The 57,671-nt window shown below is 59.3% G+C and carries 52 protein-coding genes (2 of these 52 cut by a window edge); 14 read left to right on the top strand and 38 right to left on the bottom strand.

Annotated elements, in window-relative coordinates:
* Both QSK43_RS11910 and QSK43_RS11915 read right to left on the bottom strand, forming a co-directional pair.
* Positions 1-334: the start of an SDR family oxidoreductase gene (locus tag QSK43_RS11910; protein ID WP_332303618.1), read on the bottom strand. Its footprint begins 449 nt before the window's first position; the window shows 334 of its 783 coding nt (coding positions 1-334); it begins with the start codon at positions 332-334; the stop codon falls past the left edge of the window.
* A 72-nt stretch (positions 335-406) separates the two neighbouring features.
* The gene (locus tag QSK43_RS11915) at positions 407-1,270 is read right to left on the bottom strand and encodes a MurR/RpiR family transcriptional regulator (RefSeq protein ID WP_332303619.1); all 864 of its coding nucleotides are present in this window, start codon (positions 1,268-1,270) and stop codon (positions 407-409) included.
* A 243-nt stretch (positions 1,271-1,513) separates the two neighbouring features.
* On the opposite strand from QSK43_RS11915, the gene QSK43_RS11920 reads away from it, so the two are divergent.
* The gene (locus tag QSK43_RS11920; RefSeq protein ID WP_045019708.1) at positions 1,514-1,999 is read left to right on the top strand and encodes a hypothetical protein; all 486 of its coding nucleotides are present in this window, start codon (positions 1,514-1,516) and stop codon (positions 1,997-1,999) included.
* A gap of 152 nt (positions 2,000-2,151) precedes the next feature.
* Here QSK43_RS11920 and QSK43_RS11925 read toward each other — a convergent pair whose 3' ends face one another.
* The 5 genes from QSK43_RS11925 to QSK43_RS11945 form a co-directional block, all read right to left on the bottom strand.
* Positions 2,152-3,267 (bottom strand): ABC transporter ATP-binding protein, encoded by a 1,116-nt coding sequence (locus QSK43_RS11925; RefSeq protein WP_332303620.1) that lies wholly within the window; start codon positions 3,265-3,267, stop codon positions 2,152-2,154.
* A gap of 189 nt (positions 3,268-3,456) precedes the next feature.
* A complete protein-coding gene (locus tag QSK43_RS11930) occupies positions 3,457-4,689 on the bottom strand; it encodes an ABC transporter substrate-binding protein (RefSeq protein ID WP_332303621.1) in 1,233 nt (410 codons plus the stop codon).
* Positions 4,690-4,729: 40 nt separating this feature from the next.
* On the bottom strand, positions 4,730-5,587 hold the full coding sequence (locus tag QSK43_RS11935; protein ID WP_332303622.1) for a carbohydrate ABC transporter permease: 858 nt from the start codon (positions 5,585-5,587) through the stop codon (positions 4,730-4,732).
* On the bottom strand, positions 5,584-6,468 hold the full coding sequence (locus QSK43_RS11940; protein ID WP_332303623.1) for a carbohydrate ABC transporter permease: 885 nt from the start codon (positions 6,466-6,468) through the stop codon (positions 5,584-5,586). Before QSK43_RS11940 ends, QSK43_RS11935 begins: the two co-directional genes overlap by 4 nt.
* 11 nt (positions 6,469-6,479) lie before the next feature.
* A complete protein-coding gene (locus QSK43_RS11945; protein ID WP_332303624.1) occupies positions 6,480-7,661 on the bottom strand; it encodes a Gfo/Idh/MocA family protein in 1,182 nt (393 codons plus the stop codon).
* Positions 7,662-8,098: 437 nt separating this feature from the next.
* Here QSK43_RS11945 and QSK43_RS11950 point away from each other — a divergent pair, with 437 nt between their 5' ends.
* Genes QSK43_RS11950 through QSK43_RS11965 form a run of 4 tightly spaced genes read left to right on the top strand, consistent with a single transcriptional unit; the run spans position 8,099 to position 11,996 of the window.
* On the top strand, positions 8,099-8,854 hold the full coding sequence (locus QSK43_RS11950; protein ID WP_332303625.1) for a GntR family transcriptional regulator: 756 nt from the start codon (positions 8,099-8,101) through the stop codon (positions 8,852-8,854).
* Between the two features lie 26 nt (positions 8,855-8,880).
* Positions 8,881-9,903, top strand: a complete 1,023-nt coding sequence (locus tag QSK43_RS11955; RefSeq protein ID WP_332303626.1) for an SIS domain-containing protein — start codon at positions 8,881-8,883, stop codon at positions 9,901-9,903.
* Positions 9,900-11,066 (top strand): N-acetylglucosamine-6-phosphate deacetylase, encoded by a 1,167-nt coding sequence (gene nagA, locus QSK43_RS11960; protein WP_332303627.1) that lies wholly within the window; start codon positions 9,900-9,902, stop codon positions 11,064-11,066. Before QSK43_RS11955 ends, nagA begins: the two co-directional genes overlap by 4 nt.
* Positions 11,067-11,069: 3 nt before the next feature.
* Positions 11,070-11,996: an ROK family protein gene (locus QSK43_RS11965; RefSeq protein WP_332303628.1), complete on the top strand. Its 927-nt coding sequence runs from the start codon at positions 11,070-11,072 to the stop codon at positions 11,994-11,996.
* Between the two features lie 6 nt (positions 11,997-12,002).
* Here QSK43_RS11965 and QSK43_RS11970 read toward each other — a convergent pair whose 3' ends face one another.
* Both QSK43_RS11970 and QSK43_RS11975 read right to left on the bottom strand, forming a co-directional pair.
* Complete coding sequence (locus QSK43_RS11970; protein ID WP_332303629.1) at positions 12,003-13,259, bottom strand: FAD-dependent oxidoreductase; 1,257 nt, start codon at positions 13,257-13,259, stop codon at positions 12,003-12,005.
* A gap of 31 nt (positions 13,260-13,290) precedes the next feature.
* Positions 13,291-13,992: a phosphatase PAP2 family protein gene (locus QSK43_RS11975; protein ID WP_332303630.1), complete on the bottom strand. Its 702-nt coding sequence runs from the start codon at positions 13,990-13,992 to the stop codon at positions 13,291-13,293.
* 185 nt (positions 13,993-14,177) lie between these two features.
* Here QSK43_RS11975 and dxr point away from each other — a divergent pair, with 185 nt between their 5' ends.
* Positions 14,178-15,371, top strand: a complete 1,194-nt coding sequence (gene dxr, locus QSK43_RS11980; RefSeq protein ID WP_332303815.1) for a 1-deoxy-D-xylulose-5-phosphate reductoisomerase — start codon at positions 14,178-14,180, stop codon at positions 15,369-15,371.
* A gap of 116 nt (positions 15,372-15,487) precedes the next feature.
* Here the strand turns inward: dxr and QSK43_RS11985 are convergent, their stop codons facing one another.
* Positions 15,488-15,961 carry a hypothetical protein gene (locus QSK43_RS11985; RefSeq protein WP_332303631.1) on the bottom strand — a complete coding sequence of 158 codons (474 nt, stop codon included), beginning with the start codon at positions 15,959-15,961 and terminating at the stop codon, positions 15,488-15,490.
* 59 nt (positions 15,962-16,020) lie between these two features.
* The gene (hemA, locus tag QSK43_RS11990; protein ID WP_332303632.1) at positions 16,021-17,238 is read right to left on the bottom strand and encodes a 5-aminolevulinate synthase; all 1,218 of its coding nucleotides are present in this window, start codon (positions 17,236-17,238) and stop codon (positions 16,021-16,023) included.
* 369 nt (positions 17,239-17,607) lie between these two features.
* Between hemA and QSK43_RS11995 the strand changes: the two genes are divergently transcribed.
* From QSK43_RS11995 to QSK43_RS12015, 5 genes are all read left to right on the top strand, one after another.
* A complete protein-coding gene (locus tag QSK43_RS11995) occupies positions 17,608-17,859 on the top strand; it encodes a YMGG-like glycine zipper-containing protein (protein ID WP_003492347.1) in 252 nt (83 codons plus the stop codon).
* 175 nt (positions 17,860-18,034) lie between these two features.
* Positions 18,035-19,960 (top strand): autotransporter assembly complex protein TamA, encoded by a 1,926-nt coding sequence (locus tag QSK43_RS12000; RefSeq protein WP_332303633.1) that lies wholly within the window; start codon positions 18,035-18,037, stop codon positions 19,958-19,960.
* Positions 19,961-20,005: 45 nt separating this feature from the next.
* Positions 20,006-24,166: a translocation/assembly module TamB domain-containing protein gene (locus QSK43_RS12005; protein WP_332303634.1), complete on the top strand. Its 4,161-nt coding sequence runs from the start codon at positions 20,006-20,008 to the stop codon at positions 24,164-24,166.
* Between the two features lie 167 nt (positions 24,167-24,333).
* Positions 24,334-24,810 carry a chemotaxis protein CheW gene (locus QSK43_RS12010; protein ID WP_003504949.1) on the top strand — a complete coding sequence of 159 codons (477 nt, stop codon included), beginning with the start codon at positions 24,334-24,336 and terminating at the stop codon, positions 24,808-24,810.
* A 374-nt stretch (positions 24,811-25,184) separates the two neighbouring features.
* The gene (locus tag QSK43_RS12015; protein WP_332303635.1) at positions 25,185-26,921 is read left to right on the top strand and encodes a methyl-accepting chemotaxis protein; all 1,737 of its coding nucleotides are present in this window, start codon (positions 25,185-25,187) and stop codon (positions 26,919-26,921) included.
* 53 nt (positions 26,922-26,974) lie between these two features.
* On the opposite strand, the gene fdhD is transcribed toward QSK43_RS12015, so the two are convergent.
* The 8 genes from fdhD to QSK43_RS12055 all read right to left on the bottom strand — a co-directional run bounded on the left by fdhD (position 26,975) and on the right by QSK43_RS12055 (position 36,030).
* Complete coding sequence (fdhD, locus tag QSK43_RS12020) at positions 26,975-27,790, bottom strand: formate dehydrogenase accessory sulfurtransferase FdhD (protein ID WP_332303636.1); 816 nt, start codon at positions 27,788-27,790, stop codon at positions 26,975-26,977.
* A gap of 274 nt (positions 27,791-28,064) precedes the next feature.
* Entirely contained in the window at positions 28,065-28,475 is a 411-nt protein-coding gene (locus tag QSK43_RS12025) for a F0F1 ATP synthase subunit epsilon (protein ID WP_332303637.1), read from the bottom strand.
* 126 nt (positions 28,476-28,601) lie between these two features.
* The gene (atpD, locus tag QSK43_RS12030) at positions 28,602-30,056 is read right to left on the bottom strand and encodes a F0F1 ATP synthase subunit beta (protein WP_045019658.1); all 1,455 of its coding nucleotides are present in this window, start codon (positions 30,054-30,056) and stop codon (positions 28,602-28,604) included.
* A 23-nt stretch (positions 30,057-30,079) separates the two neighbouring features.
* Entirely contained in the window at positions 30,080-30,958 is an 879-nt protein-coding gene (locus tag QSK43_RS12035; protein WP_332303638.1) for a F0F1 ATP synthase subunit gamma, read from the bottom strand.
* A 31-nt stretch (positions 30,959-30,989) separates the two neighbouring features.
* Positions 30,990-32,519 carry a F0F1 ATP synthase subunit alpha gene (atpA, locus tag QSK43_RS12040; RefSeq protein ID WP_045019653.1) on the bottom strand — a complete coding sequence of 510 codons (1,530 nt, stop codon included), beginning with the start codon at positions 32,517-32,519 and terminating at the stop codon, positions 30,990-30,992.
* Positions 32,519-33,085: a F0F1 ATP synthase subunit delta gene (locus tag QSK43_RS12045; RefSeq protein WP_200893624.1), complete on the bottom strand. Its 567-nt coding sequence runs from the start codon at positions 33,083-33,085 to the stop codon at positions 32,519-32,521. Before QSK43_RS12045 ends, atpA begins: the two co-directional genes overlap by 1 nt.
* A gap of 261 nt (positions 33,086-33,346) precedes the next feature.
* Positions 33,347-33,733, bottom strand: coding sequence for an AGROH133_08824 family phage infection protein (locus QSK43_RS12050; RefSeq protein WP_045019649.1), 387 nt, complete (start codon positions 33,731-33,733; stop codon positions 33,347-33,349).
* An 80-nt stretch (positions 33,734-33,813) separates the two neighbouring features.
* The gene (locus tag QSK43_RS12055; RefSeq protein WP_332303639.1) at positions 33,814-36,030 is read right to left on the bottom strand and encodes a primosomal protein N'; all 2,217 of its coding nucleotides are present in this window, start codon (positions 36,028-36,030) and stop codon (positions 33,814-33,816) included.
* Positions 36,031-36,174: 144 nt separating this feature from the next.
* On the opposite strand from QSK43_RS12055, the gene QSK43_RS12060 reads away from it, so the two are divergent.
* Together QSK43_RS12060 and QSK43_RS12065 are read left to right on the top strand one after the other, a co-directional pair.
* Positions 36,175-37,122, top strand: coding sequence for a tyrosine recombinase XerC (locus tag QSK43_RS12060; RefSeq protein WP_332303640.1), 948 nt, complete (start codon positions 36,175-36,177; stop codon positions 37,120-37,122).
* 80 nt (positions 37,123-37,202) lie between these two features.
* Positions 37,203-38,297 carry a TraB/GumN family protein gene (locus tag QSK43_RS12065; RefSeq protein ID WP_332303641.1) on the top strand — a complete coding sequence of 365 codons (1,095 nt, stop codon included), beginning with the start codon at positions 37,203-37,205 and terminating at the stop codon, positions 38,295-38,297.
* Positions 38,298-38,307: 10 nt separating this feature from the next.
* On the opposite strand, the gene QSK43_RS12070 is transcribed toward QSK43_RS12065, so the two are convergent.
* From QSK43_RS12070 to sdhC, 15 genes are all read right to left on the bottom strand, one after another.
* Complete coding sequence (locus QSK43_RS12070) at positions 38,308-38,769, bottom strand: DUF2867 domain-containing protein (RefSeq protein WP_332303642.1); 462 nt, start codon at positions 38,767-38,769, stop codon at positions 38,308-38,310.
* A gap of 297 nt (positions 38,770-39,066) precedes the next feature.
* Complete coding sequence (gene lpdA / locus QSK43_RS12075) at positions 39,067-40,473, bottom strand: dihydrolipoyl dehydrogenase (RefSeq protein WP_332303643.1); 1,407 nt, start codon at positions 40,471-40,473, stop codon at positions 39,067-39,069.
* 64 nt (positions 40,474-40,537) lie between these two features.
* Entirely contained in the window at positions 40,538-41,182 is a 645-nt protein-coding gene (locus tag QSK43_RS12080) for a LysE family translocator (protein WP_045019641.1), read from the bottom strand.
* Positions 41,183-41,192: 10 nt separating this feature from the next.
* Entirely contained in the window at positions 41,193-41,603 is a 411-nt protein-coding gene (locus tag QSK43_RS12085) for an MAPEG family protein (RefSeq protein ID WP_332303644.1), read from the bottom strand.
* 21 nt (positions 41,604-41,624) lie between these two features.
* The gene (gene odhB / locus QSK43_RS12090; RefSeq protein ID WP_045019636.1) at positions 41,625-42,854 is read right to left on the bottom strand and encodes a 2-oxoglutarate dehydrogenase complex dihydrolipoyllysine-residue succinyltransferase; all 1,230 of its coding nucleotides are present in this window, start codon (positions 42,852-42,854) and stop codon (positions 41,625-41,627) included.
* A gap of 53 nt (positions 42,855-42,907) precedes the next feature.
* Positions 42,908-45,904, bottom strand: coding sequence for a 2-oxoglutarate dehydrogenase E1 component (locus QSK43_RS12095; protein WP_045019634.1), 2,997 nt, complete (start codon positions 45,902-45,904; stop codon positions 42,908-42,910).
* Between the two features lie 177 nt (positions 45,905-46,081).
* Positions 46,082-46,984 (bottom strand): succinate--CoA ligase subunit alpha, encoded by a 903-nt coding sequence (gene sucD / locus QSK43_RS12100; RefSeq protein WP_045019633.1) that lies wholly within the window; start codon positions 46,982-46,984, stop codon positions 46,082-46,084.
* 18 nt (positions 46,985-47,002) lie between these two features.
* A complete protein-coding gene (gene sucC, locus QSK43_RS12105; protein WP_332303645.1) occupies positions 47,003-48,196 on the bottom strand; it encodes an ADP-forming succinate--CoA ligase subunit beta in 1,194 nt (397 codons plus the stop codon).
* A gap of 131 nt (positions 48,197-48,327) precedes the next feature.
* A complete protein-coding gene (mdh, locus tag QSK43_RS12110) occupies positions 48,328-49,290 on the bottom strand; it encodes a malate dehydrogenase (protein WP_045019628.1) in 963 nt (320 codons plus the stop codon).
* A gap of 176 nt (positions 49,291-49,466) precedes the next feature.
* Positions 49,467-50,630: a cell division protein ZapE gene (zapE, locus tag QSK43_RS12115; protein WP_332303646.1), complete on the bottom strand. Its 1,164-nt coding sequence runs from the start codon at positions 50,628-50,630 to the stop codon at positions 49,467-49,469.
* A gap of 93 nt (positions 50,631-50,723) precedes the next feature.
* Positions 50,724-51,263: an AprI/Inh family metalloprotease inhibitor gene (locus QSK43_RS12120; protein WP_332303647.1), complete on the bottom strand. Its 540-nt coding sequence runs from the start codon at positions 51,261-51,263 to the stop codon at positions 50,724-50,726.
* 205 nt (positions 51,264-51,468) lie between these two features.
* Positions 51,469-52,248: a succinate dehydrogenase iron-sulfur subunit gene (locus tag QSK43_RS12125; protein WP_045019621.1), complete on the bottom strand. Its 780-nt coding sequence runs from the start codon at positions 52,246-52,248 to the stop codon at positions 51,469-51,471.
* 15 nt (positions 52,249-52,263) lie between these two features.
* Positions 52,264-54,105, bottom strand: coding sequence for a succinate dehydrogenase flavoprotein subunit (gene sdhA, locus QSK43_RS12130; protein ID WP_045019619.1), 1,842 nt, complete (start codon positions 54,103-54,105; stop codon positions 52,264-52,266).
* A gap of 7 nt (positions 54,106-54,112) precedes the next feature.
* The gene (gene sdhD / locus QSK43_RS12135; protein WP_045019617.1) at positions 54,113-54,493 is read right to left on the bottom strand and encodes a succinate dehydrogenase, hydrophobic membrane anchor protein; all 381 of its coding nucleotides are present in this window, start codon (positions 54,491-54,493) and stop codon (positions 54,113-54,115) included.
* Positions 54,494-54,505: 12 nt separating this feature from the next.
* Positions 54,506-54,898, bottom strand: a complete 393-nt coding sequence (gene sdhC, locus QSK43_RS12140; RefSeq protein WP_332303648.1) for a succinate dehydrogenase, cytochrome b556 subunit — start codon at positions 54,896-54,898, stop codon at positions 54,506-54,508.
* Positions 54,899-55,203: 305 nt separating this feature from the next.
* Here sdhC and QSK43_RS12145 point away from each other — a divergent pair, with 305 nt between their 5' ends.
* Entirely contained in the window at positions 55,204-55,572 is a 369-nt protein-coding gene (locus QSK43_RS12145; protein WP_332303649.1) for a hypothetical protein, read from the top strand.
* Between the two features lie 11 nt (positions 55,573-55,583).
* On the opposite strand, the gene QSK43_RS12150 is transcribed toward QSK43_RS12145, so the two are convergent.
* The 4 genes in view from QSK43_RS12150 to QSK43_RS12165 are tightly spaced (at most 25 nt apart) and all read right to left on the bottom strand, a layout consistent with a single transcriptional unit that may run on beyond the window.
* A complete protein-coding gene (locus QSK43_RS12150) occupies positions 55,584-56,228 on the bottom strand; it encodes a class I SAM-dependent methyltransferase (protein ID WP_332303650.1) in 645 nt (214 codons plus the stop codon).
* Positions 56,229-56,235: 7 nt separating this feature from the next.
* Positions 56,236-56,679, bottom strand: a complete 444-nt coding sequence (locus QSK43_RS12155) for an EVE domain-containing protein (RefSeq protein WP_045019611.1) — start codon at positions 56,677-56,679, stop codon at positions 56,236-56,238.
* Between the two features lie 6 nt (positions 56,680-56,685).
* Positions 56,686-56,979: a YciI-like protein gene (locus QSK43_RS12160; protein WP_045019610.1), complete on the bottom strand. Its 294-nt coding sequence runs from the start codon at positions 56,977-56,979 to the stop codon at positions 56,686-56,688.
* Between the two features lie 25 nt (positions 56,980-57,004).
* Positions 57,005-57,671: the 3' portion of an NAD(P)H-dependent glycerol-3-phosphate dehydrogenase gene (locus QSK43_RS12165; protein ID WP_332303651.1), read on the bottom strand. Its footprint extends 317 nt past the window's final position; 667 of the gene's 984 nt are visible here — the last part of the coding sequence; the start codon falls outside the window, past its right edge; its stop codon occupies positions 57,005-57,007.

The raw sequence follows: 57,671 nt of genomic DNA on the forward strand, positions 1-57,671 counted from the left end.
GATTGAGGGCGTTGTCCTTGCGCCAAATTTCAGCGGTGGTGTCGTGCAGGCTAACAGCCCTTGCAGCACCTGCATTGTTGACGAGGGTCGCGACATCACCCAGCTCCGCGACCTCCAGGGCCAGCCTCGCAAGGTCCTGCGGATCGGTGACATCGCAGGTTTTCGAAACGAAGGCGGAACCGGAAAGCAGGGAAAGCGCTGTGGAAAGGGCGTCAGGATCGATATCGACCAGCACCACCTTTGCATGGCTTTCAGAAAGCGCTGCGGCAATTGCCCGGCCTATGTCACCTGCCGCCCCCGTTACGACGGCGACCCGGTCTTTCCTGTCCTGCATGTCATGTCACTCCTTCGAAACGTTCCAGAGCGGATTTCAGGCAAACCGCTCACATTTTTCATCATCACGCCTTCAGTCACCCAGCAATTGCCGGTCATCCGGATCGCGATGTTCCACGAGTTGCTGCTTGATGTGACGCAACGTCACCATCGACCGTTGCCTGTGGTGATAGGCAGCAAGCGTCGCCAGAACATCGACGGCGGCCAGATAGGCGTAACGCGATGAGGTCGGGCGGAAGATGTTGTTTCCTTCAGGCACGTTGACGGCCACCACCATGTCGGCAGCCATGGCGACGGGCGTGTCGCTCTGGGTCAGCGCAATGGTGGTAACTCCCATTTCCCGCGCCAGTCTGAAGCATTTCACCAGCTCCATGTTGCGGCCGGAAAAGGAGGAACCGATGATGACGTCCTCCTTCCGCGCGGCAGCCGTCATCATCAGTTGCATGCTGTGGTCGGCGCTGGTCGAAACGCGTAAGCCCAGGCGAAACAGCCGGTTCTGGATTTCCGTCGCGATCATCGAGGAATTACCACCCGCACCAAAGGCATAGATCATGCCGCTATTGGCGATTTTGATCGCCGCGTCGTCGGCAAGGGCGGGATCGAGCGTCTTGTGCAGCAGAAAAAGTGCCTCCTGCGCCTTGGCAAGCACCTCCTCGGCGACATCGGAAGGGCCGGTGCTGGTGGGTTCCGAGGTTAGATAGCGAATGCCGACATAAGCGGTCTTGGCAAGGCTGACCTTGAAATCCGAGAAGCTCTGGCAACCGAGACGCCGACAGAACCGCGTCACTGTCGGCGGGGAAACCTCGGCACGGGCGGCAAGCTCGATGATCGAGGCATTGACAGCGAATTCGAAGTCCGAAATCAGGACATCGGCGATCCGCCGCTCCGATTGCGAGAACTGTCCCTTGTCATCTTGAATCTTTGCAAAAATATCCATGCTCACCGGTCTCCGTTCCGCCAAAAATCAGGCCTTGGCCCCGTTTCCGATGCATCCTAATCCGAGACGTCCGTCAACCGTCCATACCCATGAATCGACCATGTTTCGTCCTGTTGACGACACGCCGGACATCCTCGATCTGAAAATTATTTTCTCTGTTGATTGGAAGATGAGCATATGCCAACAATATTCGCCAGAGAAATATCCAGTTTCTGAAAAGAATTTCAACAACGGACCAAAATCATGCGCGATCCATTCAAAAACCCCTTTCCCGAAACAGACGTCGCCCGCCACTCCATCTGGGAGATGCTGGTGACGCGGGATATCGACGCTTTCCTCACCGCCGACTGGTCGAAGGTGGCGGAAGATTTCGTCGAGGACGGCTTTCTCGGCATCAACGCCAACCGGGATGCGAACCCGGACAACTGGCGTCTGTCCTTCCCCTCGCTTGTCGCCTATCGCGACGAGTGGCTGCGACAGGCGCAGGATTTCCAGACCCAGCAATTCGCCGAAGACCCGCGCGACGCCATCTTCACGACTACCACGCTGGAAGAAATCGAAGTGGAAGGTGAGACCGCGCTCGTCCGCAAGAAGTTCGACGGCGGGCTTCGCAAGGCCGATGGCAGCTTCGACGTGATGAAATGGCAGACGCTCTATTATTGCCGGCTGCATCAGGGCCGCTGGAAAATCAGCGGTTTCACCGGCTACATGCCGAACCCCATGCCTTGATCCAACGCCTCTGCGAGAGATATTCGAGCGCCGGGCCGAAAGCCCGGCGTCATTTTTTTGTCGGGAGAAGGCGGAGGAAACCCGCCGAAGACGGATCGCGTCGGGAAAAACCGGGCATGAGGAGACAGATTTCATAGCCCGGTTCCTGCCCTTTATTGTATCAGCTTGAGGACTGAAAGGTCGACGCGCCGCTCCAGAGCGATGCCGCTTTCATCGAACAGGTGGCAATCCGACGCCTTGATGCCGGTGACGATGGGCTCGTCGATAACGACAGGCGCAGAACCGGAAAGAAGCGCGCAATAATTCTCGCCCGTCGGGGCAACACCGTAAGCGATGGTATTGATCCCAAGCCGCTCGATGACGCTGGGCGCAACCTTGATATTGAGGTCGGCTGTTTCCAGACCGGTATGTTCCGGGCGAATGCCGAGCGTCAGCTGCGCGCCTTCGAGACCGGGGCGAGGTTCCACCACCGGCACGGTAATCGTCTGTCCCTCATATTCCACGGTCACACCATCGGCGTTGGCGGCTTTGCAGGTGACCTTCAGGAAGTTCATTTTCGGATTGCCGATGAAACCGGCGACGAACAGGTTCGCCGGCTTATGATAAAGCTCGAGCGGCGCGCCGACCTGGGCGATTTCGCCGGCATTCAGCACGACGATACGGTCGGCCATGGTCATGGCCTCCACCTGATCGTGCGTCACATAGATCATCGTCGCCTGTAGCGTCCGGTGAAGATTGGTGAGTTCGATTCGCATGTCGGCGCGAAGTGCTGCGTCGAGGTTGGAAAGCGGTTCGTCGAACAGGAATATCTTCGGCTCGCGAACGATGGCGCGGCCTATCGCCACGCGCTGGCGCTGGCCGCCGGACAAATTGCCGGGACGCTGCTGCAGGCGTTGGTCGAGCTGCAGGATCTTGGCGACCGCATCGACCTTTTCCTTGATCTTGCCCTCCTCCATCTTTTCGACACGGAGAGGAAAAGCGATGTTTTCGAACACCGTCATATGCGGATAGAGCGCGTAGGACTGGAAAACCATCGCGATGCCGCGTCTTACCGGCGGCAATTCATTGACCTTGACGCCGTTGATGACGATATCGCCAGCGGAAATATCCTCAAGGCCGGCGATCATGCGCAGCAATGTGGATTTGCCACATCCCGAGGGGCCGACAAAAACGACGAACTCGCCATCCCTGATGTCGAGCTGGACGCCCTTGATGACTTCGAAATGTCCATAGTTCTTGCGGACGTTGTTGAGATAAAGCTGACCCAAAACTTGCCTCTCCCGTCACCAGCCGACATCAGGCTGCGTTCAGAGAGGTTCCGCAACACGGGGAAAAATCGTGTCGGATCGGAACCGTTGATAAAGCACGAGAGGATGCGTCCGTAATGAAGGCAAACGTTCTCGCGGTGAAATATGCCGGTTGCGGACGACATGCGCCCGCAACCGCATCGATGTGGATTACTTATACTGCTCGAGAGCGCCGGAAGCCTTTTTCGCGGCATCCTCCGGCGTAGCCTTGCCGGTAACGACGGACTGCACCATCTCGATCATCACGTCCTGGAATCCCTTGTAGTCGGTGAAGAGCGGCTCGGGACCGCCATAGGCGATACCGTCGATCAGCGGCTTCCAGAAGGGGTCCTTGGCGATGAATTCATCGACCTTCGGCGACGGACGAAGCGGGGTGAGGCCAGCGCCGCCCTGCAGTTCGTATTCGCCCTGCGGGCCGGGCGAGGTGATGAACTTGGCGAATTCGGTCGCCTTTTCTTCGACGCCGGTTCCCTTGAAGATCGCAAGGCTGTCGGTGATGAGCAGCGTGCCGGAACCCTTGGCTTCAGGGCCGAGCGGCAGGGTTGCGATACCCCAGTTGATCTTGGTTTCCTGCAGGCGGGTTGCGGCACCAGAGCCAGCCTGGATCATGCCGACCTTGCCATCGAGGAAGATGGCGCGGATCTCGTTCTGCTCATAGGCAGTCGGGCCTTCGACGGAATAAGGCGTGATGTCCTTGTAGGCCGTGAGGGCTGCAACAACCTGCGGACTGTCGACAGTGATCTTGTCGCCATCGATCACCTTGCCGTTATTGGTATAAACCCAGTGCATGAACTGGTGCATGGTGTTGTCGAACGTCTTGGCGGGCAGGCCGTAACCGGCGATGCCGGTCTTCTCCTTGATCTGCTTGGCGAAGGCGATTTCTTCAGCCCAGGTCTTCGGCGGTGTTTCCGGGTCGAGACCGGCCTGCTTGAAGAGGTCCTTGTTCCAGTAGAGCGCCTTGGTCGAGAAAGCGACCGGCACGCCCCACTGCGTGTCCTCGAAGGTCACCGTGTCGACGATATTAGGGTAATAGGTCTTCTTTTCGTCTTCGGTCATCGGCACCGGAACGATGAGGTCGTTCTGCGCGAACTGCTTCAGCGTGCGCGAACCGACATAGGCCATGGCGACCGGGGTGCCGGCGGCAGCGAGCGTGGTTGCCTTGTCCTGGCACTGAGCCCAGCCGACGACTTCCGGAACGACCTTGTATCCGGCATTCTTGCCTTCCCATTCCTTGATGTATTTTTCATGGATGGGGTCCATCTTGTCGCCGCAATAGATCCAGCTGATCTCCTTGTCGGCGGCATGCGCCGTCACCGTGCCAAGGGCAGTGGAACCGGCAAATGCGAAAGCGCAAAGCGCCAATCCGTAATGTTTCAGTGCCATAATTAGTCTCCCGTTTTCTGGTGGTCGTTCCTATTGTTGATTATTTCACCGCGCCGGCGGTAAGCCCGCTGACGAGATAGCGTTGCATGAAGAAGATGACGACCATTGCCGGCGCGATGCCGATAAAGCTGGCCGCCATCAACTCATTCCAAACGACTTCCTGACGACCGAAATAGGCGAACAGGCCGATGGGCAGCGGCATATATTCGGTCTTGGAATTGAAGGTGAGCGCGAAGATGAACTGCTGGGCATAGGCGCCGATGAAGGTGGTGATGGAGACGACAGCGATGCCAGGCATCGCAAGCGGCAGGATCACCCGGCGGAAGGTATAGAAATAGCTTGCGCCATCCACATAGGCCGCCTCTTCGAGTTCGCGCGGAATACGCAGCATGTAGGTCCGCAAAAGCCAGATGGCGGTGGGGATCAAGAAGGCGGCACCGGGAATGATCATCGCCAGGTAGGTGTTCAGCACGCCCATATTGCGCATCAGCCGGTAAAGCGGGATCAGAAGCACCGCGCCGGAAAACATGTTGATCGCCAGAAACGCGCCGAGCAATTGTCCGCGCCCGCGAAACTGGAAGCGGGCGAAAGCATAGGACGCCGGCACCACCAGAAGGAGAACGATGATCGTGGAGATCGTCGAAATGAAGAAGGAATTGAAGACGTAGCGGGCAAAACCCGGAACGCTGATCCACATGGTCCGGTAGGCCTCAAAGGACCCGTTTTGCGGCCAGAACTTATAGGGCGAGGAGAAAAGCAGGCTCAGCGGTTTCAGCGAAACCAGAAATCCCTCCACGAAGGGCGCCAAGACGAAGGTCAGGAACACGGCGATGCCGCAATAGATCCCGACCATTTCATACCATCTGTATCGGTTGATCATCGCATTCTTGTCGGTCATCGGCTGGCCTCCTGCGAGATACGGCTGGTGATGCGGAAGTAGAAATAGGTGAAGATCGACAGGAAGATGCAGATCAGCACGGCGCGCGCCGCGCCTTCACCGTATTTATAAGAGCCGATCGCCGTTTTGTACGTGTCGATGATCATTGTCGTCGTCTGGCCGGTCGGACCGCCCTGCGTCAGGATCCAGATGATGTCGAAGGAATTGAAGGTCGAAATCAACGAGATCATCGACATGGTGATCATGGCGGGCAACATCAGCGGCAGCGTGATGCGGCGGAAGCGGTAGGTACGGCTGGCTCCGTCCGTCCATGCCGCCTCATAGAGATCCTGCGGAATAGCCTGGATCGCAGCCAGCAGATAGAGGGTCACCATCGGCACGCCGATCCAGACGTCGGTTATAATCGTCGCCCAGAACGCGGTGTTGCCGTAAGCAAGGAAGGCAACCGGGCCATTCACCAGGCCGAGGTTCTGCAGAACACCGGAAATCATGCCAAACTGGCCGTTATACATCCAGCCCCACATGAAGATGCCGATAGCCATCGGCACAATCCACGGCGGCATCGTCAGGATGCGAAACAACGCCCGGCCGGGTACGGCCGAGTTCAGCAGCACTGCACCAAATGTGCCGATAATCATCTTTATCGAGACGGAAAAGAACGTCCAGACAAAGGTCCGCGTGATGACATCGGCAAAAGTCGCGTTGAAGATTTTCTCATAATTGAAGAAACCCACCCAGTTCGTCGTTTTCCTGAGCGACGCATCGGTAAAGGACAGGACGAAGGTATCCACAAGCGGATAAGCAACGATAACCGTGATGTATAAAAGCGCCGGCAGAAGAAGAAGCCAGGCGAAGACGACCGCGCTGCGTTTCGCATCCATCGCCGCGCCCCTTAAGCCGATTTCATAGCGGGAGATTTCGGCTGCCCGTGAAGCGCCAGATCGTACTCCTCCCACACAGGCTTGAGATCGACCACCTTGCGGCCATGGCGCGCCTCGTCCATGGCAAGCGCCAGAATTCCGGCCTCGATCGCATCGAGCGCGGAAACCGGCAGGGGCGTACCCTCTACGACATGAGCGATCACGTCCGCGGCCATCTGCTCGTCGGCGCCGTAATGCTGCGAGAGCGTGGTTGCCGCCGAATAGGTCTTGGCGACGGTCTTTTCGTTGGTCCGGGCATTGTGCACGTTCAGGAAGCCGCGCACGAAATCGCCCTCGGCCATGCCTTTGGCCCCGATCACACAGAAACGGCGGAAATCGTCGGGAACGTTTAGATTGGTATGGAAGGCAAGCGAAGCGCCGTTCTCATATTCGACGATCGCCGTCTGGTAGTCGATGATGTCGCCGTCGCTGTCGAATACCTTTTCGGAGCCCATCCAGCCGCTCGGCTTGCGATGGTAAACCTCCATGTCGTTGATGCCGTCATTTTGCGGGGCGTTCGCAGGCGTAAAGCTCTTGCGCCCGCCGAAACTCGATACGAAACGCGGCCGCGCACCGACCACGCCATTATAGAGATCGAGATCGTGGCAGCATTTTTCCAGCATGAAGGAGCCGGAATAATTCTCGTAACGCCGCCAGTCGCGCATGAAGAACGCGCCGTGATAGGGCGGGATATGTTCCGAAGCCTCGATGGAAACGACATCGCCGAGCTTGCCTTCGGCCTGCGCGGCGCGCAGATCGCGGTAAAGCGGCGAATAACGCAGGACGAGACCGACCAGCAGCCGCTCATGGCCGTGCTTGTTGAGCAGCCGGGCAAGTTCAAGGCTTTCCTCGATGCTGACGACGATGGGTTTCTCGGAAAAGATGGTACAACCGGCTTCAAGCCCGATGCGGATATGCTCCAGATGCATATGGTTCGGCGAGCCGATCATCAAAAGATCAAATGTCTCACCGGCGATCAGCGCTTCGGGGCTGTCATAGGCCTTGCCGGCCGAAATGCCTTTTTCCTCAAGCCCCGGCAGACCAGCCGGGGCGGGATCGACATAACCGACGATCTCGAAATCCTTGTCGATCTCGTGAAAAACGTAGCCCAGATAACCGAGACGGAATCCGAGTCCGATAATTCCCACCTTCATGAACTTTGTTCCCTGTTCATTCGTAAATAATTTTCGCAGAAGCAACCATTTCTGTGTTGGTCGTTCGATATCTGCGATAATTTCCCGTCACGATGAAATTAATTTTCATGACGGTCAAGTTAAATTCGATCCCGCAAATCCTCTGGAGAATCGGAGATCAATTTTTCCATGGAGGCGGACGCAAAACAGCGCGTCGCCGACCAGCGATACAAAAACAATACCAAAAAAATGCCAATCGTCTATAGCAATTACCATTGGCGGAAATTTTTTTTGGTTAATGCGAAAATTTCAAGCACATAGCCGCATTATTACGCAAACAATCGAAAAATTCACCGAATAATCCTACAATTTCGCCAATGGTTCTATTTTGGTATTGCCGATTGTGACGCGTATGATATAGCCGAAATTCGCCACATCGATTGTGACAGAGGTTATGGATGAACGGGGCAGCGCTTAATCTGAACGACCTGCAATCGGGAGGCGGCGGCCCGCTTTACCTGAAACTGCGTCAGACGATTGAGGACGCCATCAATGGCGGCCGCCTGAAGCATGGCGATGCCCTGCCGCCGGAGCGTGACATTGCCGAAAGCGCCTGCGTCAGCCGTGTCACGGTGCGCAAGGCTGTGGACGATCTGGTCCGCGACGGCCTTCTGGTCCGCAGGCATGGTTCGGGCACCTTCGTCGTCAAACCCATCACCCGCATGCAGCAACCTTTGACCAAGCTCACCTCGTTTACGGAGGACATGCGCCGCCGGGGAATGGCCGCGAGCACACGCTGGCTGGACAGGGGATTGTTTTATCCAACCGGTGACGAGATGATGGCTCTCGGCCTTTCCCAATCCGCCATGGTTGCCCGGTTGACGCGACTGCGCCTTGCCAACGACCAGCCGATCGCGCTCGAAGTGACGAGCCTGCCGGGAGATATTCTGCCGGACCCTGAACTGGTGGAAAACTCGCTTTATCAGGAACTTGAGAAAAACGGCATTCGCCCCGTCCGCGCCATCCAGCGCATCTCCGCCCGCAACCTGACGGACGAGGAGACCCTGCTGCTTGGGGTTCCGCCGGGCTCTGCGGCGCTTTCCGTCCAGCGCATGGCGTATCTGGAAAGCGGGCGTCTCATGGAAATATCGCGCGCGCTTTATCGCAGCGACGCCTACGATCTCGTCGCCGAACTGACGATCGCCTCCGAGTGAACCATATCGACCAAGGACATAAAACGATGACAACCCTGATGCGCCAGGAAATCAACGAGATTCCCGATGCCGTCGCCCGCCTGCTGGACAATACCAATGCCGTCTTCCGCGAAGCCGGAGACAGGCTGAAGGCCCGCGATCCCGCCGTTATCGTCACCATTGCACGCGGATCGTCCGATCACGCTGCGCATTTCCTGAAATATGCGATCGAATTGCAGACCGGACTTCCGGTCGCCTCGCTCGGCCCCTCGCTCGCCTCGATCTACCAGACGAAGCTTCGGCTGGAACGGGCAGCGGCTTTCGCCGTATCGCAATCGGGCAAAAGCCCTGATATCGTCGCTCTGGCGGAAAGCGCCCGCAAGGGCGGCGCGCTCACCTTCTCCCTCGTCAACACCCTTCCTTCCCCTCTCGGCGAGGCGGCCAATCACGCGATCGACATTCAGGCGGGGCCGGAAAAAGCGGTTGCTGCGACCAAATCCTTCGTCAATTCCATTGTCGCCGGCCTCGCTATCCTCGCGGAGTGGACGGAAGACAATCTGCTCGCCAAAGCCGTCAGCGCCCTGCCACAGAATTTCGCCAGGGCGATCGCGCTCGACTGGAGCCATATTGCCGAGGCGGTCAAGGGCGAAGATTCGCTTTACATGCTGGGCCGTGGTCCTGCCCTTGCCATTGCCGCGGAGGCCGCGTTGAAGTGCAAGGAAACTTGCGAACTGCACGCGGAAGCCTATTCATCGGCGGAAGTGATGCACGGCCCGGTCTCGCTGGTTGCCCCGAAATTTCCCATCATCGCCTTTGCCGCACGCGACCGCGCCGAGACCTCGGTGACGGATATTGCCGCAAGCCTTGCTCACAAAGGCGCAAATGTTTTCGTCACATCCGCCAAAGGCAGCCCGGCCAAGCCCCTGCCCTTCATGGAAACCAATCACCCGCTGACCGACGCATTGTTGCTGATCGCACCGTTTTACGGCTTCATCGAGCAATTGTCGCGCGCAAGGGGCTTCAACCCGGATGCGCCCGTGGCATTGAAGAAGGTGACTGAAACCCAATGAGCGGCATCAAGGCATTCATCGGCGCACGTATTTTCGACGGCGCCGCGTGGCACGATGGCAAGGTACTTCTGACCCAAGACGGGCATGTTGCCGCTATCTCGGACGGCGTGCCCGCCGAAGCCGAGGCGATCGATGCGGACGGGCTGTTGATCGCGCCGGGCTTCATCGACCTTCAGGTCAATGGTGGCGGCGGGGTCATGTTCAACAACCAGCCAGATGTGACAGGCATCGCCCGCATCTGCTCCGCCCACGCCCAGTTTGGCACGACAGGACTGATGGTTACGCTCATCACCGACCGTCCGGACGTAACGTCCAAAGCGGCGCAGGCAGGCATTGCCGCCCTCAAGGCGCACGTGCCCGGCTTCCTCGGCCTGCATTTCGAGGGGCCGCATCTTTCCGTCCCGCGCAAGGGCACGCATGATCCGGCGCTTATCCGCAAGATGGAGACGGCCGATCTTGAAGTCCTGATCGGCTGCAAGGCGAAGCTTCCCTTCGTGATGACGACCATTGCCCCGGAAAACACGACTGTGGAGCAAGTCGCCGCGCTCCGACAAGCCGGCATCGTCGTCAGCCTCGGCCATACCGATGCGGGCCTCGATGTGGCGACAGCCTATGCTGATGCAGGCGCATCCATGGTCACGCATCTCTTCAACGCCATGAGCCCTCTCGGCCACCGCGAACCGGGGCTGGTCGGGGCCGCACTTGCGAACGGCAAGCTGGATTGCGGGCTTATCGCCGATGGTTTCCACGTCGATCCGGCCGCAATCGGCATTGCACTCCGCGCCAAGAATGGCCCGGCCCACATCTTCCTCGTCACCGACGCCATGTCCACCATCGGCACCGATGATGACGGTTTCGAACTGAACGGCCGGCGCGTCTATCGCAATGGCGGGCGGCTGACGCTGGCCGACGGCACGCTGGCGGGAGCCGATATCGACATGCTTTCCTGCATCCGCTTTATGCTTGAGAAGATGGAAATGCCGCTGGAAGAGGCTCTGCGAATGGCATCCGCCTATCCCGCACAGGCAATCGGCGCGTCGGCCAAGGGAAAACTCCTGCCCGGCTTCGATGCCGATTTCGTCATGCTGACACCAGACCTCCAGATGCATTCCACATGGATATCAGGAGAAAAAATCTATAATGCCACACGTTCCGGAGTCTGAACCATGATCGTTTGTTTCGATATTGGCGGAACGACCATCAAGGGCGCGATTGCCCATGCCCCGGACGATATTCGCCCCGTGCCGCGTATACCGACACCGAAGACCAGTTTCGAAGACTTCGCCGCCGGCCTGAAATCCGTCATCGACAATAGCGGCGGCACACCCGACTGCGTGTCGCTGTCGATTGCAGGCGTCATCGATCTCGACACAGGCAAGGCGACGGTCGCCAATATTCCAAGCATTCACCGCAGGGTGTTAAAAGACGATCTGGAAAAAGCCCTGAACCTTCCCGTCATCGTTTCGAACGATGCGGATTGTTTCGTGATCGCCGAATCGGAAATCGGCTCCGGACAGGGGCACCGTGTGGTTTTCGGCGTCATCCTCGGAACGGGTGTCGGCGGCGGACTGGTGATCGACGGCAAGCTCATCAACAGCGACGGTGGTTTTGCCGGCGAATGGGGACATGGGCCGGTGGCCGCGACTTTGGCCGGCAACCCGCCGGTATCGCTGCCGCGTTTCGAATGCGGTTGCGGCCTCACCGGTTGCGTCGATGCTATCGGTAGCGCCCGTGGTATGGAAAAACTGCATCTGCATCTTCACCGGAAGGATATGACCAGTGAGGATATTATTGCCGCCTGGCAGGCCGGCGATGCGGAGGCCGCAAGAACCATTGAAATCCTCATCGATATTCTCGCCTCGCCGCTGGCGATGGTGATCAACGTCACCGGCGCGACGATTGTACCAGTCGGCGGCGGGCTTTCGAATTCGAGGGAACTACTGGCCGCTCTGGACGAGGCGGTCAGAAGCCGCATTCTCAGGCGCTTCGACCGCCCGTTGGTTGTGCCCGCCATTTGCCGGATCGAGCCGGGGCTGATCGGTTCAGCCGTTATCGGGCTGAAATATGCGAAGGAAATCGCCGGCCATTCCTGAACAGCGTCACACCGTCTCGATCTTTTCCCGACGGAAGCCCAACCCCACCAATCTGCCGGTCAGATGGGCAAAAAGCGGAAATCGCATGATCGCCAGCACGAAGGCCGGCGGGCCTTTCGGTTTTTCCGCCGTGTCCGCCTGCTCCTTCTTGCGGCCGATACGCATCATCCGCTGCAAAAACTGCGTGGCCTTGGTGGGGAAGGATCGTCGTTTTTCGATTGCGGCGAGATCGTCATCGGCAACGGCCCGGCCCGACAAAAACACCGGCACCAGCACGTTGGCCGCAGCAACCGCATCCTGAACAGCGAGATTGATGCCGACGCCGCCAACAGGCGACATGGCATGAGCCGCATCGCCGATGCAGATCAGGCCGGGCTTCCAACAGCGCTTCAACCGGTCGATACGAACGGTCAGGAGATGCACATCATCCCAGCTCGTGAGTTCGTCGAGCCTGTCGCGCGGGAAAGGGCAGATTTCCGCAACCCTGTCCCTGAACGCTTCAATTCCCTGAAGTTTTATGTCCGCGAAAAAGCCCTTGCGTACCACATAACCGCATTGCCAGTAGTCGCCTCGGTTGATCATCACGAAACCCTGCCGCGAGCCCGCATGCCCCATGGTTTCCGTCGGATCGCCCGGCTGCCTCGAAAGGCGCAACCACAGCACTTCGGTCGGTATGCCGAAGCGCTGCACTTCGAGCCCCGCCGCCTCGCGGACGATGGAATTGCGTCCATCCGCCCCCACCACCAGATCGGCGGCGATCTCGATTACGCCTTCCGGCGTATTGACGATGAGACCGCCGACACGCCCGTCGCGCTCGATCAGGCCGGTCACCGGCGCATTCATCAGCAGCCGAAAATTCTCATATTGCCCGGCCTTGCCGACGATGAAGTTGAGAAAATCCCATTGCGGCATGAAGGCTATGAAGCGATGTCGGACCGGTAGCCGGGAAAAATCCGCGATCGTAATGCGCTCGCCGCCAATAACCGCATTCAGCTGCGGCGCGCGCGTATGTGGCAGGCTCAGAAACTCCTCGCCGAAACCCAGCTGCTCCATCAGTTCAAGCGTTGAAGGATGGACGGTATCGCCGCGAAAATCGCGCAGGAAATCCCCGTGTTTTTCGACCACGATCACGTCGATGCCGCTGCGGGCAAACAACAGGCCAAGCATCATGCCCGCCGGCCCGCCACCGGCCACGGCGACCGAAGTGCGGATGTGCTGAACGGCCCTGCCGTCATTTTCAGGCATGACTTTCGCTTCTTCCATCGCGGCCCCCTCTCCGTCCCGTTAAACGTCCCTATCGTGTATCCGTTGCCGGAAGGCCTGCATTTTTCGGTTGCGGCCAGCCGTGCTCATCGAAACGGAAAAGCATTTCGGACCGGGCAAAGATAAAGGCGAAGGCCATGGCGGTCCACATGCCGAGCAACAGACCGGCGGCGACATCGCTTGGATAATGTGCGCCAACGACGACGCGTGAAATGCCGATTGCAAGTGCAAGCAGCAGGAACGCCCAGCGGAAACGCGGCATCAGCATGGCAAAAACGCCGAAAAATGCCCCGGCGGCCGTCGAATGACCGGAGGGAAAGCTTTCATAGAGATTGTCGCCGGTAAATGGGGTGAGACTATAAGCGCCCAGTTCCACGAAAAGTTCCGGCCGCGCCCGTCCGATCAGGAATTTGAGCATATGAACCAGAATGCTTGCCGTTCCGATCGTCAAAAAGAAATAGGCGAGGAGCCGCCATGCCGTTCTCAGGCGTCCGGCATAGGTCCGCGCCTGTAAAACACGCGCGCCGACATAAGCGAAGATGGCAAGAGCGCCCGTTGAATAAAGCATCCAACCGAACGTTCCGAAATCGGTAATGGTGCGATTGAAGGAAACGATCGTTCCCGGCAAAGCCTGCGCGCTTTCGGAAAGGCGTGGATCGAGAGGAATAAAGACCAGCACAAGCACGAGGCTCGCCGCAAAAATCCATCCGCTGGAAACTAGGAAACGTCGCATTGATGCTCTCTCATGATTTTCTTGCATATGGCTTTGCCATCCGCAAAAACAATAGCCTGGCTGTGTCCTTGTTATGGCAGGTTTTCGCGAGTAGAGGCTAATGCATGTCGCCCGAAAATGTGCAGCAGTTTCTGGAGAACGGCATGCACAGGACGTGCGAACCGGAAACGACCGACGGACCGAAGATGACAAATACCAGTGAAATACCACGCAAACTGACGATATTGGGTTCGACGGGTTCGATCGGCACGAACACGCTGGATGTCATTCGTCAGCTGGGTGGTCGCCGCCAATTCGAGATCATGGCGCTCACCGGCGCCGGAAACATCGATCTCCTGGCGGAACAGGCCCGTGAATTCGGCGCGCAGCTTGCGGTTACGGCCGAGGACAGCAAATACGAGGCGCTGAAATCAGCCCTTGCCGGCACCAACATAAAAGTTGCGGCGGGCAAATCCGGTCTCGAAGAGGCGGCCTTGATGGATGCCGGTTGGGTAATGGCGGCAATTGCCGGAACACCCGGCCTCGCCCCGACATTGACGGCCGCGCGGCGCGGCGCGGACATCGCGCTTGCCAACAAGGAATGCCTCGTTTCGGCGGGCGATGTTTTTCTGCGCACGGTCAAGCAGGGCGGCGGCAGGCTGATCCCGGTGGACAGCGAGCATAGCGCGATTTTCCAGTGCCTGACGGGCGAACACAAGCAGGCCGTGGAACGCATCGTGCTGACCGCATCCGGCGGGCCGTTCCGTACCTGGTCACGGGATGAGATGGCCAATGTCACAGCAGATATCGCCCGCGCCCACCCCAACTGGTCCATGGGGCTGAAGGTGTCGATCGGCAGCGCCTCCATGTTCAACAAGGGGCTGGAAATGATCGAGGCGAAATACCTCTTCGATCTCAGGCCCGATCAGGTGGAGGTCATCGTCCACCCGCAATCGATCGTGCATTCGATGGTAGGTTATACGGATGGCTCCTACATCGCCCAGCTCGGCTCCCCCGACATGCGCACCGCCATCGCCTATGCCCTCACCTACCCCGAGCGCGGCAATCTCAATGTCGAACGTCTGGATTTTGCAAAACTGGCGCGGCTCGATTTCGAAGCCCCGGACGAGACCCGGTTTCCGGCGCTCAGACTGGCGCGGACGGCGCTGGAACGTGGAGGCTTGCAGGGCGCGGCCCTGAATGCGGCCGAGGAGACGGCCTTTCACGCCTTCGTCGAGGGCGGCATCGGTTTTCTCGATATGGCCGAAATCGTCGAAACGGTCATGGACCGCATGCATGACGGCCGATCGGCCGCCACGATCGAAGACGTGTTCGCGGCGGATAAGGAAGCCCGCAGTCACGCGCTGGAACTAGTTGTAAATATCGGGAAAGCGGCTTGAACTGTATTGCTGGCGGGTCTCGAAGAAAGACGTCCTCTACAGTTCAAATTGGTGCACGGCTCCGTTTCCGGAGTGTTCGTTGCACGGTCACGCCGAGCGGCTGGCTTGTCAGCGACCTACTCTAAGTTCATCCAGTAAGATATGACGCGAATTTTGTTTGGACTGTTCCAGTGGATCGATAGTTCGAAATCCGGGAACACCCAGCGGTGAATATCATAGCGTCCGACTTGGCTCGGCTCGCCCAGCTTGGCAATTGCGTCGACCTTTGTGTCCGAGAAACGAAGGCCTTTCCACAAGGGTCCCCCATAGGTTTCGACACCTGCCTCATAGCCCCAGCAAGCGGAACTGGTCAGCAGGTTAGGACCAACAGCATCGCCATCGCTTTCGTTCACCAGGCTCTGGTCCTTGAAGTGGAAACCCACACCGAATGCTGTGGCGTCGAGATCAAATATCGGCAGATTCCTGTCGAGTTTGACGGCGTTCGACCAGTTCACGCCAAAAGGCGCCACAAGCTTCGTGACCGCTTCGCTCTCGAACGGCTTTGCGATCGCGGATATGAAATCTTCCGGTTCGGGATATTGGATCTGCATATTACCTCACCTATCCGCGCTCGCTTCTCTTCACTCTCGCATTGAGAATACGGGGGGTGTTATGCCACCGCCCGCGCCAGCGCACAATGCGACCAGAGCTGGTGCAGCGCACCGACCAGCTGCTCGATGTCGGCATCGGTGTGCAGCGGCGTCGGGGTAATGCGCAGACGCTCGGTCTTGCGCGGCACGGTCGGATAATTGATCGGCTGCACGTAAACGCCGTGATTGTCGAGCAGGATATCCGAAATCCATTTGCACTTGGCGGCATCGCCCACCATGACCGGTACGATATGGCTTGGATTGTCCATGTGCGGAATGCCGCGCGCATCGAGGAGACCGCGCAGCTTGCGCACCCGGTCCTGATGACGGGCGCGCTCGAAGGGGCTTGCCTTCAGATGCTGGATCGAAGCGATCGCGCCAGCGGCAAGCGACGGCGGCAGCGCTGTCGTGAAGATGAAACCGGATGCGAAAGAGCGGATGAAGTCGCAGACCGCAGTCGAGCCGGTAATGTAACCGCCCATCACGCCGAAGGCCTTGCCGAGCGTCCCCTCGATGATCGTCAGGCGATCCATGAGGCCTTCGCGCTCGGCGATGCCGCCGCCGCGCGGTCCGTACATGCCGACGGCGTGAACCTCGTCGAGATAGGTCATGGCGCCATAACGATCGGCCAGATCGCAGATTTCCTTGATCGGCGCGATATCGCCATCCATCGAATAGACGGATTCAAACGCGATGAGCTTCGGCGCATTCGGATCGGCGGCCTTGAGCTTCGCCTCGAGATCTTCGAGATCGTTATGTTTCCAGATCACCCGCTCGCAACGGCCGTAACGGATGCCCTCGATCATCGATGCGTGGTTGAGCGCGTCGGAGAAAATGATGAGGCCCGGAATTTTCTGGCCAAGCGTGCCGAGTGTGGCCCAGTTGGAAACATAACCCGACGTGAAGATCAGCGCCGATTCCTTGCCGTGCAGATCGGCGAGTTCCTGCTCCAGCAGGACGTGATAATGGTTGGTGCCAGAAATGTTCCGGGTGCCTCCCGCACCCGCGCCACAGTGATCGACGGCGGCCTTCATGGCTTCGATGACTTTCGGGTTCTGGCCCATGCCCAGATAATCATTGGAGCACCAGACGGTTACGTCCTTGCGCTCGCCATTGGCGTTGTACCGTGTCGCGCGGGGAAAATTGCCCTGCTGGCGTTCGATATCCGCAAAAACGCGATAGCGCCCCTCAGAATGCAGGCTTTGCAGTTCCGTCGTGAAAAATGCCTCGAAGTCCATGCCATGCTCCAGAATTGACCAGATCGTTTTCTGCCCCGGCACCGGGACCGTCAACCCTTGCGAGCCGCTTTAACCACGTCTGCGTCAATTCGCCGTTGTTTTGAACCATTCCAATAAACCGTTTATAGAAGCTGATGAAAAGTACAAAATTGATTCACATCAAAAAACCGCGAAATTTGGAACCTTTTTCGTGTCGCACCGTTGTTTGGCACGCAATCGATTCCGCCCGGAGGAATGCCTGGAAATGAGGCTTCCCTAAACGATATCGAATTGTTAGTTATCTGTTGCGGTCGGAGGTAGCAGTCGCCGCAGATAAATATGGGACGCCTACCGAGCCGAAGAGCTCATTGTAACGTTGGAGAGAGTTTCATGAAAAAGGCAATCATATTTGCGCTGGTCGGCCTGTCGCTCGCGAGCTGCACGCAGACCGAAAAGGGAGCTTCGATCGGTGCCGTTTCCGGTGCGGTCCTCGGCGGCGCTATCACGGGTAACGTTCGTGGTGCGGCAGTCGGTGCGGCGATCGGCGGCGTAGGCGGCGCTTTGATCGGCAATGCATCCGAGCCGGGTTATTGCTATTACCGCGACCAGTACGGTCAGCGTTACACGGCACGTTGCCGTTAATCGCTTAGCAAGATACCGTTGCACAGAAGCCCCGGTCACCCGGGGCTTTTTGCGTTAAGGCGGGCAAAACGCAAGCCGAAGGGTCCTCAACGCCGTTTATTTATGATTAAACTGCAACGTTAACGGAGAGGAAACGGGTTAGAGCCAAAATAAATGCTCAACCATAAAGCACCTTATGCGAAGAACACGGACTAACCCGAAGACAGGTATTGCGTATCGGAAAGCTGGCACCGCCCTTGCGGTTGCAGTCACGTTCGCCCTGTACCCGGCGTTCGCCCGCGACGCTTTTGCCTTCAAGCTGTTCGGTGTGCGCCTCTGGGGTTCGGAAGAACCGGAGGTCGAGGTTATCAATCCGGTCAAATATGCCGTGACGCTTAATGCACCCGATGCGGACAAGTCGCTAACAGGCAGTCTCGAAAACAGCTCGCTTCTCCTGGCCGACAAGGAAAAACCGGCCTCAGGCGATCTCGGTCTTTTGATAAAGGCGCGCGACGACAGGGACAGGCTGATCGCGGCACTTTACGAAAACGCCCGTTATGGCGGCATCGTCCAGGTCACCGTCGCCGGCAACGATGTGGACGATCTGCCGCCCAATCCGGTGTTCGATCATTCCGCACCGGTGCCCGTGGTCATTACGGTCACGCCCGGTCCGGTTTTCACGCTCGGCAATGTCCGGCTCGAAGGCGATGTCACAGGCCGCAATCTCGAGCAATATGGCCTGACGACCGGCGGCGATGCCGGTTCTCTGGCGATCATCCGCGCCGGCAATAAGCTGATCGACGATCTGAGGGCGGAAGGCCGTCCGCTTGCCAAACTGACGAAACGCGAGGCGGTCGCAAACCACGCGACGAATACGGTTGATATTACCATGGCAGCCGAAGGCGGTCCCGTCGCCCCACTCGGCACGGTCGCCGTCACCGGCGAAAAAACCGTCGATGGCGACTTCATTCGCCGTTATTCGCGCCTCAATGGCGGCGAGCCCTATTCGCCGGAAAAGCTGCGCAAGGCCGCGGACCGGCTGCGCCAGCTAGGCGTCTTTTCCAGCCTGACGATCAAGGAAGCGGGAACGCTGGCGCGCGACGGTTCCATTCCGCTCACCATCGAGGTGTCGGAAGGCAAGCACCGCTATTTCGGTGTCGGCGCACAATATTCCACCACGGAAGGCATTGGCCTCCAGGGGTATTGGGGCCACAGGAACCTGTTCGGACAGGCGGAATCGCTGCGTATCGAAGGAGCGGTTTCGCGCATCGCCGAAGCATCGAGCGTCGAAGGCATGGATTATTCGGCGGGCATCACCTTCACCAAGCCCGGCATGTTCAATCCGCGCACCACATTCAAGACCAGCCTTATCGCCAAGACCGAGCATCCCGACACCTACGAGGCCAAGACGCTGACGGGATCCGCCGGTTTCAGTTACGAGCTGAACGACACCGACACCGCCGCCGCCGGTCTCGAGGTGCAATGGGCCGATACCGAGGACGCGTTCGGCAAGAACGAATATCTGACCACCTCCATACCGCTGGAATTCGTGCGCGACACGCGCGACGACAAGCTCAATCCCACCGAAGGCTTTCGCGCATCCGTGGCCGCCAAGCCCAGCTATGAAGCGCTGAACGGCACGTTCTTTTCCTCTTTCGAAGGCTCCATCACGGGCTACAAGGGACTTGGCGCCGAAGACCGGCTGATCATGGCCGGAAAGCTCTCCGGCGGCGTGCTTGTCGGCGGCAGCGATCTACAGGACATACCGACGACCCGGCGTTTTTATGCCGGCGGCGGCGGATCTGTGCGCGGCTACAGCTATCAGGAAATATCGCCCTATAATGCAGCCGGCGACGCGACCGGCGGCCGCTCCTATGTGGTCGGCTCCATCGAGGCGCGCATCAAGGTCACCGAAACGATCGGCATCGTGCCCTTTATCGATGCGGGTGTGGTTTCGGATGAAGTAACTCCCGATTTCTCCGATATCCGGGCTGGCGCCGGTATCGGTTTGCGTTACGCGACGCCCTTCGGGCCTCTGCGTCTCGATGTCGCCATGCCGCTCGATAAATATGATGGTGGCAATAATTTCGGCATTTATGCCGGCATCGGTCAGTCTTTTTAAGCGCCGACGTCGAACACCCTTGCAATAGAGTGTAGATTACCCTTGATGAAAACGTTGATTCGATTGTTGAAATGGCTGGGCTACGCTGCTCTTTGCGGCGTGGTGCTGGTGTTGCTTGCGGTTCTGTTCGTTGGTCTTACCCCGATGGGCGCCAGAATTGCCGCACAGCAGATTTCATCGCTCGTATCCACACCCGATCAGACAATCGAAATCTCTCCGCCCAGCGGGCTTTTGACGGGTCGCCTGCGGCTCGACAACGTCACCCTTTCGGACAGGCAGGGACCTTATGCCCGCCTGAACCAGATCGCCGTCGACTGGTCGCCGCTGTCGCTTCTTGCCGGAACCTTCCATGCCGACCGGGTGTCGGCCGGATCGATCGACGTCGAGCGCAAACCGCTTCCCGCGGAGCAAACGACGACCAAAAGCTCCGACACCTCCTCGCTGCCAATAGAAATCGGCATCGACAATTTCAATTTTCCCGACATAAGCCTCGGGCAATCGCTTCTCGGCCGTCCCTTCGACCTGAGCGCCGAAGGCAATCTCAAGGCGGCCCAGGACGATATAAGGCTGTCGCTCACCGCCCATCGACGGAATGCTCCGGATGCCGTCGTCAATGCGGACATCGCATTTCTGCCGAATGAAAACGTCCTGAAGCTGAAAGCCGAGATGAAAGAGCCCGAAGGCGGGCTTCTCGCCACGTTGCTTTCGCTTCCGGGCACGCCCGCTGTCGCGCTTGACGTGAACGGCGAAGGGCCGCTTTCCGACTGGACGGGGACATTGCGTGGCAATGTCGCCGGCAACCCCGTCGTCAATGTCACCGGCCATCATCTTCTTGCCGAAGACGGCACACGCCGTATCGAGATCACAGGCGGCGGCCAGCCCGATCTGCTTCTGCCCCCTGCCTTCCGCCAGCTTTTCGCCGGTGAGACGAAACTCGACGCAAACGCCACACTCTCCCCGCAGGGCCGCATCGATATCGGCAGCAGCACGCTGGAAACCGGCACATTGCTGCTGACAGCCTCCGGCACCATCGATCCGAATGGCCAGAACGATCTCAGCGCGAACCTCATCGGCACCACCGGTCCGGTCGATTTCCGCTGGCCGCTGAACAATGGCGAGGTTCAGGCCCTCATCAACGGGCTCGATCTTTCGTTGAAAGGAGGCGCCGATGCCGCACATCTTAAGACCACCGCATCCTTGCGCAGCCTTTCCCTGCCCCAGGGCAGGCTTGACGACGTCAAACTGACGGCTGAGAGCAGCGATCTCAACATTGCCAGCCGCAGCGGCACCATCCAGACCGTCCTGTCCGTGGCGCAATCGTCCTTCGTCAGTCCTGACATCGACCGGTTAGTGCGCGCGCCCGTCACCATCAAGGCGCCGCTCAGCCTCACCTCTTCCGCCATCGGTTTCGACGGCGCAACGCTGGAAAGCGCCAGTGTCGGCGGAACGCTGAATGGCAGTTTCGATCTCACTGACAATCGCCTGACGTCCAGCGTGCAGCTCTTTGCGCTGCCCGCCACCCTGCCGCCAGCGCTTGCGGAAAAATTCGACACCACCATAGCCTTGCAGGGCGATATCGACCTGATCATCGGCGGGCGCACCAGCGTTCAGAACCTCGTGGTCAAATCCGGAACGGTCGAAGCGGCCGGTGATGTCAGCCTCGAAAACGATGCGTTAAGCGCCAACCTGACAGGCAAGTTCCCCGCCCTCGAAAAACTGACACCGCAGGCGAAGGGCGTTGCCGATTTTACAATCGAAGCCAGCGGCGCGCTTGCCGCACCCGATTTCAACATCACGCTTAGTTCCGAAAGTGCGATCCTCGCCGGACGAAAACTCGAAGCGCTGAAGGTCAATGCCTCTGGCAAGGCCGATCCCGCTGCGCCGCAGGCGAAACTGACCGCCAGCGGCAGCCTCGACCAGCAGAAGATCGACGCCAACGCCAATGTAGTGCAGACCGAAAACGGTACGGCGATACCCGAACTTCATGTGGCGGTGGGCCGCAACATATTGAACGGGCAGCTGCAATTCTCGCAGCAATTCCTGCCCTCCGGCAATCTTTCCTTCAACTTCCCGGATTTGGCCCTGCTGGCCGCACTTGCCGCACAACAGGCAGATGGCGACATTGCCGGCGAGATAGCACTGAGCAACGCCAACGGCCGGACCGCCGCGACGATAAAGGCGAATGGCGGCAGCATCCGCCAGGGCACGACGACGATCTCCAAGCTGGCCGCCGATATCACCATCGACGACTTGCAGGCCCTCGCCATCAACGGCAAGGTCAGTGCCGACAGCGTCAATGCCGGCGCGGCATCGATTTCCGCTCTGAATGCGACCATCGCTCATTCCGGCACCACGACCGAGTTCGACGTCAACGGCCGTTACGACAATGCGCCGCTGGTGGCAAAGGGCAGCGCCAATACCGGCGGCTCACCGATGACCGTGCGGATCGATACTTTCTCGGCCGCCCCCAGGGGCATCGCCGTGAGGCTTGAAAAACCGAGCACAATCGCGATTGAGAACGGTGCGGCCCGCATATCCGGTCTGACCATCATCACCGGCGACGGGCGCGTCGAGGTGAACGGCATCGCCGGATCGACGCTCGACATCAACGCCGATATCCGCTCGCTTCCCGCAAGCCTCGCAAATGCCTTCGCCACCGGCCTGGATGCGGCGGGCAACATATCCGGCACGGTCAGCGCCAAGGGCGCAGCTTCCGATCCTTCGGTCGACTACAATCTGAACTGGACGAATGCCGAGGTTGCCCAGACCCGCGCCGCCGGGCTTGCCGCACTCGGCATCAAGGCAAACGGCCGTTTCGCCGCCGGCACCCTGCAGATCGACACCAATGTATCCGGTCAGGGCGGCATGTCGCTTTCGGGCGGCGGCTCCCTCGGTATAGCCGGCAATCGCCCGCTTTCCATGGCCTTTTCCGGCAGGCTGCCCTTCTCCGCCGTTGCGGCGCAAACCGCAGCGCAGGGCCTCGATGTAGACGGCACAGCCGCCATCGATGTGAAAATCTCCGGCAGCGCTTCCGCACCTGTCGTTACCGGCAGCATCAGCACCGATGGTACGCGCCTGACCGACGTGCGCCGGAACCTGACAGTCAACGGACTGGGGGCAACCGTCACCTTCGATCGCGACCGCGCCATCATCTCCCGGTTGACGGGCAAGCTTGCGGGCGGCGGAACGATCTCGGGAACCGGCAGCATCGGTATCGCCGGCGGTTCAGGCTTCCCGGCCGACATTACGATCACGCTGGATCGCGCTGGCTACAATGACGGCACGCTGGTGACGACGGTGGTAAGCGGTACGCTGACGCTGAAAGGCCCGCTTTTGAGTTCGCCGGTGCTTGGTGGCAACCTGACGCTGGACAGAAGCGCGATTACCATTCCGGAGAAACTTCCCGCCTCGCTGACGGAAATCAACGTCAAGCACAAGAACGCTCCACCACAGGTGCGTGCGCAGGCAAAGGCGCTTGGCGGCGATCAGGGCAGCAGCGGCAGTTCCTCCACCATCAATCTTGATCTACAGGTAAACGCACCGAGCGGCATCTTCGTGCGCGGACGCGGCATCGATGCGGAACTGACGGGCAATCTAACCATTCGCGGCACGGCGGCTGTTCCCGTCATTTCCGGCGGCTTTGAAATGCGCCGTGGCCGGCTCGAAATCCTGACCCGCCGTCTCGATTTCAAGACGGGCAACATCACCTTCGGTGGCGGCCTCGTGCCGGTTCTGGATATGGAAGCGCAATCGACCGCCGGCTCCACCACCATCACGGTTGCGGTTTCCGGCACTGCCAACGATCCGACATTCGCCTTCTCCTCAGCACCTGCCTTGCCGCAGGATGAAGTTATGGCGCAGCTGATCTTCGGCCAGTCCATGTCGAAACTCTCCGCCTTGCAGATCGCGCGACTGGCGGATGCGGCAGCCCAACTCGCCGGCGGGCGTTCCACCTCGCTGTTCGATAAGCTCCGCAGCAATCTCGGCGTCGACGATCTCGATATCTCGACGGATTCCGAAGGCCAGGCCCGCGTTTCCGCCGGCAAATATCTCAATGAAAGAACCTATCTCGAACTGCAGCAAAGCGGTGATTCCGGCGCCAAAGCGATCATCAACCTCGATGTCGGGCGCGGCGTGAAACTGCGCGGCGAAGCGGGCGGCAATGGCGAAGGTGCTGCCGGCATATTTTACGAGAAGGAATATTGAGACCGGCCGCATTTAGGTTTGCGAAACGATCTCATGATAAGAATCATTGAATGAAGGCGGAAATATTATTTCCGGCTGTTCAGGCACCAGGCAGAACGCCAAATTCGCATATGCAAGTGTCGGTGCACTTGCGCTGGCCTCCACAGCGAGCATTGGGAAGAATTCTGATGGCAATGATAAACTCCACGAACTTTGGCGGCGAGACGCTCGAAATCATCGCATTCCGCCTGCATGATCAGGAATTCTGCGTGAAGACGACGACCATCCGCGAAATTCGCGGCTGGGCGCCTTCCACGCCCATTCCTCACGCGCCGAAAGACGTCATCGGCGTCATGAATCTGCGCGGCTCCGTCATTCCGATTATCGATCTGGCCCACAAGCTCGGCATGAAAAGCACCGTTGCGAATGAACGAAGCGCGATCGTTGTAGCCGAAGTGCACAACATGGTCATCGGCATGCTCGTCGACCGCGTTTCGGACATCCTGACGATCCCGGCAAATCAGGTCCAGCCGGTTCCGGAAATCTCGGCCTCTTTCGACAAGTCCTATTCCGAAGGCATCATCGCCAACGAACATGGCATGATCTGCTTCCTGAACCTCGCAAAAATGTTCAAGGGAACCGAAGCGGAAGATCTCGCAGCCTGATCGGGCGATTACATTCTGACGCAAGCGTTTAACAACGATTATCTACGACAAAACCAGACCGCCGGAGCACCTGCCCGGCGGTTTTTGTTTTCTCACCCGTCCCACAACTTAAATAAGAACATTTTAATATTAGATATCCATAATATTAAAAGCCGACGAACAGTACCGCGCGCCGCACGACATCACGCGGGTCCGATACCTGACGGGGGCTGCTTAGTCGCAAGTGCCTGCATTGCCGCCTTTGGTGGCAAAACCTATTCGTTGTTCAACATGATACGACGTGGACCGCGCCTTCCGTGCGGCAAGCCGCGCCGTGGGCCGATATTTGGGGGACGTTAATGCTGGGGTTAGGGAAAAGCGCAGATAACCGAAACATGCTCGATGCGATATCCAGATCGCAGGCGGTCATAGAATTCGATCTCAAAGGTAATATTCTCACGGCAAACCGCAATTTCTGCACGGCGCTGGGCTATGATCTCACTGAGATCGTCGGCAAGCACCATCGCATCTTCTGCAGCGGAGATATTGTCGCATCGCGCGCATATCAGGAATTCTGGGAATCTCTTGCGCGCGGCGAATTTCAGGCCAAGGAGTATCGCCGAATCCGCAAGGACGGGTCGGCCATCTGGATCGAGGCTTCCTACAATCCCGTCTTCCGTTCGGGCAAACCCTACAAGGTCGTCAAGATCGCGACCGACATCACCGCCAAGAAGATCAAGGCCACGGAAGACGCCGGCAAGCTGGAGGCGCTTTCCCGCTCCCAGGCCACCATCGAGTTTTTGCCTGATGGCACGATCATCACCGCCAATCCGAATTTCTGCACCACCGTGAACTACGATCTGAAGGAGATCGCAGGCAAACACCACCGCATGTTCTGTGATCCGGCCTATACCGCATCCCCTGCCTATGCCAATTTCTGGCAGCGGCTGGCATCGGGGGAATTCATCTCCGACGAATTTGTTCGCTACGGAAAGAACGGCAAGGAAATATGGATCCAGGCCGCCTATAATCCGGTGCTGGATGAGGCCGGCAAGGTGGTGAAAGTCGTAAAATTCGCAACCGACGTCACCCCGCGCATGAGCGCCATTACCGCTCTTGCCGATGCCTTGCAGGCACTGGCGGAGGGCGATCTGATCCAGCGTCTCGATAACAGCTTCGTGCCCAGCATGGAGAAGCTGCGGCACGACTTCAACGACGTTGTCGGCAAACTTCAGACCACCATGCAGACGATCGCCCATAATGCCTCGACAATCGCATCCGGCTCGGGCGAGATACGCATAGCCGCCGATCAACTCTCGCAGCGCACCGAGCAGCAAGCCGCTTCACTGGAGGAAACCGCAGCCGCGCTGGAAGAAATCACCACCACCGTTACCGACGCCAGCCAGCGCGCCGGCGAAGCCGGAAAGCTGGTACTGCGAACGAAAGAACACGCCGAACATTCCGGCGAAGTCGTTCAACAGGCGATTTCCGCCATGGACGCGATTTCGCGCTCATCCGGTGAAATCACCAACATCATCGGCGTCATAGACGACATCGCCTTCCAGACCAATCTTCTGGCGCTGAATGCGGGCGTCGAAGCAGCCCGCGCCGGCGAAGCAGGCAAGGGTTTCGCTGTCGTGGCGCAGGAAGTGCGGGAACTCGCGCAACGATCCGCAGTCGCGGCCAAGGAAATCAAATCCCTCATCAACACCTCCCGCGAACAGGTCGTCAACGGCGTCGATCTGGTTGGCAGAACCGGCGGCGCCTTGCGGGATATTCAGTCGCAGATGGGCGAAATCGATGCCAACGTCTCGGCGATCGTCGAGGCATCGCGCGAACAGGCGAACGGGCTGAGAGAAATCAATCAGGCCGTCAACGTCATGGATCAGGCGACCCAGAAAAACGCCGCGATGGTGGAGGAAACCACCGCCGCCAGCCACGGCCTTGCCAATGAGGCGGAGAACCTGCACGAATTGCTGCGGCAGTTCAGGATATCGCGCGAGGCATCGCTGTTACCCGTCCAGCCGAATGACAGAAAACCAGCCATGGTCACCAGACTGCCAGCAGCACAGCCGCGATATGCTGCAGTCAGGTCCCATGGAAATGCGGCGGCGGAATGGGCGGAGTTTTAGATCTCCACGCCCGACCAAGCCGGAAGGCCACGTGTAGATGATGGCCTTTGGCGCTATAAAATAACGCGGTCTGCATGGGTGAAGATTTCGAAGTCTTCACCCCGGACCAGCGCGACAAGTGTGATGCCTGCCGCCTCAGCGGTTTCGATGGCAAGCGCGGTGGGCGCCGAAATTGCCGCCAAAACCGGACTGCCGAGGATCGCCGTCTTCTGAACCATCTCCACCGACAGGCGGCTGGTGACAACCACAATGCCCGCCTCGGCGGATATGTTGGCGTTGACGACCGCACCGGCGAGCTTGTCGAGGGCATTGTGGCGACCGACATCCTCACGCGCCGCAAGCAGGCCCTTCCCAGGATTGTAGAAACCCGCAGCGTGAACGGCCCTGGTCTCGCGGTTGAGATTTTGCGCATCATTAAGCGCCTTCATCGCGGCAACGATCTCGTGACCTTCAATGGACATTCTCGCGTTGCTCAAATCCGGCACGACACGCACAGCCTGTTCTATCGATTCAATCCCGCAGAGACCGCAGCCCACCGGACCTGCCATATGCCTCCGTCTCGCCCGCAGGGCATCGGCCTCGGCATCCATCAAATCCACCTGGACATCGTAGCCTTGGCTCGCCTCGATCACCTCGATGGCCCGGATTTCAGCGCGTGCGGATATGATACCTTCGGTGAGGCTGAAGCCGACGGCGAAATCGATGAGATCGGCGGGGCTGGCCATCATTACGGCATGGGTGCTGCCACCGTAAGAAAAGGCAACCGGCACTTCTTCAGGCACGGCCCGCTCCCCAGTGACAAGAGTACCCTGTCGCAGAGCGGTTCTCGCGACCCTTCGATAACTTGCTTCTGCCGACATGGCGATCATTCCTCCATGGCAAGAAACGCGTCTTCACCTCGGCTTCCGTTCGATAAAAGCGGCGTTCCTTTTCACCATCACATCTAGCCTATCGCCCTGAAAATCGGAATCAATTTCCGCAAGCAGGGCTGAGCTGGGAGACACTCTTTCCGGAAACGGGCGCCGAATCTCTTCTGCATGTGAGAAATGGCCGGAGGCCCAAAACGAAAAAAGCGACCGAAGCGGCCGCTTTTTTGGTTAGATATTTTGTGGGCAGTCATTCTTTCGAACCCGCCCGGTGCTTTCAAGCGGCGACGAGAACCTCGTGCAGGTTCGTCAGTTCGTAAAGATGCTTTTCAAGCTTGGTCCGATGTTCGTGGTGATGATTACCCTCCTCGATTTCGGAGCGGGCCGCTTCGATACGCTTCTGCAACGTGTCGGGAGAGATATCATCGGCCGAAACGGCGGATTCGGCGAGAAGCGTGCAACCCGTCGGAAGAATATCGGCAAAGCCGCCGAAGACGACATATTTGTGCGTTTCGCCGGAGGCGAATTTCACCGTTACCAGACCCGGCTTGATCGTCGTCATCACCGGCGCGTGATTGGCCAGAACCGTCATCTCACCCAGCGTAGCCGGGATGACGACTTCCGTAACCGTTTCGGAAACGAGCAGACGTTCCGGGGAAACGAGATCGAATTTGAAACTGTCAGCCATGGCTCTTCACTTCTTTTCAATTACGCGGGCGTCACGGACTTTTTGTAACAACGCGGCAAAGCCGTTCCGGTTTCACCGTCATTGAAGGCAAGCGCGCGGTAAACCCACGCGCCCGCCAATTCATGATCAGGCAGCTTCAGCAGCCAGCTTCTTTGCCTTTTCGATGGCTTCTTCCATCGAACCGACCATGTAGAAAGCGGCTTCCGGCAGGCTGTCATATTCGCCGTTGACCAGGCCCTTGAAGCCCTTGATCGTGTCTTCGAGCGCGACGAGCTTGCCCGGAGAACCGGTGAAGACTTCGGCAACGAAGAACGGCTGCGACAGGAAGCGTTCGATCTTGCGGGCGCGGCCAACCGTCAGCTTGTCCTCTTCCGACAGTTCGTCCATTCCGAGGATGGCGATGATGTCCTGGAGAGACTTGTAGCGCTGCAGGGTCGACTGGACCTTACGGGCAACCTCGTAATGTTCCTCACCGACGATCATCGGGTCGAGCATACGCGAAGTGGAGTCGAGCGGGTCAACAGCCGGGTAAATACCCTTTTCAGCGATCGAGCGCGATAGAACCGTCGTTGCGTCAAGATGCGCGAACGAGGTAGCAGGCGCCGGGTCGGTCAAGTCGTCGGCGGGAACGTAAATTGCCTGAACCGAGGTGATCGAACCCTTGTTCGTGGTGGTGATGCGTTCCTGCATCTGGCCCATGTCCGTTGCGAGCGTCGGCTGATAGCCCACGGCCGAAGGAATACGGCCAAGCAGAGCCGACACTTCCGAACCAGCCTGCGTGAAGCGGAAAATGTTGTCCACGAAGAACAGAACGTCCTGCCCTTCATCACGGAAGTTTTCAGCGATGGTCAGACCGGTCAGGGCGACGCGGGCGCGGGCGCCCGGCGGTTCGTTCATCTGGCCGTAAACGAGCGCAGCCTTGGAGCCTTCGCCGCCGCCGAGCTTGTTGACGTTCGACTCGATCATTTCGTGATAGAGGTCGTTACCTTCACGGGTACGCTCACCCACGCCGGCGAATACCGAGTAACCGCCATGCGCCTTGGCGACGTTGTTGATCAGTTCCATGATGAGAACCGTCTTGCCAACGCCGGCGCCGCCGAACAGGCCGATCTTGCCGCCCTTGGCGTAAGGAGCCAGAAGGTCGACGACCTTGATGCCGGTGACGAGAATCTGCGCTTCGGTCGACTGCTCGACATAAGACGGCGCATCCTGGTGGATGGCGCGCTTCTTGGCAGTGACGATCGGGCCTGCTTCGTCAACCGGCTCGCCGATGACGTTCATGATGCGGCCGAGCGTTTCCGGACCGACCGGAACCTCGATCGGAGCACCGGTGTCGCTGACGCGCTGACCGCGAACCAGACCTTCGGTCGAGTCCATCGCGATCGTGCGGACGACGTTTTCGCCGAGATGCTGCGCGACTTCCAGAACGAGGCGGTTGCCGTTGTTCTCGGTTTCGAGCGCGTTCAGGATCGGAGGCAGTTCGCCTTCGAACGCCACGTCGACAACAGCGCCGATAACCTGGGTAACCTTGCCCGCGCCGTTCACCGCTGCGGTTTTCTTGGGGGTAGCTGCCTTAGCCATTATCCTTACCCTCTTTCCTTACCTCAGAGCGCTTCCGCGCCCGAAATGATTTCAATGAGTTCCTTGGTGATCTGAGCCTGACGCTGACGGTTGTAGGAAAGCGTCAGCTTGTTGATCATCTCACCGGCATTGCGCGTTGCATTATCCATCGCGCTCATCTTGGCGCCCATTTCACCGGCAACGTTTTCGAGCAGAGCCCGGAAAACCTGAACCGAAATGTTGCGCGGAATAAGGTCTTCCAGAATAGAAGCCGCATCCGGCTCGTATTCGTAGACGGCGTTCTGCGTTGCTTCTTCCTGTTCCACAACCGGGGTTGCGGCCGGAATGAGCTGCAGGCCGGTCGGGATCTGGCTGATAACGGACTTGAATTCCGAATAGATCAGCGTGCAGACGTCGAATTCACCCGCGTTGAAGAGCGAGATCACCTTCTTGGCGATCTGGTCGGCATTTTCAAAACCGACCTTCTTCACGTCGCGCAGTTCGATGCGCTCGATGATATTAGCTGCGAATTCGCGGCGAAGGCTGTCGTAACCCTTCTTGCCGACCGTGATGATCTTGACCGTCTTGCCTTCGGAAGTCAGCTTGCGGGCCTGATCGCGGGCAAAACGGGAAATCTGTGAGTTGAAACCGCCGCAGAGACCACGTTCGGCCGTGCAGACGACGAGCAGATGCACGTCGTCCTTGCCGGTGCCGGTCATCAGCGCCGGAGCCACGTCCGCCTCTACCGCCTTGGCGATGTTGGCAAGAACGGCGCTCATGCGCTGAGAATACGGCCGGGCGGCCTCCGCAGCTTCCTGGGCGCGCCGAAGCTTCGCCGCGGCGACCATTTTCATCGCCTTGGTAATCTTCTGCGTCGCCTTCACGGAGGCAATGCGGTTTTTCAGATCCTTAAGTGAAGGCATCCGTTATCCGTCCGAGTAAAAGAGCCCTAATTTACGAGAAAGACTTCGCGAAGTTATCGAGAGCGCCCTTGAGCTTGCCCTTGGTATCGTCGCTAATAGCCTTTTCCGTGCGGATGGTGTCGAGGATCGCCTTGCCTTCCGAACGAAGGTAGGAGAGGAAACCCTGCTCGAACTTGCCGATCTGTGCGACCGGAATCTTGTCGAGGTAACCGTTGACACCGGCGAAGATCACCGCGACCTGCTCTTCCGTCTTGAGCGGAGAGAACTGCGGCTGCTTCAGAAGCTCTGTCAGGCGGGCGCCGCGGTTGAGCAGGCGCTGCGTGGAAGCGTCGAGGTCCGAGCCGAACTGGGCAAAGGCGGCCATTTCGCGATACTGGGCAAGCTCGCCCTTGATCGAACCGGCAACCTGCTTCATCGCCTTGATCTGGGCGGCGGAACCAACACGCGAAACCGACAGACCGACGTTAACGGCCGGACGGATGCCCTGATAGAACAGGTCGGTTTCAAGGAAGATCTGGCCGTCGGTGATCGAGATCACGTTGGTCGGAATGAAGGCGGAAACGTCGTTACCCTGGGTTTCGATGACCGGCAGCGCCGTCAGAGAACCCGAACCCATTTCGTCGGAGAGCTTCGCAGCGCGCTCCAGAAGACGGGAGTGAAGGTAGAAAACGTCGCCCGGATAAGCTTCGCGGCCCGGAGGACGGCGCAGCAGCAGCGACATCTGACGGTAGGCAACGGCCTGCTTGGAAAGGTCGTCATAGCCGATGAGAGCGTGCTTGCCGTTGTCACGGAAGTATTCGCCCATGGCGCAGCCGGCGAACGGTGCCAGATACTGCATCGGTGCAGGATCGGAAGCCGTGGCGGCAACGATGATCGAATATTGCAGGGCGCCACGTTCTTCCAGAACCTTCACGAACTGGGCAACAGTCGAGCGCTTCTGACCGATAGCGACGTAGACGCAATAAAGCTTGTCGCTGTCCGGACCATTGTCGTGAATGGCCTTCTGGTTCAGGATCGTGTCGAGAATGATCGCGGTTTTGCCGGTCTGGCGGTCGCCGATGACAAGCTCGCGCTGGCCGCGGCCAACCGGGATCAGGGCGTCGATAGCCTTGAGGCCGGTCGACATCGGCTCATGAACCGACTTGCGCGGAATGATGCCGGGAGCCTTGACGTCAACGCGCGAACGCTTGGCGGCGTTGATAGGGCCTTTGCCGTCGATCGGATTGCCGAGGGCGTCAACGACGCGGCCGAGCAGTTCCGGGCCGACAGGAACGTCAACGATAGCGCCAGTCCGCTTTACGGTGTCGCCTTCCTTGATGTAACGGTCGGAACCGAAAATAACCACACCGACATTGTCGGCTTCAAGGTTGAGCGCCATACCGCGAACGCCGCCGGGAAACTCGACCATTTCGCCGGCCTGAACATTGTCGAGGCCATAGACGCGGGCGATACCGTCACCGACGGAAAGCACCTGACCTACTTCCGAGACTTCCGCCTCGTTGCCGAAATTTTTGATTTGATCTTTTAGAATTGCGGAAATTTCCGCGGCGCGGATATCCATCAGCCAACCTCTTTCAGTGCAAGCTTAAGGGTGGAAAGTTTGGTGCGAAGAGACGTATCGATCTGGCGAGAGCCGACCTTGACGATCAGGCCGCCGAGGATCGAAGGATCGACGGTAACGGAAACCGTCACATCCTTGCCGGTAACGCTCTTCAGCGCCGCCTTCAGTTCAGTTTCCTGCGCTTCGTCGAGCGCATGCGCCGAGGTGACCTCGGCGGTAATTTCGCCGCGATGGGCGGCGGCAATGGTGCGGTAGGCGCGGATCATGCCGGGAACGGCAAAGAGACGGCGGTTATTCGCAACGACCTTGAGGAAATTAACAGCAAGACCGGCGATACCGGCCTTCTCGCAGATTGCGGTGATTGCCTTGAACTGATCCTCGGCGGAAAATACCGGGCTCGCAACCAGACGCTTCAAATCGTCACTTCCGTCGAGAAGTGCGCCGAACTTGTCCAGATCGGCTCCAACCGCTTCGACCGCACCCGCTTCCAAAGCGAGCTCGAAAAGCGACGACGCATACCTTTCCGCTACACCGGATGTTCCATGGGAGGTGTCTGCCACGGGCACTTTTTCCCTGCTAATCGTCCAAGAACATCAGCGAGGGGGCTCCACCGCATCAAATTCTTGAAATCGTTTCAATTTCCCCGAAAAAGACCGGAATTCCCCCCTGCCTTTTCCCAATTTCGCGGTCCGTCTAGCATAGGACGCCGGGACTCGCAACACGCGTAATAGCGGAAAGCGCCGTTTGGGCAAGGGGGAATGCGTTTAAATTTTCCGATTTCGCTCCGGATGCGCGTCTGGTGCGGCAGAAAAGCCAAAAAGCCCGGCTTAGACCAGTCCGAACACGTAGCTCAACGACAATGCGGCCAGGAGAAAATGCACAACCATAAGTAAGCAATTCCGCATTGTTGCGCCTCCATCGGAGAGAATGGAAAGAATGCCGCCGAATACGCTGAGAGCGAAGGCCACGCCGAAGGCAAGATAAACCATGGGCTGCGCCAGAAGCAGCGCGGCAGCACCGAGGCCAAGATAAAAACCCGCAAGCGAGGAGCGCACGAGCGCGTAACCCTCCCTGCGCTCACCGGCCGGCTGCAGGCCGAAGGCGCGAAGGGTAATCCCCGGTGCAAACATGAAAAACAGGCCGATCACGGCCGATATCACTGCGGCTCCAAAAGCCAGCTGCTCGCCGAACTCGGCGGGAAAATAAAACTCCATCTCGTTCCCCAAATCATTCTTTTCGCCTGCTGCGTTATGACACGGTCATGACAGCGGGAAAACGCCTCCATCGATAAAGTTCAAAGGAAACTTTGCGGATCGATATCGAGCTGTACATGCACACTGCCCCGCTCCTTCGGGCCATTGGCCAGAAGCGTTCTAAGAAAAGACTGCATGTCGGAATTGCGCCGCCCGTGCACCAGCAAGCGAAAACGGTGGCGGCCGCGGATCAGCGCCAGCGGCGCTTCCGCCGGGCCGAGCAGCATGATGCCCGTAACCTGCGGTGCTGCTGCCCTTAAACCTCGCGCATGGGTTTCGGCATCCGCACGCGTATCGGCGGAGACGATGACCGAGGCAAGGCGTCCGAAAGGCGGCAGAACGGCCTTTTCCCTCTCCACGATCTCCCTTTCGTAAAAGGCCGATGCATCACCCGAAACGATCGCCTGCATGACGGGATGCTGCGGTTGATAGGTCTGCAGCAGACCGTGGCTCTTCAACCCCGTACGCCCGGCGCGCCCTGTCACCTGCGAAAGCAGCTGGAACGTTCGCTCGGCCGCGCGCGGATCGCCATTGGCAAGCCCGAGATCGGCATCGACGATACCGACAAGCGTCATCAGGGGGAAGTTGTGCCCCTTGGCGACCAGCTGCGTGCCGATGACGATATCCGCCTCGCCCTTGACGATCGCCTCCAGCTCCAGACGCAGCCGCTTGACGCCCATGAGATCCGAGGAGAGCACGATGGTGCGGGCCTCGGGGAAATGTTTCTCCACCTCCTCGGCAATCCGCTCCACCCCCGGCCCGCAGGCCACCAGATGGTCGAAGGTCCCGCATTCAGGGCAATGGTCCGGCGTCGGCTCGTTGTGGCCGCACTGGTGGCATTGCAATTGACTGCGGAACCGGTGCTCCACCAGCCAGCTGGAACATTGCGGGCACTGGAAACGGTGACCGCAGACACGGCAGAGCGTCAGCGGCGCATAACCGCGACGGTTGAGGAAGAGCAGGGACTGTTCGCCCTTCTCGATGGTCTTGCCGATGCCGCGCAGGAGAACCGGCGAAAGAAACCCTCCCCTTTCCGGCGGATGGCGGCGCATATCGACCAGATGCAGATCGGGCATCGCCGCATCGCCGAAACGGGTATGCAGATGGATGGTGTTGTAACGGCCCGAATTGCCATTGACCTGGCTTTCCACCGAGGGCGTGGCGGACACCAGCACGACGGGAAACTCCGCGATCCGCGCCCTGACGACGGCCATGTCGCGTGCATTATAGAAGACGCGGTCTTCCTGCTTGTAGGCCGGATCATGCTCTTCATCGACGATGATGAGACCGAGATTGTCGAAGGGCAGGAAAAGCGCCGAGCGGGCGCCGGCAACCACCCTCACCTCACCCGTCACCGCCTGCCGCCAAACCTTTTCGCGCATGCGCGGCGACAGGTCCGAATGCCATTCCGCCGGTCTCGCGCCGAAACGGTCGTGAAAGCGATCCAGAAACGCCGCCGTCAGCGCGATTTCGGGCAGCAGGATAAGAACCTGCTTGCCCTGCCTGAGCGTCTCGGCCACCGCTTCGAAATAGACCTCGGTTTTGCCCGAGCCGGTCACGCCGTCGATCAGCGAAACGTGAAAACCGCCTTTACGTACATCCTCAAGAATTTCCGATGCCGCCTGCTTCTGTGGGCCTTCCAGTCTCGGCACGACATAATCCGGATCGGGCTCCGCCACGACAGGCGGCGCGGGCAGGAAAACCGTCTCGAACACGCCCTGCTTGACGAGGCCGTCGACAACGCTGGTGGAGACACCGGCGGCGTGGGCAAGCCCGCTCTTCGTCCAGCCATGGCCTTCCGCCGCCAGTTCCATCACCCTTTCACGGGCAGGCGTCAGGCGCTCCGGCCTGCCTTCGGTCAACCGAAGCCCCTCGATCATCGGCTCGGGATCGAAGGCGGCAGGCGCGCGCAGCGCCATGCGTGCCACAAGACCGGGCGGAGAAAGCGTATATGCGGCAACCCAGTCGATGAAGCGCCGCATTTCCGCTTTCAGCGGCGGGCACTCGAAACTCTTGGTGATGGGCCGCAGCTTCTTCGGATCGACGCTCTTTTCTCCGGCATCGTCCCACACCACGCCGAACACCTGCCGTGGCCCGAGCGGCACCTGAACGACGGAGCCGGTCTCCACGACCATATCTTCAGGCACGGCGTAACTGTAGGGTCCTGGCGCCGGCATCGGCACCAGAACGGGCACCGTGCGCGTGGGCGACGGCGGGTCGAACAGAGCCCCAAATAGATCGGACGAATCTTTTGCCATGATGTGGCGACCATGCCCCGGCGAAATGAAAAAGGAAACCGCCCGCATGTAATGGCTGGCCCCCGCGAAGTCCATGCCGGATGCGACGCTGAGGCGCAGGCTTTAACCAAATGCTGACCATGGCAGGATAACTTCGGTACAGGAATGGAGCGCCCCGTGACCGAAATTCTGACATTTGCCGAACCCGATCTCCTGAACGAGCGTCAGTCCTGGCTTACCTCGATTGCGGGTGAACGCCGCCTTTCAGACAATACCGTCGAGGCCTATGAACGCGATACCCGCCAGTTTTTGACATTCCTCACCGGCTACATCGGCAAACCCGCAGCCATTGCCGATATAGCCGATCTGCGCCCGGTCGATCTTCGCGCCTTTCTGGCCAGCCGTCGCAGGGAAGGTGCCGGCGCGCGTTCGCTCGGGCGGCATCTGGCGGGCCTGCGCTCCCTTCTTCACCACCTGCAAAAGAAAGGTTTGGTGAATGCGGCCGGTGCCACCGCCATGCGCGCGCCCAAACAGCCGAAATCGCTGCCGAAACCGCTGACCGACCGGCAGGCGCTGAAAATCACCACCACCGAGGCGCAACTGAACGAAGAGCCGTGGATTGCCGCCCGCAACGCTGCGGTCCTCTCGCTTCTTTATGGCTGCGGTCTTCGTATTTCCGAAGCGCTTGGGCTAACCCCGGCCGACCTCCAGTCAGGTGCACGCAGCCTGCGCATCACCGGCAAAGGCAACAAGACCCGGATCGTACCCTTGCTGGCGGTGGTGGCGGAAGCGGTCGAGGCTTACAGAAAGCTCTGCCCCTATCATCTGGCGGCGGACCAGCCGCTGTTCCTCGGCGCGCGCGGCGGCAAGCTGCAACCCGCCATCATCCAGCGCGAGATGCAGAAATTGCGCGGCGCTTTCGGCCTGCCGGAAAATGCGACACCGCACGCGTTGCGCCATTCCTTCGCCACTCATCTTCTGGCCGGCGGCGGCGATCTGCGTACCATTCAGGAACTGCTCGGCCATGCCAGCCTTTCCACCACGCAGATCTATACCGGCGTCGATACCGCAAGATTGCTGGAAATCTACGACAATGCCCACCCGCGCGCATGAAGCAGGAAATGCTTAACCATAGCCATTAACCAGACGTCCAAACCGCCGTTCTATAAGCGAACAAGAACCGGATGGTACCTATGCAAAGCCTGATAAAACCACAAAATCTCACCGCCACCCTGATGGGCAAGACCGGCGACGCCCTGCTCTGGTTGCTCGCGGCGATGCATGTCGCGGCGGTCGCAATCCTGCTTGCGACTTTGCTGTCGCTGGGTGAGGCGCAAGCCGCCGAACAGCAGACAAGCTGCACGGGCAGCGACATTCTGGTAGAGATGCGCAAGAGCGATCCGCAGGGCTTTGCGAAGATCGAACAGGAAGCGGCCGCAATCGCGAACGGCAAGGGCAACTTCTGGCGCATCGAGAAAGCCGGAACGGAACCTTCCTTTCTTCTCGGCACCATGCACGTCACCGATCCGCGCGTTCTCGGCATGCCTGCCGCTGCCACGCCCGCCTTCGAAAAAGCCGCGACGGTCATCGTGGAATCGGACGAAATCGTCGATGACAAGAAGATCGCGGCATCGTTGCTGACCAAGCCCGAACTGACCATGTTTCTCGACGGCAAGTCGATCACCGATATCCTGTCGCCCGAAAATGTCGCCCGTCTTGAAAAGGGTCTCAAGGAGCGCGGCATTCCACTGAACGCCGTTTCGCGCATGAAGCCATGGATGCTCTCAAGCTTCGTCGCCCTGCCAGCCTGTGAATTCGCCCGCAAGGCCACCGGCCTGTCCTTTCTCGACAAGAAGCTGGCCGAAGACGCGGTCGCGGATGGAAAGCGTCTCGTCGGACTGGAGACCATGGTTGAGCAACTGACGGCCATGTCCGAATTGCCGATGGAGTTTCATTTACAGGCACTGATCGAAACGCTCGAACTGGGCGACCGCATGGACGACATCATGACGACCATGACCGATCTTTACGTCAGCGGCGATATCGGCATGACGATGCCCATGCTGAAAAGCCTCGACACCAAGAAAGCAGCGGAGAGCGACCAGGGCTACGCCGCATTCGAGCAGCGCATCATAACCGACCGCAATCACGTCATGGCGGAGCGGGCGGCCCCGGAACTCGCCAAGGGCAATGTCTTCATGGCCGTCGGCGCGCTGCACCTGCCGGGCGAGGAAGGCGTTATAGAGCTTCTGCGCGCCCAGGGCTTTACACTCACGCGGGTCGATTAAAACCCCTCACCTACGCCTTAACGGGCCGGACATTGGCGCAAAACGGCCGCATCGTCGCCGGCACGATGCGGCGATGAAATGGTCCGACGACAAAAAGATAAAAGCGCCCAAGCAGGTTCTTGCGCCTGACGATGGTGGTGACCTTTACGATCTGCCCGCCCGGCTGCTGTTCCAGATCAACGACGATGCGGAAATCGAGATGGCTGTCGTCAAAGCCGAGCACGGTCCTGTTCGCGGTGGAAGACAGCACCGGAAATCCGCCCGCTGAAGTACCCGCCGCCAGCTCCACCGTCCTGAGACCAAACAGCGATACGACACGGTTTCTAAGCGCCATAAGGCCGCTGATCCATGCCGGAGGGTGATCGAGAAGAAGTCTGCTCACATCGAGCGAACTCGAACCACCCGTCGCCATCTCCCCCTCAAAGCAATCCCACCAGTCCGCATCCGGCAATATATTTTCGGTATCCCGCATTCCTGACCCCCTGCCGCCCTTCGCGGCAAGGCTCATCATCTTCTATTTCGCGCAGGTCGGAAACGCGGCAAACCGCCGCTTGGCCCTGCCTCCTGCGTCTCAGTGGACGAGAAAAGCGATGAGATGGAAGAACCGCAGATAGAGCGCGGAACCACGAAAAACAGGATGGCGGACACCGGCGTGAATATGGAAAACCCCGGCCTGCACAGCAGGCCGGGGTTCGGCAGATAACGGAGTTTAATAGGTAATCGGACAAAAAACTGCGCAGCGGTTTTCTTTTCACCGCTGCAACGTTGATCACATGTGGATCGGCTTGAAGAACGTCGCCAACGCCGCTTCCTTCACGGCTTCCGACATGGTCGGGTGCGCATGGCAGGTGCGGCCGAGATCTTCCGAGGAGCCGCCGAATTCCATCAGCACGGTGATCTCGTGGATCATTTCGCCAGCGCCGAAACCGACGATGTGGCCGCCCAGAACCCGGTCGGTTTCCTTGTCCGCGAGGATTTTCACGAAACCGTCCGTCACCTGCATGGCGCGGGCGCGGCCATTGGCCGTGAACGGGAACTTGCCGACCTTGTAGGCAACGCCCGCAGCCTTCAGCTCCTCTTCGGTCTTGCCGACGGAAGCGATTTCCGGCTGCGTATAGACCACGGCCGGAATGACGTCGTAATTCACGTGGCCGCGCTGGCCGGCAAGAATTTCCGCGAGAGCAACGCCCTCGTCTTCCGCCTTGTGTGCCAGCATCGGGCCCTTCACCACGTCGCCGATCGCATAGATGCCATCGACATTGGTCTTGTAGTGACCGTCGATTTCGACGCGGCCGCGGCTGTCGAGCACGACACCGGCTTCGGTAAGGCCGAGACCTTCGGTGTAGGGCTTGCGGCCGGTGGAGATCAGCACGACGTTCGCTTCCAGCGTTTCGGCAGCACCACCCTTCACCGGCTCGAATACCACCTTTGCGCCAGCAGCAGTCTTTTCAACGCCCGTTACCTTGGCGCCGAGCTTGAAATCAAGACCCTGCTTGGCCAGCAGACGCTGCGCCTGCTTGGAAACTTCGCCATCCATGCCGCCGAGAATGTTATCGAGATATTCTACGACGGTGACCTTGGCGCCGAGACGCGACCAGACCGAACCAAGCTCGAGGCCGATCACGCCGCCGCCGACAACGATGAGCTTTTCCGGAACCTTGGAGAGAGCGATCGCACCGGTGGAGGAAACGATGACGGTTTCATCGATATCGACCTGAACGCCGGGAATGCCCGCAACGTCGGAACCGGTGGCGATGACGATGTTCTTCGCCTCGATTTCTTGGCTCTCGCCCTTGTCGTTGGTGACAGAAACCTTGCCGGCGGAAACCACCTTGCCGGTGCCCTGGAAGGCATCGATCTTGTTCTTCTTGAACAGGAAAGCGACGCCGTCGACATTGGCTTTCACCACGCCGTCCTTGTGGCCCATCATCTTGTCGAGGTTCAGCTTCGGAGCGGCAACTTCGATACCGAGCGTATCGACGCCATGGGCGACATGCGCGAAGGTTTCGGAAGCATGCAGCAGGGCCTTGGAGGGGATGCAGCCGACATTGAGGCAGGTGCCGCCATAGGTGGCGCGCTTTTCGATGACAGCCACCTTCAGGCCAAGCTGTGCCGCCTTGACCGCGCAAACATAACCGCCGGGACCCGTACCGATTACAACTACATCATATGCCATGTTTCTGTTCCTGATTGATTGCGGGCAGGATTTTGAACCGCCCTGCTTCCGTTTGACCTGAAATTCAGGCCGCTTTTTCCGTTGCGAGTTTTATACCAAGAGCGATGAACACCACACCGCTGGTGCGGTCGATCCACTGGCTGGCGCGCTGAAATGCGGCGCGCATGCGTGGCGTCGTCATGAACAGGCTGACGCCAACGAACCACAGGATAAGGCAGCTTGCCATGACGAGCCCATATCCGAACTTGATGCCAACCGGCGTATGCGCGTGAACCACCGTCGAGAAGATCGACAGGAAGAAAAACACCGGTTTGGGATTGAGCGCATTGGCGGCGAAACCGAGCGTGAAGGCCTTCAGCCCGGTCTGGGTGCTTCTGGCCCGAACGCCGTCCTCACCCTCCGCAGTGGGCAATTCGGTCTTGCCGGCGCGCAGCGCCTTGATACCGATATAGATCAGATAGGCGACACCGAGCCATTTGACGATGTTGAAGAGATAGATCGACTGGGAAATGATGAGACCAAGTCCGAGGATCGTATAGGTGACATGGAACATCAGCGACGTTCCGACACCGAAACTGGTGATGACGGCCTGTTTGCGCCCGTGCACCATGGCCTGACGCATGACCATCGCAAGATCGGCGCCGGGCGAAACGATCGCGAAAAAGAAGATCGCCATCAGGGATGCAAGTTCGATGAGATATTGATGCATAGGCTCGACCTCAGATCAGCGCGACAAGCATGAGGACCAGACCGGTGAGGGAAACAACCCACACGATCGACCGCACATAGGGAACGCCTGCAAGATAAAGCGGGATATAGACGACGCGCGCAACGGTCCAAATCCAGCCGCCCGTCAGCCCCCAGCCGGAGGCGTCGCCGACGATCGCAAGAGCGAGAACCAGACCGACGAAAGCCGGGTAGGTCTCGCGAAAATTATCCGAGGCGCGCTGCGCGCGTCCCGCAAAGACCCCTTTGAGGTCCGGACGCGCATCACGCGCACCCGCATTCCAGGCAAGGCCAACTTCCCGCGTGACGGACATGGCCTGAAGGCAGATATGCAGGAGAAGAAGAATGACGCTGAGCGCCAGCAGGAACACAAAAGGTCCATTCCCGCCGGCCAGGTTTTCCATCCCTCTTCTCCCCTTTTAGTCTTAGAGATCGAGAACCAGACGTTCCGGATCTTCCAGGCTTTCCTTGACGCGAACGAGGAAGGTCACTGCTTCCTTGCCGTCAACGATACGGTGATCGTAGGAGAGTGCAAGATACATCATCGGACGGATAACGACCTGACCGCCGATGGCGACCGGGCGCTCCTGGATCTTGTGCATGCCGAGAATGCCCGACTGCGGCGCGTTAAGGATCGGCGAGGACATCAGCGAACCGTAGACACCACCATTGGTGATGGTGAAGGTGCCGCCCTGCATGTCGGCCATGCCGAGCGAACCGTCGCGCGCTGCCTTGGCGAGACGGCCGAGTTCCTTTTCGACGCCGGCGATGGAGAGCTGATCGGCATCGCGAATGACCGGAACGACGAGACCCTTGTCGGTGCCGACAGCCATGCCGACGTGACAATAGTTCTTGTAGATGATGTCCGTGCCGTCGATTTCAGCGTTGACGGCCGGCAGTTCCTTCAGCGCGTGGGTCACGGCCTTGGTGAAGAAGCCCATGAAGCCGAGCTTGACGCCATGCTTCTTCTCGAACACATCCTTGTAGCGGTTGCGCAGGTCCATGACGGCGCTCATGTCCACCTCGTTATAGGTGGTCAGCATGGCGGCCGTGTTCTGCGCATCCTTCAGGCGACGTGCGATTGTCTGGCGCAGGCGGGTCATCTTGACGCGCTCTTCGCGAACCTGATCCTGCTCGGCCGAAACCGGACGGGGTGCAGCAACCGGAGCCGGAGCGGCGGCAGGTGCCGAAACGCCCTTGGCGACAGCGGCGAGAACGTCGCCCTTCAGAACCTGACCGCGTTTGCCCGAACCATCCACCTGATCGGCGGAAAGGTTGTTTTCAGCAAGCAGCTTGCCAGCGGCGGGTGCCGGCGGCATGGCGCTGGCAGCCGGAGCGGCGGCTGCGGCAGGTGCCGGTGCGGCGGCAGTCGCAGCAGCGGGCTTTGCCGCAGGTGCGGAGGTCGCAGCACCGGCGGCACCTTCGGCGATCTGGCCGAGAAGCGCGTCGAGACCGACGGTTTCGCCGTTCTGTGCAACGATTTCGGTCAGCACGCCGGAGGCGGGTGCCGGGACTTCGACGGTAACCTTGTCGGTTTCCAGTTCAACGAGAGGTTCGTCGGCCTTGACGGTATCGCCGACCTTCTTGAACCAGGTGCCGACGGTCGCTTCGCTGACGGATTCGCCGAGGGTAGGTACGCGGATTTCAGTGGCCATGATCTAGTTCCGTTATTCAGGTGTCTTTTTTGCGGGGCGATGCGGGAGAGTTCTCACTCTCCCAGCGCGTCTTCCAGGAACGCAGCAAGCTGCGCCAGGTGCTTGGACATCAGGCCGGTCGCCGGAGAGGCGGCAGCCGGACGGCCCGTGTAACGGACCTTCTGGTACTTGGCGTCGATATGCGCCAGAACCCATTCCAGATACGGGTCGATGAACGACCACGCACCCATGTTCTTCGGCTCTTCCTGGCACCATACCATCTCCGCGTTGCGGAAACGGGAAAGCTCGTTGATGAGCGCCTTGGCCGGGAACGGATAGAGCTGTTCGACGCGCAGCAGGTAGATGTCGTCGATACCGCGCTTTTCACGCTCCTCGAGAAGATCGTAATACACCTTGCCCGTGCACATGACCACGCGGCGGATCTTCGAATCCTTCTGCAGCTTGATCGGGCCGTCCTTGATGACCTCCGCATCGTCCCACAGGAGACGGTGGAAGGAGGACTCACCCGCAAGCTCCGCCAGCGACGAGGTGGCGCGCTTGTGACGCAGCAACGACTTCGGCGTCATCAGGATCAGCGGCTTGCGGAAGTCACGCTTCATCTGGCGGCGCAGGATGTGGAAGTAGTTCGACGGTGTCGTGACGTTGGCAACCTGCATGTTGTCTTCGGCGCACATCTGCAACCAGCGTTCCAGACGGGCGGAGGAATGTTCCGGACCCTGACCTTCATAGCCGTGCGGCAGAAGGCAGACGAGACCGGACATGCGCAGCCACTTGCGTTCACCCGAGGAGATGAACTGGTCGAACACCACCTGCGCGCCGTTGGCGAAGTCGCCGAACTGGGCTTCCCAGAGCGTCAGCGCGTTCGGGCGGGCCAGCGAGTAGCCGTATTCGAAACCGAGAACGGCTTCTTCCGAAAGCATCGAGTTGATGACTTCGTAACGGGCCTGCGTCGGCGAAAGATTGGCAAGCGGGATGTAACGCTCTTCGGTCTCCTGATCGTAGAGAACAGAATGGCGCTGCGAGAAGGTGCCGCGTTCGCAATCCTGACCGGAGAGACGGATCTTGTGGCCGTCGACGGCGAGCGAACCGAAAGCGAGCGCTTCCGCCATCGCCCAGTCGATGCCTTCACCCGTCTCGATCATCTGCGAACGGTTTTCCATGAAGCGCTGGATCGTGCGATGCGCGCTGAAGCCTTCCGGAATGGTCGACAGCTTCTTGCCGATTTCCTTCAGCTGCTTCATCGGCACGCCGGTCTTGCCGCGACGCTGCTCATCGGCATTGTCGGCGGCGCGCAGGCCGGACCATTGGCCGTCCAGCCAGTCGGCCTTGTTCGGCTTGTAGGACTGGCCTGCCTCGAACTCCTGCTCGAGATGGGCGCGCCAGTCGGCCCTAGTCTTCTCGAAATCGCCTTCGGTGATCAGGCCTTCCGCGATCAGACGGTCGGCATAGATGCGGGCGACGGTCTTGTGGCCACGGATGACCTTGTACATCTTCGGCTGCGTGAAAGACGGCTCGTCGCCTTCGTTATGGCCGAAGCGGCGATAACAGAACATGTCGATGACGACAGGCTTGTGGAACTTCATGCGGTATTCGGTCGCGACCTTCGCCGCATAGACCACCGCTTCCGGATCGTCGCCGTTGACGTGGAAGATCGGCGCCTCGATCATCTTGGCGACGTCGGACGGATAGGGCGACGAGCGCGAGAAGGCCGGATTGGTCGTGAAACCGATCTGGTTGTTGATGATGAAGTGCATCGTGCCGGCAACGCGGTGACCGCGCAGGCCGGAAAGGCCGAGAATTTCGGCAACCACGCCCTGGCCCGCAAAAGCGGCATCGCCATGCAGCAGCAGCGGCAACACCTTCGCGCGTTCGGACAGCGGAATGATGTCGCCGTCCCATGCCTTGGCAAGCTGGTCCTGCTTGGCGCGCGCCTTGCCCATGACGACAGGGTTGACGATTTCAAGGTGCGACGGGTTGGCCGTTAGCGACAGGTGAACCTTGTTGCCATCGAATTCGCGGTCGGAAGAGGCACCAAGATGGTACTTCACGTCACCAGAACCTTCGACGTCGTCAGGCTTGAACGAACCGCCCTTGAACTCGTGGAACACGGCGCGATGCGGCTTGCCCATGACGTTGGTCAGAACGTTCAAACGACCGCGGTGGGCCATGCCGAGAACAACTTCTTCCAGACCTTCCTGGCCGCCGCGCTTGATGATCTGCTCGAGCGCCGGGATCAGCGATTCACTGCCGTCGAGACCGAAACGCTTGGTGCCCTTGAAACGCACGTCGAGGAACTGCTCATAACCTTCGGCTTCGACCAGCTTGGAAAGAATGGCCTTCTTGCCTTCCGGCGTGAAGTCCACACCCTTGTCCGGGCCTTCGATGCGTTCCTGAATCCAGCCCTTTTCTTCCGGGTTGGACATATGCATGAATTCGACGCCGAGCGTCGAGCAATAGGTGCGCTCGAGAATCTCGACCATTTCCCGCACGGACGCATATTCGAGACCGAGGACGTTATCGATGAAAATCTTGCGGTCGTAATCGCTTTCCTCGAAGCCGTAGGACTTCGGCGAAAGCTCGTTATAATCCTCAACCGCGCTGGCGATGCCGAGCGGATCGAGCTTGGCGTGCAGGTGGCCGCGCATGCGGTAGGCGCGGATCATCATGATGGCGCGAACGCTGTCACGGGTCGCCTGAAGCACTTCGGCCTCGCTGACGGCCTTGCCGGTATCGGCGCTCTTAGCCTCGGCCTTCGCCTGAACCTTCTTCTCGATGGCCTTCTCGACCGTGGCCCAGTTACCATCAAGTGCGGATACCAGGTCGCCATTCGCCGGGATCGGCCAGTTGGCGCGCTTCCAGGAGGCGCCCTTGGCCGCCTTCTTCACGTCTTCCGGATTATCGGACAACGCCTTGAAGAAGCTCTGCCACTCCGGCGACACGGAAGAGGGGTCCTCTTCGTACCGGGCATAGAGCTGCTCGATATAGGCTGCATTCGCGCCGTCCAGAAACGACGTGATCTGAAACTGCTCGTTCGCTTCTTGCCTTGCCATTGTGTTCCTGCGGACTTGTCCGTCCGCCTCCTCGATGCCGTTAGGGCCGTTTATCGGCCTGCCGCTTGATTATGCTGTCTGCCGCCGGGGCGGTATGCCGTTCTGTGTCTGTCGTTCTTGTGGCATCGGGCAGCGCGGATTTGAAGCCGCGCCGCCCGTCGCCTGTCTCACATGGTCTCAGCCCTTGAGGACTTCAACCAGCGTCTTGCCGAGGCGTGCCGGGGAGGGCGATACCTTGATGCCGGCGGCTTCCATGGCTGCAATCTTGGACTCTGCATCGCCCTTGCCGCCGGAAACGACAGCACCGGCGTGGCCCATGGTACGGCCCTTCGGTGCGGTACGGCCCGCGATGAAGCCAGCCATAGGCTTGCTGCGGCCCTTCTTGGCTTCGTCGATCAGGAACTGCGCCGCTTCTTCTTCCGCCGCGCCGCCGATTTCGCCGATCATGATGATCGACTGCGTGGCTTCATCGGCCAGGAACATTTCGAGCACGTCGATGAACTCAGTGCCCTTGACCGGGTCACCGCCGATGCCGACAGCCGTCGTCTGGCCGAGGCCTTCGTTGGAGGTCTGGAACACGGCTTCATAGGTCAGCGTGCCGGAGCGCGAGACGATACCGACCGAACCCTTGCGGAAGATGGAGCCCGGCATGATGCCGATCTTGCATTCTTCCGGCGTCATGATGCCCGGGCAGTTAGGTCCAAGCAGACGCGACTTGGAACGGTCGAGGCGAGCCTTGACGCGCACCATGTCCATGACAGGAATACCTTCGGTGATGCAGGTGATGAACGGGATCTCAGCCTCGATGGCTTCGATGATGGCATCTGCTGCACCTGCCGGCGGAACGTAGATCACGGACGCGTCTGCGCCGGTCTTTTCCTTGGCTTCGGCAACCGTTGCGAAGATCGGCAGGCTCTCGCCCTTCGATCCGGTCCAGGTTTCGCCACCCTTCTTCGGGTGAATACCGCCGACCATCTGCGTGCCGTAATAAGCAAGCGCCTGTTCGGTGTGGAAGGTGCCGGTCTTGCCGGTCAGGCCCTGTACGAGGACCTTGGTGTCTTTATTGACGAGAATCGACATTATATCCGGTCCTTCAAATTAGCCGTTCACCGCTGCGACGATCTTCTTCGCCGCATCGTCGAGATCGTCAGCCGCGGTGATCGCAAGGCCGGACTCGTTGAGGATCTTTTTGCCAAGTTCGACATTCGTGCCTTCGAGGCGCACGACGAGCGGAACCTTGAGACCGACTTCCTTGACGGCTGCGATCACGCCTTCGGCGATGACGTCGCACTTCATGATGCCGCCGAAGATGTTGACGAGGATGCCCTCGACCTTCGGGTCAGCGGTAATGATCTTGAAGGCTGCCGCAACCTTCTCCTTGCCGGCGCCGCCGCCGACGTCACAGAAGTTTGCCGGCTCCTTGCCGTAAAGCTTGATGATGTCCATCGTCGCCATGGCGAGACCGGCACCATTGACCATGCAGCCGATGTTGCCGTCGAGCGCCACGTAAGCGAGGTCCCACTTGGAGGCTTCGATTTCCTTGGCGTCTTCTTCGGTCTCGTCGCGCAGCGCCTTGACGTCTTCGTGACGGAACAGGGCGTTGCCGTCAAAGGACATCTTGGCGTCGAGAACGCGCAGATGGCCATTTTCCATGACGATCAGCGGGTTGACCTCGAGGAGAGCCATGTCCTTCTCGTTGAAGGCCTTGTAGAGGATCGGGAACAGCGCCTTGGCGTCTTCCGCAGCAACGCCCTCAAGCTCGAGAGCCTTGGAGATCGCAGCAACGTCAGCGTCGCTCACGCCCTTTTCCGGGTTGATGGCGATGGTGTGGATCTTCTCGGGCGTGTCGTGGGCAACAGCCTCGATGTCCATGCCGCCTTCCGTGGAAACCACGAATGCGACCTGACCGACCGAACGGTCAACCAGCAGCGAGCAGTAAAGCTCGCGGGAGATATCCGCGCCGTCTTCGATGTAGAGACGGTTGACCTGCTTGCCGGCGTCGCCCGTCTGCGCCGTTACCAGCGTGTTGCCGAGCATATCCCTGGAATGGGAAACGACTTCTTCGATCGTCTTTGCGAGACGAACGCCGCCCTTGGCGTCAGGGCCGAGTTCCTTGAACTTGCCCTTGCCGCGGCCGCCGGCGTGAATCTGGCTCTTGACGACGTAGAGCGGGCCGGGAAGCTGCTTTGCAGCGGCTTCGGCTTCTTCGACCTTGAGGATGGCGACGCCTTCAGCAACCGGCGCGCCGTAGCCCTTCAGAAGAGCCTTGGCCTGATATTCGTGAATATTCATGGAATAATCCCTGTTTGGAGCCGCTTGGAGCGCCCTGCGTTCATTCAGACGCAGGGCGCTCCAAGCTATTGAATCTACGCATCGTGCCTTGCAAAAACCAAACCCGATTTCTGCGCCGATGCGTCAGGTTATTACTTCAGCGACGGAGCGATGTTGATGCAGGCTTCGCAAAGACCGGCGACAGCGTCGACGGATTTGCGGAAGGCGGCTTCTTCTTCCTTGTTCAGCTCGATCTCGATGATGCGCTCGATACCGCCGGCACCGATGATCGTGGGTACGCCGACATACATGTCGTCCACGCCGTACTGGCCCGACAGATGGGCAGCGGCGGGCAGGACGCGCTTCTTGTCCTTGAGGTAGGATTCAGCCATTTCGATCGCGGAAGCGGCCGGCGCGTAATAGGCCGAACCGGTCTTCAACAGGCCGACGATTTCCGCACCGCCATCGCGGGTGCGCTGGACGATCTCTTCGAGGCGCTCGGCGGTCAGCCAGCCCATCTTGACGAGATCGGTCAACGGAATGCCGCCAACGGTGGAGTAACGTGCGAGCGGCACCATCGTATCGCCGTGGCCGCCGAGAACGAAGGCGGTGACGTCCTGAACCGAAACATTGAACTCTTCGGAAAGGAAAAGGCGGAAACGGGCGCTGTCGAGAACGCCGGCCATGCCGACGACCTTGTTCTTCGGCAGCCCGGAGAACTTCTGCAGCGCCCAGACCATGGCGTCCAGCGGATTGGTGATGCAGATGACGAAAGCGTTCGGGGCATATTTCTTGATGCCGGCGCCGACCTGTTCCATGACCTTGAGATTGATGCCTAGGAGATCGTCGCGGCTCATGCCGGGCTTGCGGGCAACACCGGCGGTGACGATGCAGACATCCGCGCCTTCGATGGCGGCGTAGTCGGACGCGCCGGTGAGCTTGGCATTGAAACCTTCAACCGGGCCGGACTGGGCAATATCCAGACCCTTGCCCTGCGGGATACCGTCGGCAATATCGAAGAGGACGATATCGCCCAGTTCCTTCAGGCTGGCGAGATGCGCCAGCGTGCCGCCGATCATGCCAGAACCAATAAGTGCAATCTTTTTGCGAGCCATCGAATGCTTCCTCTAGAGCTTCAATTCAATTTCACCGCGCCACCGGCAGCCAAATTGTCGCACTTCGATTAGCCCCATTGGCCAAAATTGGCAACAGATTCTTTTGGCATGAACATTTTCAATCGTTTAGATCATTATTTTCTTACGTAAACGTAAGAAAATACGTCACGAAAATGTCAAACTTTCTCGCGTTTTTCGTGATGAAGCACCAGATAATCAGCGCTGCGCATCTCAAACAGGCGCGAGGCGGTGCGATCGAACTCGAAACCTTCGGTTCCCTTGCGCTTGCCGAGCAGGTCTTCGGGCATGGCCGCCGCAGAGGCGAAAAGCCTGACGCTATGGTCGTAAAGCGCGTCGATAAGAATGATGAAGCGCTTGGTCTCGTTCCGCTTGTCGGCGTTCAAAAGCGGGATGTGGTCTATGAAAACCGTATCGAAACGATTGGCGATCGCCAGAAAATCGGAAGCGCCGAGCGGCTTTTCGCAAAGGTCGGAGAAGGAAAAACGGGCGACGCGGCCGCTGGCGCGCGGCACCAGAATGGAGCGACCCTTCATCGGTATCTCGGTTGGCGCCACCAGGTGGCCGCCGGTCATGTGCCGCCAGGCCATATCCATCGCCTGATCCGCCGCACCGTCGAGCGGCGTGACATAGACCGGCAGGCTTTCCAGCTTTTCCATGCGGTAATCGGTGGGGCTGTCCAGCGACACCACCTCCACATACGTCTTCAGCAAATCGACGAAGGGCAGGAACAGGCCGCGATTGAGGCCATCCCTGTAGAGATTGTCGGGAACGACGTTGGAGGTCGTCACCAGGGTGCAGCCATTGGCGAAAAGCTCGCTGAACAGCCTGGCAAGGATCATCGCATCGGCAATATCCGTGACGGTGAACTCGTCGAAGCACAGAAGCTCCGCCTCCGCCAGAAGCTGGGCCGCAACGGGTGGAATGGGATCGGCCTGTTTGGTTTCACCGTTCTTCAGCTTCTGCCGATGCGCATGCACGCGATTATGGACGTCCGCCATGAATTCGTGAAAATGGCAGCGTCGTTTTGAAGAAACGGGCGCCATCTCATAGAACATGTCCATCAGCATCGTCTTGCCGCGGCCGACGCTGCCATGGACATACAATCCCTTGACGAAGCTGGCCGGGCCGGTCTTGCGCGCGAACATCCAGCCGAGAGCGCTTTTTTTCCTGGCGGGCTTGCGCGCCTTCAGATCGGCAAGGACACGGTCCAGATGGGCCGCCACGCCGAGCTGTGCTGCATCGGCCTGCAAGGTGCCAGCCGCCGTCAACGCGTTGAGCTGTTCAACGACACTGTGATTGTAGTCTGGCAATGGCTTCATGGAAAAGCGCCCCGGACGCGGGCACTGACAAGCGCCCGCGACGAATGAAATGGCTCAGAACAGGCAAGGCGATCCGGATGCACCGGAAATGCTCTATCGACTGAGGCTGAGCGGCTGGCCGCTATTGGTCGTGCCGTCAAAGCGTGCATCGGCGCTCTTGTAGACGCGGCCGATCGTATCGCCTGAGCGGTTCTTGAAGAGGACCATCTTGCCGGATACTTCCCAGGATCCCATCGCCGTCAGATCGCCGGCGCAACCACGCGTGCCGCCGCGCGAACCGCTGCCGAGATTGGTGAGCGTCAGGAACATGTCGCAATTCGCGCCGCCATTGGAAACCCGCCAGTTACCGACCATGGATTCCTTGGTGACGTCGAGCGCCGTCGCCGGCGGAGCCGCAGAAGCGACATCGGTGCCACCAGGTGCTGCCGACGCGGGTGCCGACGGGAACTGACCGCCCGAGGCGCCACCGGGTGGCGGCAGCGCGCCTGACTGAACGGAGGGAACCGGCTGCGCCTGCAAGGGCGGCGTATAACCGGGATTGTTGCTGGTGTTGTTGTAATCGTAGGAGGTACGTTGGCAACCGGCGAGGCTCATTACAACCGCAAGACCCGTCACCACATATCTGAATTGCATATCAAGCTCCCGATTCTCTCGCTTCCGGAAAGACCATGATCAAACAAGAAGGCTGAATTATTACCAAAGCCTTATCTTGCGCAAGCGATGGCCGGGATAATTACCATTTCGGTCGATTTTTACCGAAATTTCCCCCGTCCGGTTGTAAAAAGGGCCGCAGGCGAGCCTGCGGCCGGATAGATTTTTTGGTCCAGACGAATCGTCTTCAGACGCGACGCTCGACCATCATCTTCTTAATTTCCGCGATCGCCTTGGCCGGGTTCAGCCCCTTCGGGCAGGCCTGCGCGCAGTTCATGATGGTGTGGCAGCGATAAAGACGGAACGGGTCCTCGAGATTGTCGAGACGCTCTCCGGTTGCTTCGTCGCGGCTGTCGATAAGCCAGCGATAGGCCTGCAGCAGAACGGCGGGACCAAGATAACGGTCGCCGTTCCACCAGTAGCTGGGACAGGAGGTGGAGCAGCAGGCGCACAGAATGCACTCATAGAGACCGTCCAGCTTCAGGCGGTCCTCATGGCTCTGCTTCCATTCCTTGGCCGGCGCCGGCGAGACCGTCTTCAACCACGGCTCGATGGAGCGGTGCTGGGCGTAGAAGTTCGAAAGATCGGGAACAAGGTCCTTCACGACAGGCAAATGCGGCAGCGGATAGACCTTCACCGTACCCTTGATCTCTTCCATACCCTTGGTGCAGGCGAGCGTATTGGTGCCGTCGATGTTCATCGCGCAGGAACCGCAAATGCCTTCGCGGCAGGAGCGGCGCAGCGTCAGTGTCGGGTCGACGTTGTTCTTGATGTAGAGAAGCGCATCGAGAACCATCGGGCCGCAATCGTCGACATCGATATAATAGGTATCGATGCGCGGGTTCTGGCCGTCATCCGGGTTCCAGCGATAGACCCGGTATTCGCGAACGTTCTTGGCACCATCAGGCTTCGGCCAGACTTTACCTTCGCTGATCTGGGAATTCTTGGGGAGAGCGAGTTCAACCATATCCAGTTCCTCAAATCAGTAGACGCGCGCCTTCGGCTCGATCTTTTTGGGATCGATGCCGTCGGCGATCAGGTCGGTGTGAACAGGGCGGTAGTCGAGCTTGACATCACCTTCGGGGTTGACCCAGGCAAGCGTGTGCTTGCGCCAGTTCACATCGTCGCGACCGCCGAACGGACCGTCGACGAAATCCTCGCGGGCATGCGAACCACGGCTTTCCTTGCGCGCTTCCGCGCCATAGACCGTGGTGATCGCATTGGCCATCAGATTGTGCAGCTCGAGCGTCTCGACCAGATCGGAGTTCCAGACCATCGAACGGTCGGTAACCTTGACATCAGGCAGCTCCTTCCAGATGGCGGAAATGCGCTGGCAACCGCTTTCCAGCGATTCCTGCGTGCGGAACACCGCCGCATCGTCCTGCATGGCGCGCTGCATCTTGTCGCGCAGCACCGCAGTTGGGGTGGAGCCATTGGCATAACGCTGCGTATCAAAGCGGTCCATGATCCTGTCGCAGGCCGCAATGTCCAGTGCAGGGATCGGCCCTTCACGGTCAATGACCTGCGCTGCGCGGATTGCGGCGGCACGGCCGAAGACCACAAGGTCGATCAGCGAGTTGGAACCGAGACGGTTCGCACCGTGAACGGAAGCACAACCGGCCTCACCAACGGCCATTAGGCCGGGCGCGATGCGTTCCGGATTTTCGGCATTGGCGTTCAGCACTTCACCCCAGTAATTGGTCGGAATACCGCCCATATTGTAGTGAACGGTCGGCAGGACCGGGATCGGCTCGCGCGTCACGTCGACACCCGCGAAAATCTTCGCGCTTTCGGAAATGCCAGGAAGACGCTCATGCAGGATCGCAGGATCGAGGTGATCGAGATGCAGGAAGATGTGGTCCTTGTTCTTGCCGACGCCACGACCCTCACGGATTTCCATGGTCATGCAGCGCGATACCACGTCACGCGAGGCAAGGTCCTTCGCCGAAGGAGCATAACGCTCCATGAAGCGCTCGCCTTCGGAATTGACGAGATAACCGCCCTCGCCACGCGCGCCTTCGGTAATCAGGCAGCCCGCGCCGTAAATGCCGGTCGGATGGAACTGCACGAATTCCATGTCCTGAAGCGGCAGACCGGCACGTGCAATCATGCCGCCGCCGTCGCCGGTACAGGTATGGGCGGAGGTCGCCGAGAAATAGGCGCGGCCGTAACCGCCGGTCGCCAGCACCACCATCTTGGCGGAGAAGCGATGGATCGTGCCGTCATCGAGGTTCCACGCCACGACGCCGGTGCAGCGGCCATCTGCCGACATGATGAGATCGAGCGCGAAATATTCGATGAAGAATTCCGCGTTGTTGCGCAGCGACTGGCCGTAAAGCGTATGCAGAATGGCGTGGCCGGTACGGTCTGCGGCAGCACAGGTGCGCTGCACCGGCGGGCCTTCACCGTAGTTCTGCATATGGCCGCCGAACGGGCGCTGGTAGATCTTGCCCTCAGCATTGCGCGAGAAGGGCACGCCGTAATGCTCCAGCTCATAGACCGCTTTGGGCGCTTCCATGGCGAGATATTGCATTGCATCGACGTCGCCCAGCCAGTCGGAGCCCTTTACGGTGTCGTAAAGGTGCCACTGCCAACAGTCGGGCGTCATGTTGGTGAGCGAGGCGGCAATGCCGCCCTGCGCCGCGACCGTGTGGGAGCGCGTCGGGAATACCTTGGTGATGCAGGCCGTGCGGAAACCCTGTTCCGCCATGCCGAGCGTTGCGCGCAGACCCGCGCCGCCGGCGCCCACCACGATCACGTCATAGGAGTGATCGACATAGGTGTAAGCCTTGCCATTCTGGGAAGGTGAACTGATTGATGCCATGGCGGAATTATCCTGCGAATGCGATTTTCAGAATGGCGAAGATGCAAAGGCCGCCAATGAGAATCGCGAAAAACGTATTGAGCATCAGAAGAACGATCTTCGAAACCTCGGCGTGAACATAGTCTTCGATGATGACCTGCATGCCGAGCTTCATATGGATGAGGCCGGAAACCAGCACCAGACCCATGATAACAGCGACGAGCGGGTTCGACAGCGCAGCGACGACTTCCGGATAGGGCGCGCCGGCGTACTGGATGAGGAAGACTACGAAAAAGATGAGCAACGGAACGTTGGCGACCGCCGTCAGGCGCTGACGCCAGAAATGGTCGGTGCCTTCCTTGGCGGAGCCGAGGCCGCGAACCTTTCCGAGAGGTGTACGCATATCCATGAAAATATCTCCTCAGCGCACGATCAGGACAATGACCCAGATCAGCGCGGTCAGACAGATCGACGCCACGAACGAGGCTTTTGCCAGCTTGGTGGTGAAGTGCTTCTCGAAGCCGTGTCCGAGATCCCACATCAGATGACGCAGACCGCCGATCATGTGGTGGACCAGCGCCCACGTATAGCCGATCAGGATGATCTTGCCGATGATGGTGCTCATCGCCCAGCTCACCCAGTCGTAATAGGCGGGGCCGGAAGCCAGCGCGATCAGCCACCAGGCGACCAGAAGCGTTCCGAAATAAAGCGCACTACCAGTCACGCGGTGGATGATGGATGCCACCATCGTCGGAATCGGCTTGTAAATTTGAAGATGCGGCGACAAAGGCCGGTTATTTGTCACATTCGCCATCATAACCTCGCGGCGTTTTCCCGTGCGCCCGTCGAACCGGACGCCCCCAAGCAACAGCACATGACGAAAGAATGTGCATTGCACCAACCGCGACGTTTAATCACATGGGAGCGTCACCACAAGCACATTTCATGACCGATTCCAATTTAATCGATTGGTTCGCGAATTTTTTTTGGAATTTTTTTGCGTCAAAATAAAAAATCGAGCGTTTCCAAGATTTACAGTCCTCAAATATTTACCTTTACGTAATTCAGAAAAGGTGTAATTTACCATTGGTTAACCATAAAATCCGGAGAATGAGGCTCATGTTACAGCGTCGAATCGCCGCTCTGGCCATGATGGTCGCAGGCGTCATTTTCACCGCAATGCCTCCGGCAGCGGCAGAGGATTTTCATGGCCGCCATCATTATCAGCACCGTCAATCGCAGGTCAGTTTCTCCACCGACGGACTGCCATCCACTCTCTCCGGCGGCACCTATGTGGGCGCGATATCGGCCTTGCGGGTACGCGGCAACGGGAATTATTTCGCGATCGGCGGCGGTCTTTCGCGAAAGGGCGCGGCCGTCTCGATGGCCACGCAGCTGGCGCCAAAGGCGAAAATCATCAACGTCCGCGCCGAAACCGCAAGCGATGCCTGCGCCTATGAACACGGCGTCTGCATCATCCGGCCCTGAACCAAATATAATCAGACGAAACGCCAGACGGTGGTCTTTTTGACGTCGCTGTCTTCGAGAGCCCGCGTCACCGGCACCTGATAGGTTGCCTCGGCGCAAAGGCGCTCTCTGGGCAGATAGGCGCGGCCCGGGTCGCCAACGAGCACGCTCACGCCTTTCTCCGCCACTTCAAGAAACCATGGCACGAGAAGATCGGCAAATGCGCGATCGTAAAACACGTCGCCCGCCAGAAGAACATCCGCCTCAACTAACGTCCCAACCAGATTGAGCCCGGTAAAATCAATATCCACGTCGTTCAGAGCCGCATTCAGCCGAATGGCCGTTTCCGTCCACGGATCGATATCGGCAGCGACAACCGCAGCAGCGCCCGCCTTTGCGGCTGCGATGGCGACCAGCCCGGAGCCGCTGGCGAAATCCACCACGCGCTTGCCGGAGACACTTTCAGGATGATCGAGAACATAGCGGGCAAGCCCCTGCCCGCCAGCCCAGGCAAAGGCCCAAAAGGGCGGCGGCAGGCCGATCTCTTCCAACTCCTCCTCCGTCCTCAGCCACAGCTCATGGGCTTCGGTTGCCAGATGGAGGCGCAATTCCGGCACATGCGGTGGATGCATGATGCCAGTATTGTCGAGAATGAAGCGTTCGGGATCGGTCCTCACCGAAACGTCAGTCCGGCGATTTCGGCGGATTGGCGAGGCCGCCCATACGGCAGACCTCGAGATATTCCTCTTCCGTCACCGGCTGCACGGAAAGCCGCATGGAGGTGACGAGCGACATCTTTTCCAGTTTCGGATTGGCCTTCACGTCCTTCAGCGAAACGGGCTGCGGCACGTCGCAAACGGCGCGGATATCCACGCAGTCCCATTTCAGATCGCCTTCCGCAGTCGAATCCGGATGTGAAAGTGCACAGACTTCGACGATGCCGACGACATCCAGCCCTTCATTCGAGTGGTAGAAGAAACCCTTATCGCCGATTTTCATGGCGCGCATGTTGTTTCGGGCCTGATAATTGCGCACGCCGGTCCATTCTTCGCCGGCCTCGCCCTTGGCCTTCTGCATTTCCCAGGACCATTTGAATGGCTCGGACTTATAAAGCCAGTAATTCGCCATATCCGGTCACGCTCCCGGATTGTTGAAGACCCAGTTATAGGGCTTCACATCCACGCTTTCGAACAGCCCGGCCTTGGCATAGGGATCGGCATCGGCCAAAGCCTTCGCGGCTTCGATATCGGCGGCTTCCACGACAACCAGACTGCCGTTCGGCTTGCCTTCGGCATCCAAAAACGGCCCGGCGATCTTCAGCGTGCCCTCATCGTTCAATTTGTTCAGATGCTCCAGATGGGCCGGACGCGTTTCCATGCGCACGTTCAGGTGGCCGGGCTTGTCCTTGCAGATAAAGGCAAACAGCATTTTCGTCTCCTCATAGGCCGCACCCTTATTCGGTGGTGATGGGCCGTGTCATCAATTGTTGCATGGCGCTCGCCACGTCCAGATTGCCGTCGATAATGGCCGCCACCGCCTCGGTGACCGGCATGTCTACAGCATAATGTTCGCCGAGCCGGGCAGCGACGGTTGCCGCAAAAGCGCCTTCCACCAGTCCGCCGGACATGTCCTTGCCCTCGCCCCGGCCAAGCGCAATGCCGAAACGCAGGTTTCGCGACTGGTGGCTGGTGGCCGTCAACACAAGATCGCCAAGGCCGGAAAGACCGCGCACCGTATCCGCCTTGCCGCCCATGGCGACCACCAGACGCGACATTTCGGCAAGGCCGCGCGAAATCAGCGCCGCCCGGGCGGAATCGCCGAGACCCGCGCCCTCGACGATGCCGGCGGCAATGGCGAGCACATTCTTCAGCGCGCCGCCAAGCTGCACGCCAACACGGTCAGTCGAGGCATAAAGCCGGAAGGTTCTGCCGGAAATCGTGGTCGCCAGCCGTTCGGCGATTGTTGCATCTTCCGCCGCAATCGCCATTGCCGTCGGCAGCCCACGAGCAATATCTGCCGCAAACCCCGGACCGGACAGAACGGCGATGGGATGATGCGGCAGCTCCGCTTCCAGAAGCTCCGTCAGCAGACGCCCGGAAACCCGATCGATGCCCTTGGCG

The organism is Rhizobium sp. GR12 (genome assembly GCF_036596185.1).
Taxonomy (GTDB): domain Bacteria; phylum Pseudomonadota; class Alphaproteobacteria; order Rhizobiales; family Rhizobiaceae; genus Agrobacterium; species Agrobacterium nepotum.

What these genes read in the sequence shown, in the direction of transcription:
- QSK43_RS11915 (WP_332303619.1), bottom strand. Translation starts at nt 1,270, where the DNA reads ATGGATATTTTTGCAAAGATTCAAGATGACAAGGGACAGTTCTCGCAA.
- QSK43_RS11920 (WP_045019708.1), top strand. Translation starts at nt 1,514, where the DNA reads ATGCGCGATCCATTCAAAAACCCCTTTCCCGAAACAGACGTCGCCCGC.
- QSK43_RS11930 (WP_332303621.1), bottom strand. Translation starts at nt 4,689, where the DNA reads ATGGCACTGAAACATTACGGATTGGCGCTTTGCGCTTTCGCATTTGCC.
- QSK43_RS11935 (WP_332303622.1), bottom strand. Translation starts at nt 5,587, where the DNA reads ATGACCGACAAGAATGCGATGATCAACCGATACAGATGGTATGAAATG.
- QSK43_RS11940 (WP_332303623.1), bottom strand. Translation starts at nt 6,468, where the DNA reads ATGGATGCGAAACGCAGCGCGGTCGTCTTCGCCTGGCTTCTTCTTCTG.
- QSK43_RS11945 (WP_332303624.1), bottom strand. Translation starts at nt 7,661, where the DNA reads ATGAAGGTGGGAATTATCGGACTCGGATTCCGTCTCGGTTATCTGGGC.
- QSK43_RS11950 (WP_332303625.1), top strand. Translation starts at nt 8,099, where the DNA reads ATGAACGGGGCAGCGCTTAATCTGAACGACCTGCAATCGGGAGGCGGC.
- QSK43_RS11955 (WP_332303626.1), top strand. Translation starts at nt 8,881, where the DNA reads ATGACAACCCTGATGCGCCAGGAAATCAACGAGATTCCCGATGCCGTC.
- nagA (WP_332303627.1), top strand. Translation starts at nt 9,900, where the DNA reads ATGAGCGGCATCAAGGCATTCATCGGCGCACGTATTTTCGACGGCGCC.
- QSK43_RS11965 (WP_332303628.1), top strand. Translation starts at nt 11,070, where the DNA reads ATGATCGTTTGTTTCGATATTGGCGGAACGACCATCAAGGGCGCGATT.
- QSK43_RS11970 (WP_332303629.1), bottom strand. Translation starts at nt 13,259, where the DNA reads ATGGAAGAAGCGAAAGTCATGCCTGAAAATGACGGCAGGGCCGTTCAG.
- QSK43_RS11975 (WP_332303630.1), bottom strand. Translation starts at nt 13,992, where the DNA reads ATGCGACGTTTCCTAGTTTCCAGCGGATGGATTTTTGCGGCGAGCCTC.
- dxr (WP_332303815.1), top strand. Translation starts at nt 14,178, where the DNA reads ATGACAAATACCAGTGAAATACCACGCAAACTGACGATATTGGGTTCG.
- QSK43_RS11985 (WP_332303631.1), bottom strand. Translation starts at nt 15,961, where the DNA reads ATGCAGATCCAATATCCCGAACCGGAAGATTTCATATCCGCGATCGCA.
- hemA (WP_332303632.1), bottom strand. Translation starts at nt 17,238, where the DNA reads ATGGACTTCGAGGCATTTTTCACGACGGAACTGCAAAGCCTGCATTCT.
- QSK43_RS11995 (WP_003492347.1), top strand. Translation starts at nt 17,608, where the DNA reads ATGAAAAAGGCAATCATATTTGCGCTGGTCGGCCTGTCGCTCGCGAGC.
- QSK43_RS12000 (WP_332303633.1), top strand. Translation starts at nt 18,035, where the DNA reads ATGCGAAGAACACGGACTAACCCGAAGACAGGTATTGCGTATCGGAAA.
- QSK43_RS12005 (WP_332303634.1), top strand. Translation starts at nt 20,006, where the DNA reads ATGAAAACGTTGATTCGATTGTTGAAATGGCTGGGCTACGCTGCTCTT.
- QSK43_RS12010 (WP_003504949.1), top strand. Translation starts at nt 24,334, where the DNA reads ATGGCAATGATAAACTCCACGAACTTTGGCGGCGAGACGCTCGAAATC.
- QSK43_RS12015 (WP_332303635.1), top strand. Translation starts at nt 25,185, where the DNA reads ATGCTCGATGCGATATCCAGATCGCAGGCGGTCATAGAATTCGATCTC.
- fdhD (WP_332303636.1), bottom strand. Translation starts at nt 27,790, where the DNA reads ATGATCGCCATGTCGGCAGAAGCAAGTTATCGAAGGGTCGCGAGAACC.
- QSK43_RS12025 (WP_332303637.1), bottom strand. Translation starts at nt 28,475, where the DNA reads ATGGCTGACAGTTTCAAATTCGATCTCGTTTCCCCGGAACGTCTGCTC.
- atpD (WP_045019658.1), bottom strand. Translation starts at nt 30,056, where the DNA reads ATGGCTAAGGCAGCTACCCCCAAGAAAACCGCAGCGGTGAACGGCGCG.
- QSK43_RS12035 (WP_332303638.1), bottom strand. Translation starts at nt 30,958, where the DNA reads ATGCCTTCACTTAAGGATCTGAAAAACCGCATTGCCTCCGTGAAGGCG.
- atpA (WP_045019653.1), bottom strand. Translation starts at nt 32,519, where the DNA reads ATGGATATCCGCGCCGCGGAAATTTCCGCAATTCTAAAAGATCAAATC.
- QSK43_RS12050 (WP_045019649.1), bottom strand. Translation starts at nt 33,733, where the DNA reads ATGGAGTTTTATTTTCCCGCCGAGTTCGGCGAGCAGCTGGCTTTTGGA.
- QSK43_RS12055 (WP_332303639.1), bottom strand. Translation starts at nt 36,030, where the DNA reads ATGGCAAAAGATTCGTCCGATCTATTTGGGGCTCTGTTCGACCCGCCG.
- QSK43_RS12060 (WP_332303640.1), top strand. Translation starts at nt 36,175, where the DNA reads ATGGAGCGCCCCGTGACCGAAATTCTGACATTTGCCGAACCCGATCTC.
- QSK43_RS12065 (WP_332303641.1), top strand. Translation starts at nt 37,203, where the DNA reads ATGCAAAGCCTGATAAAACCACAAAATCTCACCGCCACCCTGATGGGC.
- QSK43_RS12070 (WP_332303642.1), bottom strand. Translation starts at nt 38,769, where the DNA reads ATGCGGGATACCGAAAATATATTGCCGGATGCGGACTGGTGGGATTGC.
- lpdA (WP_332303643.1), bottom strand. Translation starts at nt 40,473, where the DNA reads ATGGCATATGATGTAGTTGTAATCGGTACGGGTCCCGGCGGTTATGTT.
- QSK43_RS12080 (WP_045019641.1), bottom strand. Translation starts at nt 41,182, where the DNA reads ATGCATCAATATCTCATCGAACTTGCATCCCTGATGGCGATCTTCTTT.
- QSK43_RS12085 (WP_332303644.1), bottom strand. Translation starts at nt 41,603, where the DNA reads ATGGAAAACCTGGCCGGCGGGAATGGACCTTTTGTGTTCCTGCTGGCG.
- odhB (WP_045019636.1), bottom strand. Translation starts at nt 42,854, where the DNA reads ATGGCCACTGAAATCCGCGTACCTACCCTCGGCGAATCCGTCAGCGAA.
- QSK43_RS12095 (WP_045019634.1), bottom strand. Translation starts at nt 45,904, where the DNA reads ATGGCAAGGCAAGAAGCGAACGAGCAGTTTCAGATCACGTCGTTTCTG.
- sucD (WP_045019633.1), bottom strand. Translation starts at nt 46,984, where the DNA reads ATGTCGATTCTCGTCAATAAAGACACCAAGGTCCTCGTACAGGGCCTG.
- sucC (WP_332303645.1), bottom strand. Translation starts at nt 48,196, where the DNA reads ATGAATATTCACGAATATCAGGCCAAGGCTCTTCTGAAGGGCTACGGC.
- mdh (WP_045019628.1), bottom strand. Translation starts at nt 49,290, where the DNA reads ATGGCTCGCAAAAAGATTGCACTTATTGGTTCTGGCATGATCGGCGGC.
- zapE (WP_332303646.1), bottom strand. Translation starts at nt 50,630, where the DNA reads ATGAAGCCATTGCCAGACTACAATCACAGTGTCGTTGAACAGCTCAAC.
- QSK43_RS12120 (WP_332303647.1), bottom strand. Translation starts at nt 51,263, where the DNA reads ATGCAATTCAGATATGTGGTGACGGGTCTTGCGGTTGTAATGAGCCTC.
- QSK43_RS12125 (WP_045019621.1), bottom strand. Translation starts at nt 52,248, where the DNA reads ATGGTTGAACTCGCTCTCCCCAAGAATTCCCAGATCAGCGAAGGTAAA.
- sdhA (WP_045019619.1), bottom strand. Translation starts at nt 54,105, where the DNA reads ATGGCATCAATCAGTTCACCTTCCCAGAATGGCAAGGCTTACACCTAT.
- sdhD (WP_045019617.1), bottom strand. Translation starts at nt 54,493, where the DNA reads ATGGATATGCGTACACCTCTCGGAAAGGTTCGCGGCCTCGGCTCCGCC.
- sdhC (WP_332303648.1), bottom strand. Translation starts at nt 54,898, where the DNA reads ATGGCGAATGTGACAAATAACCGGCCTTTGTCGCCGCATCTTCAAATT.
- QSK43_RS12145 (WP_332303649.1), top strand. Translation starts at nt 55,204, where the DNA reads ATGTTACAGCGTCGAATCGCCGCTCTGGCCATGATGGTCGCAGGCGTC.
- QSK43_RS12155 (WP_045019611.1), bottom strand. Translation starts at nt 56,679, where the DNA reads ATGGCGAATTACTGGCTTTATAAGTCCGAGCCATTCAAATGGTCCTGG.
- QSK43_RS12160 (WP_045019610.1), bottom strand. Translation starts at nt 56,979, where the DNA reads ATGCTGTTTGCCTTTATCTGCAAGGACAAGCCCGGCCACCTGAACGTG.